General features: G+C 71.4%; 50 protein-coding genes (2 of these 50 running past the window's edge). 31 read left to right on the top strand and 19 right to left on the bottom strand.

What is annotated here, in order from left to right:
• Both ACF07V_RS21950 and ACF07V_RS21945 read left to right on the top strand, forming a co-directional pair.
• Positions 1-873, top strand: partial view of a DMT family transporter gene (locus ACF07V_RS21950; protein ID WP_392156400.1) — the 3' portion only. The gene continues 54 nt to the left of window position 1, outside the view; 873 of the gene's 927 nt are visible here — the last part of the coding sequence; its start codon lies beyond the left edge, outside the window; it ends in the stop codon at positions 871-873.
• 11 nt (positions 874-884) lie between these two features.
• Positions 885-1244, top strand: a complete 360-nt coding sequence (locus tag ACF07V_RS21945; RefSeq protein ID WP_392156399.1) for a hypothetical protein — start codon at positions 885-887, stop codon at positions 1242-1244.
• Positions 1245-1312: 68 nt separating this feature from the next.
• Here ACF07V_RS21945 and ACF07V_RS21940 read toward each other — a convergent pair whose 3' ends face one another.
• Positions 1313-1534, bottom strand: a complete 222-nt coding sequence (locus ACF07V_RS21940) for a hypothetical protein (protein WP_392156397.1) — start codon at positions 1532-1534, stop codon at positions 1313-1315.
• Positions 1535-1680: 146 nt separating this feature from the next.
• Between ACF07V_RS21940 and ACF07V_RS21935 the strand changes: the two genes are divergently transcribed.
• From ACF07V_RS21935 to ACF07V_RS21925, 3 genes are read left to right on the top strand one after another with little or no spacing between them, the layout of a single operon-like run.
• Entirely contained in the window at positions 1681-2892 is a 1212-nt protein-coding gene (locus ACF07V_RS21935; protein WP_392156395.1) for a histidine kinase, read from the top strand.
• Between the two features lie 43 nt (positions 2893-2935).
• On the top strand, positions 2936-3610 hold the full coding sequence (locus tag ACF07V_RS21930) for a response regulator (protein WP_392156393.1): 675 nt from the start codon (positions 2936-2938) through the stop codon (positions 3608-3610).
• A gap of 17 nt (positions 3611-3627) precedes the next feature.
• Positions 3628-4806, top strand: coding sequence for a cytochrome P450 (locus ACF07V_RS21925; RefSeq protein WP_392156392.1), 1179 nt, complete (start codon positions 3628-3630; stop codon positions 4804-4806).
• Positions 4807-4948: 142 nt separating this feature from the next.
• On the opposite strand, the gene ACF07V_RS21920 is transcribed toward ACF07V_RS21925, so the two are convergent.
• On the bottom strand, positions 4949-5944 hold the full coding sequence (locus ACF07V_RS21920) for a Gfo/Idh/MocA family oxidoreductase (protein WP_392156391.1): 996 nt from the start codon (positions 5942-5944) through the stop codon (positions 4949-4951).
• A 140-nt stretch (positions 5945-6084) separates the two neighbouring features.
• Here ACF07V_RS21920 and ACF07V_RS21915 point away from each other — a divergent pair, with 140 nt between their 5' ends.
• The 7 genes from ACF07V_RS21915 to ACF07V_RS21885 all read left to right on the top strand — a co-directional run bounded on the left by ACF07V_RS21915 (position 6085) and on the right by ACF07V_RS21885 (position 12489).
• A complete protein-coding gene (locus ACF07V_RS21915; protein ID WP_392156440.1) occupies positions 6085-6804 on the top strand; it encodes a GntR family transcriptional regulator in 720 nt (239 codons plus the stop codon).
• Between the two features lie 88 nt (positions 6805-6892).
• Positions 6893-7912, top strand: coding sequence for a sugar ABC transporter substrate-binding protein (locus ACF07V_RS21910; protein ID WP_392156389.1), 1020 nt, complete (start codon positions 6893-6895; stop codon positions 7910-7912).
• Positions 7909-8964 carry an ABC transporter permease gene (locus ACF07V_RS21905; protein WP_392156388.1) on the top strand — a complete coding sequence of 352 codons (1056 nt, stop codon included), beginning with the start codon at positions 7909-7911 and terminating at the stop codon, positions 8962-8964. Before ACF07V_RS21910 ends, ACF07V_RS21905 begins: the two co-directional genes overlap by 4 nt.
• Positions 8961-9755 carry an ATP-binding cassette domain-containing protein gene (locus ACF07V_RS21900; RefSeq protein ID WP_392156386.1) on the top strand — a complete coding sequence of 265 codons (795 nt, stop codon included), beginning with the start codon at positions 8961-8963 and terminating at the stop codon, positions 9753-9755. The genes ACF07V_RS21905 and ACF07V_RS21900 overlap by 4 nt, the downstream gene beginning before the upstream one ends.
• Positions 9756-9812: 57 nt before the next feature.
• The gene (locus ACF07V_RS21895; protein ID WP_392156384.1) at positions 9813-10988 is read left to right on the top strand and encodes an ROK family glucokinase; all 1176 of its coding nucleotides are present in this window, start codon (positions 9813-9815) and stop codon (positions 10986-10988) included.
• Entirely contained in the window at positions 10985-11563 is a 579-nt protein-coding gene (locus ACF07V_RS21890) for a hypothetical protein (RefSeq protein WP_392156382.1), read from the top strand. The genes ACF07V_RS21895 and ACF07V_RS21890 overlap by 4 nt, the downstream gene beginning before the upstream one ends.
• Positions 11564-11649: 86 nt before the next feature.
• Entirely contained in the window at positions 11650-12489 is an 840-nt protein-coding gene (locus ACF07V_RS21885; protein WP_392156380.1) for a YhjD/YihY/BrkB family envelope integrity protein, read from the top strand.
• A 73-nt stretch (positions 12490-12562) separates the two neighbouring features.
• Here the strand turns inward: ACF07V_RS21885 and ACF07V_RS21880 are convergent, their stop codons facing one another.
• Together ACF07V_RS21880 and ACF07V_RS21875 are read right to left on the bottom strand one after the other, a co-directional pair.
• The gene (locus ACF07V_RS21880; RefSeq protein WP_392156376.1) at positions 12563-13105 is read right to left on the bottom strand and encodes a hypothetical protein; all 543 of its coding nucleotides are present in this window, start codon (positions 13103-13105) and stop codon (positions 12563-12565) included.
• Positions 13099-20688 carry a DNRLRE domain-containing protein gene (locus ACF07V_RS21875; RefSeq protein ID WP_392156438.1) on the bottom strand — a complete coding sequence of 2530 codons (7590 nt, stop codon included), beginning with the start codon at positions 20686-20688 and terminating at the stop codon, positions 13099-13101. The genes ACF07V_RS21880 and ACF07V_RS21875 overlap by 7 nt, the downstream gene beginning before the upstream one ends.
• Before the next feature lie 1445 nt (positions 20689-22133).
• Here ACF07V_RS21875 and ACF07V_RS21870 point away from each other — a divergent pair.
• The 4 genes from ACF07V_RS21870 (at position 22134) to ACF07V_RS21855 (ending at position 25377) form a co-directional block, all read left to right on the top strand.
• Positions 22134-23384 carry an alpha/beta fold hydrolase gene (locus ACF07V_RS21870; RefSeq protein WP_392156374.1) on the top strand — a complete coding sequence of 417 codons (1251 nt, stop codon included), beginning with the start codon at positions 22134-22136 and terminating at the stop codon, positions 23382-23384.
• Between the two features lie 10 nt (positions 23385-23394).
• Complete coding sequence (locus ACF07V_RS21865) at positions 23395-24027, top strand: MBL fold metallo-hydrolase (RefSeq protein WP_392156372.1); 633 nt, start codon at positions 23395-23397, stop codon at positions 24025-24027.
• A gap of 45 nt (positions 24028-24072) precedes the next feature.
• A complete protein-coding gene (locus ACF07V_RS21860) occupies positions 24073-24852 on the top strand; it encodes an exodeoxyribonuclease III (protein ID WP_392156370.1) in 780 nt (259 codons plus the stop codon).
• A gap of 81 nt (positions 24853-24933) precedes the next feature.
• A complete protein-coding gene (locus ACF07V_RS21855; RefSeq protein WP_392156368.1) occupies positions 24934-25377 on the top strand; it encodes a DUF6278 family protein in 444 nt (147 codons plus the stop codon).
• A 20-nt stretch (positions 25378-25397) separates the two neighbouring features.
• On the opposite strand, the gene ACF07V_RS21850 is transcribed toward ACF07V_RS21855, so the two are convergent.
• Together ACF07V_RS21850 and ACF07V_RS21845 are read right to left on the bottom strand one after the other, a co-directional pair.
• A complete protein-coding gene (locus ACF07V_RS21850; RefSeq protein WP_392156366.1) occupies positions 25398-26945 on the bottom strand; it encodes a CocE/NonD family hydrolase in 1548 nt (515 codons plus the stop codon).
• Positions 26946-27036: 91 nt separating this feature from the next.
• Complete coding sequence (locus ACF07V_RS21845; protein WP_392156365.1) at positions 27037-28245, bottom strand: hypothetical protein; 1209 nt, start codon at positions 28243-28245, stop codon at positions 27037-27039.
• Positions 28246-28376: 131 nt separating this feature from the next.
• Here ACF07V_RS21845 and ACF07V_RS21840 point away from each other — a divergent pair, with 131 nt between their 5' ends.
• Positions 28377-29678: a cytochrome P450 gene (locus ACF07V_RS21840; RefSeq protein WP_392156364.1), complete on the top strand. Its 1302-nt coding sequence runs from the start codon at positions 28377-28379 to the stop codon at positions 29676-29678.
• Here the strand turns inward: ACF07V_RS21840 and ACF07V_RS21835 are convergent.
• On the bottom strand, positions 29629-30363 hold the full coding sequence (locus ACF07V_RS21835) for a hypothetical protein (protein ID WP_392156362.1): 735 nt from the start codon (positions 30361-30363) through the stop codon (positions 29629-29631). The two genes, ACF07V_RS21840 and ACF07V_RS21835, sit on opposite strands and share 50 nt — an antisense overlap.
• A 104-nt stretch (positions 30364-30467) precedes the next feature.
• On the opposite strand from ACF07V_RS21835, the gene ggt reads away from it, so the two are divergent.
• Positions 30468-32273, top strand: a complete 1806-nt coding sequence (gene ggt, locus ACF07V_RS21830; protein WP_392156360.1) for a gamma-glutamyltransferase — start codon at positions 30468-30470, stop codon at positions 32271-32273.
• Between the two features lie 19 nt (positions 32274-32292).
• Here ggt and map read toward each other — a convergent pair whose 3' ends face one another.
• Entirely contained in the window at positions 32293-33060 is a 768-nt protein-coding gene (map, locus tag ACF07V_RS21825; RefSeq protein ID WP_392156358.1) for a type I methionyl aminopeptidase, read from the bottom strand.
• Positions 33061-33093: 33 nt separating this feature from the next.
• Here map and ACF07V_RS21820 point away from each other — a divergent pair, with 33 nt between their 5' ends.
• Positions 33094-33345 (top strand): helix-turn-helix domain-containing protein, encoded by a 252-nt coding sequence (locus ACF07V_RS21820; RefSeq protein ID WP_369147415.1) that lies wholly within the window; start codon positions 33094-33096, stop codon positions 33343-33345.
• Between the two features lie 6 nt (positions 33346-33351).
• Here ACF07V_RS21820 and ACF07V_RS21815 read toward each other — a convergent pair whose 3' ends face one another.
• Entirely contained in the window at positions 33352-34008 is a 657-nt protein-coding gene (locus ACF07V_RS21815) for an NAD(P)-dependent oxidoreductase (RefSeq protein WP_392156356.1), read from the bottom strand.
• Positions 34009-34069: 61 nt separating this feature from the next.
• On the opposite strand from ACF07V_RS21815, the gene ACF07V_RS21810 reads away from it, so the two are divergent.
• The 10 genes from ACF07V_RS21810 (at position 34070) to ACF07V_RS21765 (ending at position 44522) form a co-directional block, all read left to right on the top strand.
• Positions 34070-34465 (top strand): winged helix-turn-helix transcriptional regulator, encoded by a 396-nt coding sequence (locus ACF07V_RS21810; RefSeq protein WP_392156354.1) that lies wholly within the window; start codon positions 34070-34072, stop codon positions 34463-34465.
• A 10-nt stretch (positions 34466-34475) separates the two neighbouring features.
• On the top strand, positions 34476-34856 hold the full coding sequence (locus ACF07V_RS21805) for a PPOX class F420-dependent oxidoreductase (protein ID WP_392156352.1): 381 nt from the start codon (positions 34476-34478) through the stop codon (positions 34854-34856).
• 90 nt (positions 34857-34946) lie between these two features.
• Positions 34947-36449 (top strand): UL36 very large tegument protein, encoded by a 1503-nt coding sequence (locus tag ACF07V_RS21800; RefSeq protein WP_392156350.1) that lies wholly within the window; start codon positions 34947-34949, stop codon positions 36447-36449.
• A gap of 211 nt (positions 36450-36660) precedes the next feature.
• Entirely contained in the window at positions 36661-37503 is an 843-nt protein-coding gene (locus tag ACF07V_RS21795; protein ID WP_392156349.1) for a nitrilase-related carbon-nitrogen hydrolase, read from the top strand.
• Positions 37500-38780 carry an aspartate aminotransferase family protein gene (locus tag ACF07V_RS21790; RefSeq protein ID WP_392156348.1) on the top strand — a complete coding sequence of 427 codons (1281 nt, stop codon included), beginning with the start codon at positions 37500-37502 and terminating at the stop codon, positions 38778-38780. Before ACF07V_RS21795 ends, ACF07V_RS21790 begins: the two co-directional genes overlap by 4 nt.
• Before the next feature lie 19 nt (positions 38781-38799).
• Positions 38800-40203, top strand: coding sequence for a dihydropyrimidinase (gene hydA / locus ACF07V_RS21785; protein WP_392156347.1), 1404 nt, complete (start codon positions 38800-38802; stop codon positions 40201-40203).
• Positions 40204-40213: 10 nt separating this feature from the next.
• The gene (locus ACF07V_RS21780; RefSeq protein ID WP_392156345.1) at positions 40214-41230 is read left to right on the top strand and encodes a TIGR03842 family LLM class F420-dependent oxidoreductase; all 1017 of its coding nucleotides are present in this window, start codon (positions 40214-40216) and stop codon (positions 41228-41230) included.
• Between the two features lie 54 nt (positions 41231-41284).
• Positions 41285-41656: a hypothetical protein gene (locus tag ACF07V_RS21775; protein ID WP_392156343.1), complete on the top strand. Its 372-nt coding sequence runs from the start codon at positions 41285-41287 to the stop codon at positions 41654-41656.
• 302 nt (positions 41657-41958) lie between these two features.
• The gene (locus ACF07V_RS21770; protein ID WP_392156341.1) at positions 41959-43722 is read left to right on the top strand and encodes an aminotransferase class I/II-fold pyridoxal phosphate-dependent enzyme; all 1764 of its coding nucleotides are present in this window, start codon (positions 41959-41961) and stop codon (positions 43720-43722) included.
• Positions 43719-44522 (top strand): phosphatidate cytidylyltransferase, encoded by an 804-nt coding sequence (locus ACF07V_RS21765; protein ID WP_392156339.1) that lies wholly within the window; start codon positions 43719-43721, stop codon positions 44520-44522. The genes ACF07V_RS21770 and ACF07V_RS21765 overlap by 4 nt, the downstream gene beginning before the upstream one ends.
• A gap of 70 nt (positions 44523-44592) precedes the next feature.
• Here ACF07V_RS21765 and ACF07V_RS21760 read toward each other — a convergent pair whose 3' ends face one another.
• The 10 genes from ACF07V_RS21760 to ACF07V_RS21715 form a co-directional block, all read right to left on the bottom strand.
• Positions 44593-45489: a LysR family transcriptional regulator gene (locus ACF07V_RS21760; protein ID WP_392156436.1), complete on the bottom strand. Its 897-nt coding sequence runs from the start codon at positions 45487-45489 to the stop codon at positions 44593-44595.
• 102 nt (positions 45490-45591) lie between these two features.
• Positions 45592-47268, bottom strand: coding sequence for an AMP-binding protein (locus ACF07V_RS21755; protein WP_392156338.1), 1677 nt, complete (start codon positions 47266-47268; stop codon positions 45592-45594).
• Complete coding sequence (locus tag ACF07V_RS21750; RefSeq protein ID WP_392156337.1) at positions 47265-49106, bottom strand: FAD/NAD(P)-binding protein; 1842 nt, start codon at positions 49104-49106, stop codon at positions 47265-47267. The genes ACF07V_RS21755 and ACF07V_RS21750 overlap by 4 nt, the downstream gene beginning before the upstream one ends.
• Before the next feature lie 14 nt (positions 49107-49120).
• Positions 49121-50443, bottom strand: coding sequence for a methylaspartate mutase (locus ACF07V_RS21745; RefSeq protein WP_392156335.1), 1323 nt, complete (start codon positions 50441-50443; stop codon positions 49121-49123).
• Positions 50440-50928, bottom strand: coding sequence for a cobalamin B12-binding domain-containing protein (locus tag ACF07V_RS21740; RefSeq protein ID WP_392156334.1), 489 nt, complete (start codon positions 50926-50928; stop codon positions 50440-50442). Before ACF07V_RS21740 ends, ACF07V_RS21745 begins: the two co-directional genes overlap by 4 nt.
• A 102-nt stretch (positions 50929-51030) precedes the next feature.
• Complete coding sequence (locus ACF07V_RS21735) at positions 51031-51441, bottom strand: cupin domain-containing protein (RefSeq protein ID WP_392156332.1); 411 nt, start codon at positions 51439-51441, stop codon at positions 51031-51033.
• 47 nt (positions 51442-51488) lie between these two features.
• A complete protein-coding gene (locus ACF07V_RS21730; RefSeq protein ID WP_392156331.1) occupies positions 51489-52973 on the bottom strand; it encodes a vanadium-dependent haloperoxidase in 1485 nt (494 codons plus the stop codon).
• Positions 52974-53018: 45 nt separating this feature from the next.
• Entirely contained in the window at positions 53019-53657 is a 639-nt protein-coding gene (locus ACF07V_RS21725) for an HD domain-containing protein (RefSeq protein ID WP_392156330.1), read from the bottom strand.
• 87 nt (positions 53658-53744) lie between these two features.
• On the bottom strand, positions 53745-54227 hold the full coding sequence (locus tag ACF07V_RS21720) for an HPP family protein (RefSeq protein WP_392156328.1): 483 nt from the start codon (positions 54225-54227) through the stop codon (positions 53745-53747).
• 515 nt (positions 54228-54742) lie between these two features.
• Positions 54743-55168 (bottom strand): SMI1/KNR4 family protein, encoded by a 426-nt coding sequence (locus tag ACF07V_RS21715; RefSeq protein ID WP_392156327.1) that lies wholly within the window; start codon positions 55166-55168, stop codon positions 54743-54745.
• 443 nt (positions 55169-55611) lie between these two features.
• Between ACF07V_RS21715 and ACF07V_RS21710 the strand changes: the two genes are divergently transcribed.
• Both ACF07V_RS21710 and ACF07V_RS21705 read left to right on the top strand, forming a co-directional pair.
• Positions 55612-56103 carry a hypothetical protein gene (locus ACF07V_RS21710; protein ID WP_392156325.1) on the top strand — a complete coding sequence of 164 codons (492 nt, stop codon included), beginning with the start codon at positions 55612-55614 and terminating at the stop codon, positions 56101-56103.
• Between the two features lie 122 nt (positions 56104-56225).
• A protein-coding gene (locus ACF07V_RS21705; protein ID WP_392156324.1) for an NCS1 family nucleobase:cation symporter-1 crosses the window boundary here: on the top strand, positions 56226-57152 show its 5' portion. It continues 615 nt past the right edge of the window; 927 of the gene's 1542 nt are visible here — the first part of the coding sequence; it begins with the start codon at positions 56226-56228; its stop codon lies beyond the right edge, outside the window.

Here is a 57152-nt window from a genome sequence, read left to right as displayed (position 1 = left end):
ACCGACCTGCCCGTCCTGCTCGTCGCCGTCGTCTGGGGCGCCAGCTACCTCGCGGCCAAGGGCATCACCACCGGCCACACCGTCATCGCGGTCCTCGTGCTGCGGTTCGCCGTGGTGCTGCCCGTCCTCGTCGCCGCGGGGTGGCGCCGGCTCCAGGCCCTGAGCGCGGCCCAGTGGCGCGGCGCCGCGACCCTCGGGCTGATCCTCAGCGGGATCTTCCTCCTGGAGACGTACGGCGTCGTCCACACCTCCGCCACCAACGCGGGCCTGATCATCAGCCTCACCATGATCTTCACCCCGCTCGCGGAGGCCGCCGTCACCCGCGTGCGGCCTCCGCGGGCCTTCCTCGCCGCCGCAGCGCTCTCCGTCGCCGGTGTCGTCCTGCTGACCCAGGGCGGCGGGTTCACCACTCCGTCGCTCGGCGATCTGCTCATGCTGCTCGCCGCCCTCGCCCGTACCGTGCACGTCCTGGCCATGTCCCGGATCAAGGCGGTCCGCTCGGCCGACTCGCTCTCCCTCACCACGGTCCAGCTCGGCTCCGCCGTCGCCGTGTTCGCCGTCATCGCCGCCGTCCCCGGCACCGGCGCCTCGCCCTGGGCGGTGGCCCTCGACTTCGGTCCGCGCGAGTGGGCCGGGCTCCTCTTCCTCTCCGTCTTCTGCACGCTCTTCGCCTTCTTCGTCCAGATGTGGGCCGTCCGCCGCACCTCGCCGTCCCGCGTGAGCCTCCTCCTCGGCACGGAGCCGCTCTGGGCCGCCGCCGCGGGCATCGCCCTCGCCGGCGACCGCCCCGGCGTCCTCGGCCTCGTGGGCGCGATCCTCGTTCTCGCGGGCACCAGTTGGGGCCGCCGCACGGCCGACCAGGACGCCCGGTAGGTTCTCCGACCATGCGTTCACTGCCGTACGACATCGACTTCCGCGCCCGGGCCCGCCGCACCCAGGGATGGGGACTCGGGCTCCTCGCCGTGGCCGCGCTCCTGTGGATCTGGCTCGCCGTGCTCCTCTTCACGCCCTACCAGAGCGGCGAGTACAGCCGCGAGTGCACCTCCCGGTTCACCAGCGAGTACCTCCACGACAACGACAGCCGCTGCGTCGAGGAGCGTGACTGGCCCGAACTCCTCGCCGTTCTCGGCGCGTCCGTGCCCGTCGGCGTCGTCGGCGCCGTCCTCTACACCAGCGGCTCCGTCTCCCACCGCATGGCCGAGCACCTCGCCGAGGTCACCCGCCTCAACGACGCGAGCGCCTGACCCGACCCGGACCCGCCTCGACGACGCCGGCGCCTGACCCGATCCGGAAGGCGCCGGAAGCCCCGGCCTCAGTCCTTCACCATGCGGCTCGCCCCCATCGCGAGCGCCAGGCCGACGACCGCGATCACGACGTTCGCGAACAGCTCCCGGCCCTCCAGGAACCCCACGTTCTCCGTGAGGATCCGGGTCAGGCCCATGAAGGGGAACCAGCCGCCCGTCAGCTCGCGGATCACCCCGGCCACGCCGGCCACGAGCAGCAGCACCCCGAGGCCCTCAAGAAATTTCTTCATGATCCGATCGTGTCGGGGAGGGCCGGCCGGCCGCGTCCGCCACTCGTCTACGGCGGCCGATACCAAAGTATCGACCTGAGCGACTCCGGTATCCCGACGGCCCGCACACCCGTTGCACCACCCCCGGCCTGCGTACATTTGCGGACATGACTCGCACGGACCGGCAGCGCTGGCTGCTCCCCTCCCACCTGGTCGAACCGGGCGGGAGCGGGGCCGGCCGGCCCCGCCGTACCGTCCGCGACTGGATCGTGGACACCTCGCTGTTCCTGCTCGCCGCCCTCGTCGGCCTCCTCGCCGCCGACACCAGCGCGCAGTACACCAGCGAGACCGTCACCCTCCTCGACCAGCTCGCCGGCGCCGCCGCCTGCTGCGCCCTCTGGACGCGCCGCCGCCGGCCGGTCGGGCTCGCGGTCGCCCTGTCCGTGGTGAACATCGTCGCCCCCGTCGCCGCGGGCGCCCTCCTCGTGAGCCTGTTCAGCGTCGCCGTGCGCCGGCCCTTCCGCGAGGTCGCCTGGATCGTGGCGTTCGCCGTCGCCACCTCCACCGCCCAGGTCTTCGTCCGCCCCGACCCCACCACCAACGCCGGGCTCTCCATCGCCCTCGGCTTCGTCCTCATCCTTCTCGTCACGGCCTGGGGCATGCTCGTCCGCTCCCGGCGCCAGCTCGTCGAAGCCCTCAGGGAACGGGCCCGCCGCGCCGAGGACGAGGCCGAGCTGCGCGCCGCCCAGGCCCAGCGGCTCGCCCGCGAGGCCATCGCCCGCGAGATGCACGACGTGCTCGCCCACCGCCTCACCCTGCTCAGCGTGCACGCCGGAGCCCTGGAGTTCCGGCCGGACGCCCCGCCCGAGCAGATCGCCCGCGCCGCCGGAGTCATCCGCGACAGCGCCCACGAAGCCCTCCAGGACCTCCGCGAGATCATCGGCGTCCTGCGCGCGCCCGGCGAGAACGGCGACGGCGACCGGCCCCAGCCCACCCTCGCCACCCTCGACTCGCTGGTCGAGGAGTCCCGCGAGGCCGGTACGGAGGTCGTCCTCGACTCCACCGTCGACGACCCTGCCGCCGTGCCCGCCGCCACCGGCCGCACCGTCTACCGCATCGCGCAGGAGGGCCTCACCAACGCCCGCAAGCACGCCCCCGGTACGACGGTCACCGTCACCGTCCGGGGCCGCCCCGGCGAAGGCCTCACCGTCGACGTCCGCAACCCGGCCCCCGCGGGCCCGGTCCCGCACGTCCCCGGCTCCGGCCAGGGCCTCATCGGCCTCACCGAACGCGCCGCCCTCGCCGGCGGCCGGATGGAACACGGCCCGGAGCCCGACGGCGGATTCGCCCTCCACGCCTGGCTGCCGTGGCCGCCGTGAGCTTCCCGCCGATGCCGCCGCTGGCGCGGCTACCGTGGCCCCCATGACCATCCGGCTGATCATCGTCGACGACGACCCCCTGGTCCGCGCGGGCCTCACCCTCATGCTCGGCGGCGCCGAAGACCTCCAGATCGTCGGCGAGGGCGCCGACGGCCGCGACGTCCCCGAACTCGTCGCCCGGCACGCCCCGGACGTCGTCCTCATGGACATCCGCATGCCCCACGTGGACGGCCTCACCGCCACCGAACGCCTCCGCGCCCTCCCCGGCGCCCCCGAGGTCGTCGTCCTCACCACCTTCCACGCCGACGAGCAGGTGCTGCGCGCCCTGCGGGCCGGAGCCGCCGGATTCGTCCTCAAGGACACCCCGCCCGCCGAGATCGTCGCCGCCGTCCGCCGGGTCGCCGCGGGCGATCCCGTGCTCTCGCCGGCCGTCACCCGTCAGCTGATGACCCACGTCACGGAACAGCGGGAGCGGCCGGACCGGCGTGCCACGGCCGCCGGCCGCCTCACCGAACTCGCCGACCGCGAGCGGGACGTGGCCGTCGCCGTCGGACACGGCCGCTCCAACGCCGAGATCGCCAGCGAGCTCTACATGAGCGTCCCCACGGTCAAGGCCCACGTCTCCCGGATCCTCGCCAAGCTGGGCCTCAACAACCGCGTCCAGATCGCGCTGCTCGTCCACGACGCGGGCCTCATCGACACGGACCGGAACGACTAGTCGGATAGTCTGCTTCGATGTCCGTCATCGAACTGGGGGAGTACGGCGCGGACTTCACCGCGAACCCGTACCCCTTCTACGCGAAGTTCCGTGAAGCCGGCCCCGTCCACGAGGTGCGGATGCCGGACGGCTTCCAGTTCTGGCTGGTCGTCGGCCACGAGGAAGGGCGCGCGACGCTCACCGATCCCCGGCTCGCCAAGTCCCCCTCCGTCATCGGCGTCCGGCCGCCGGAGGAGGACATCATCGGCGTCCACCTCCTCTCCGCCGACGCCCCCGACCACACCCGGCTGCGCCGCCTGGTCACGGCGGAGTTCACCGGCCGACGCGTCGAGAGCCTGCGCCCCCGCATCGAGCGGCTCACCCACGAACTCGCCGACGCCATGGAACCGGCCGGACGCGCCGACCTCGTCGACGCCTACGCGTTCCCGCTGCCGATCACCGTGATCTGCGAGCTCCTCGGCGTCCCCGCCGGGGACCGCGAGACCTTCCGCAGCTGGTCGAACGAGCTCGTCACCCCGACCGGCGAGCGCGGCATCCTCGACGCCCTGGAGGGCTTCGGCGGCTACCTCGACGGACTCATCGAGGACAAGCGGGCCGCAGGACCCGCCGACGACCTGCTCTCCGGCCTGATCGCCGCCCGCGCCGAGGACGGCGACCGGCTCTCCGGGCCCGAACTCCGCGCCATGGCCTACCTGCTGCTCATCGCCGGCCACGAGACCACGGTCAACCTGATCTCCAACACCGTCCGCAACCTGCTCTCGCACCCCGAGCAGCTCGCCGCCCTGCGCGCGAACCCCGACCTCCTCGACGGGGCGATCGAGGAGTCCCTGCGGTACGACGGCCCGGTGGAGACCGGCACCTTCCGCTTCACCCGGGAGCCCGTCGCCATCGGCGACACCGTCGTCCCCGCGGGACAGAGCGTCCTCGTGGCGATCGGCGCGCTCGACCGGGACCCGGCCCGCTTCCCCGAGCCCGACCGCTTCGACATCCGCCGCGACACCAAGGGCCACCTGGCCTTCGGCCACGGCATCCACTACTGCCTGGGCGCCCCGCTCGCCCGCATGGAGGGCAGGATCGCGCTGAGGACGCTCCTGGACCGCTTCCCCCGGCTCGAACTCGACCCCGAGGGCGCGCCCTGGGAGTGGCTGCCCGGCCTCCTCATGCGCGGCGTCCGCCGGCTCCCGGTCCGGTGGTGACGCCGCCGGTCCAGCCCAGGACCCGCACCGGAACCCCCTCCCGCCGCGACCGCTTGTACGCGTCGACCCGCACCGGAACCCGCTCCCGCCGTGACCGCTTGTACGCGTCGACCCGCACCGGAACCCGCTCCCGCCGCGACCGCTAGTGCGCGTCCACCCGCACCGGAACCCGCTCCCGCCGTGACCGCTCGCACGCCTCGGCGATCCGGAGCGCCGCCAGGGCCTCCCGGCCGTCGCACGGGTTGGGCGCCTCGCCGCGCACCAGGCGGACGAAGGCGTCCAGCTCCGCCTCGTACGCGGGGGCGAACCGCTCCAGGAAGCCGGGCCAGGGCTTGCCCGGTGCGGGCGGGCCCTGCGGCTCCACCGAGGCGAGCGGGGACCGGTCGTCCAGGCCCACCACGATCTGGTCCCGCTCGCCCGCCAGCTCCATGCGGACGTCGTACCCGGCGCCGTTGCACCGGGTCGCGGTCGCCGTCACCAGCGTGCCGTCGTCCAGGGTCAGGACGGCGGCGGCCGTGTCGACGTCGTCCGCCTCCCGGAACATCGCCGGGCCCGCGTCCGAGCCCGTCGCGTACACCTCCACGACCTCCCGACCGGTCACCCAGCGGACGATGTCGAAGTCGTGCACGAGACAGTCGCGGAACAGACCGCCGGAGAGCGGCAGGTACGCGGCGGGCGGCGGCTCCGGGTCGGAGGTGACCGCCCGCACGGTGTGCAGCCGGCCGAGCCGCCCCGACCGCACGGCCTCGCGCGCCGCCCGGTAGCCCCCGTCGAAGCGGCGCATGAACCCCAGCTGGAGCACCGTGCCCGCCGCCGTCACCGCGTCGAGCGCGGCCAGCGTCCCCGGCACGTCCAGGGAGATCGGTTTCTCGCAGAAGGCCGGCAGCCCCGCGCCGGCGGCACGGGCGATCAGCTGCGCGTGCGCGGCCGTCGCCGAGGCGATCACCACGGCGTCCAGGGCGTGCCCGAGCAGCGCGTCCACGTCCGCCGCCGCCTCCGCGCCGAGCGCCCCCGCCACCCCGGCCGCCCGGACGGGGTCCGCGTCCGCCACGATCAGCGACTCGACCTCCGGGTGCCGGGCCAGCACACCCGCGTGGAAGCTCCCGATCCGTCCCGTACCGATCAGTCCGATGCGCATGGCCCCACCGTGGAGCCGGGCGTACCCAGGTGTCAAGGATTTGTCAGGACAACCGGACGTCACGACTTCCCGTCATCAGCGCCCCGGGCTACGCTCCCCCCGTGCCCAAGCAGTCCGGCTCCCCCCTGCCCCCGCTCTCCGTGGACCGCACCAGTCCGGTCCCGCTCTACTTCCAGCTCGCCCAGCAGCTGGAGAGCGCCGTGGAGAACGGGACGCTCGCCCCGGGCACCCTCCTCGGCAACGAGATCGACCTCGCCACCCGCCTGGGCCTCTCCCGGCCCACCGTCCGCCAGGCCATCCAGACCCTCGTCGACAAGGGCCTCCTGGTGCGCCGCAGGGGCGTCGGCACCCAGGTCGTGCACAGCAGGGTCAGGCGCCCGATGGAGCTCAGCAGCCTGTACGACGACCTGGCCGCCGCCGGGCAGCGCCCCGCCACCCGGGTCCTCGTCAACCGCCTCGAACCCGCCGCGGGACCGGTCGCGGCCGCCCTCGGCGTACCGGAGGGCACCGAGGTCCACTACCTCGAACGGATCCGTACCGCGCACGGCGAGCCCATGGCGTACCTGTGCAACCACCTGCCCGCCGGGATCATCACCCCCGACACCGCACAGCTGGAGACCACCGGCCTCTACCGCATGCTCCGTTCCGCCGCGCTCACCCTGCACAGCGCCCGGCAGTCCGTCGGGGCCCGCGCCGCGACCGCCGAGGAGGCCGCGCTCCTCGACGAGGCGGAGGGCGCCCCCCTGCTCACGATGGAGCGCGTCACCTTCGACGACACCGGACGCGCCGTCGAGTACGGCTCCCACCTCTACCGCGCCACCCGCTACTCCTTCGAGTTCCAGCTGATGGTCCGTCCGTAGCCACTCGAGGGGGCCCCTGACCAGTGCCAAGACCCGCATGACCGATACTGCAATGCACGCAGAAGGACACAAAGGAGGGCACGGTCTCGTGACCAGGCTTCGGACAGGAGGGGTACGCGCCGCAGTCGGCGCCGTGCTCGCCCTCGCACTCACCGCGGCGCTCGCCGGGTGCAGCAGCACCGGCGGAAAGCGGGCGGAGGACGCCCGCAAGGCCGCCGAGGCCCAGGGCAGGGCGGCCGTCGACACCCCCCGGTGGACCTTCGCCATGGTGACCCACTCGGGCGACGGCGACACCTTCTGGGACATCGTCCAGAAGGGCGCCAAGCAGGCCGCCGTGAAGGACAACATCAACTTCCTCTACGCACACAGCGACGAGGCCCAGCAGCAGGCGCAGCTGATCGACTCGTACGTCGCCAAGGGCGTCGACGGGCTGATCGTCACCCTCGCCAAGCCCGACGCGATGAAGGCCGCCGTGGAGAAGGCCGTCAAGGCCGGCATCCCGGTGATCACCGTGAACTCGGGCGCCGAACAGTCCAAGGCCTACGGGGCGCTCACCCACATCGGCCAGGACGAGACCGTCGCTGGCGAGGCCGTCGGCGAGGAGCTCGACAAGCGCGGCAAGAAGAAGGCCCTCTGCGTCCTGCACGAGCAGGGCAACGTCGGCCACGAGCAGCGCTGCGCCGGTGTGAAGAAGACCTTCGACGGCGAGCTCGTGAACCTGTACGTCGACGGCACCAACATGCCCGACGTCAAGGCCTCCATCGAGGCCAAGCTCCAGTCCGACAAGGCCGTCGACGCCGTCGTCACCCTCGGCGCCCCCTTCGCCGACACCGCCGTCCAGGCCGCGAAGGGCGCCGGCAGCAAGGCCGAGGTCGACACCTTCGACCTCAACGCCAAGGTCGCGACCGCCCTGGAGGCCGGCACCCTCGGCTTCGCCGTCGACCAGCAGCCCTACCTCCAGGGCTACGAGGCCGTCGACCTGCTCTGGCTGTACCGCTACAACGCCGACGTCCTCGGCGGCGGCAAGCCGGTCCTCACCGGCCCCCAGATCATCACCAAGGACCAGGCCGCCGCGCTGAAGCAGTACGCGGATCGGGGCACCCGATGAGCTCCACCGCCCCGCCGTCGGACGGAGTCGACCACGTCGACGAACGGCTGCTGCGCACCACCCCGCTGAAGAAGCTGCTCGCCCGCCCCGAGCTCGGCTCGGTCGTCGGCGCGATCGCCGTCTTCGCCTTCTTCGCGCTGGTCGCCGACAGCTTCCTGAACCCCTCCAGCCTCGGCACCGTCCTCTACGCGGCCTCCACCATCGGTATCATGGCCGTCCCGGTCGCCCTGCTGATGATCGGCGGCGAGTTCGACCTCTCCGCCGGTGTCCTGGTCACCAGCTCCGCGCTGGTCTCCTCGATGTTCAGCTACCAGATGACGGCGAACGTCTGGGTCGGCGTCGGCGTCTCGCTGCTCGTCACCCTGGCGATCGGCGTCTTCAACGGCTTCATGCTGACCCGCACCAAGCTGCCCAGCTTCATCATCACGCTCGGCACCTTCCTCATGCTGACCGGCCTGAACCTGGGCCTCACCAAGCTGATCAGCGGCACCGTCTCCACCAAGAGCATCGCCGACATGGAGGGCTTCCCCTCCGCCCGCAAGCTCTTCGCCTCGGAGGTGACGATCGGCGGCGTCGAGTTCAAGGTCACCATCCTGTGGTGGTTCGGCCTCGTCGCCCTCGCCACCTGGATCCTGCTCCGCACCCGCTTCGGCAACTGGATCTTCGCCGTCGGCGGCGGCGCCGACGCGGCCCGCGCGGTCGGCGTCCCCGTCTACCGCACGAAGATCGGCCTCTACATGGGCGTGGCCTTCTGCGCCTGGATCTCCGGCCAGCACCTGCTCTTCTCCTTCGACGTCGTCCAGTCCGGAGAGGGCGTCGGCAACGAGCTGATCTACATCATCGCGGCCGTCATCGGCGGCTGCCTGATCACCGGCGGATACGGCTCGGCCATCGGCTCGGCGGTCGGCGCCCTCATCTTCGGCATGACCAGCAAGGGCATCGTGTACGCCGAGTGGAACCCCGACTGGTTCAAGTTCTTCCTGGGAGCGATGCTCCTCCTGGCGACCCTGCTGAACGCCTGGATCCGCAAGCGCGTGGAGGCGACCAAGTGACGACCGACACCGCCCCGCTGGTGCAGCTCGACGACGTCAGCAAGTACTACGGCAACATCCGCGCCCTCGAAGGGGTCTCCCTGGAGGTCCGCGCGGGCGAGATCTCCTGCGTCCTCGGGGACAACGGCGCCGGCAAGTCCACCCTCATCAAGATCGTCGCCGGCCTCCACCGGCACGACGCCGGAACCTTCCGCATCGAGGGCGAGGAGGTCACCCTCGCCAACCCGCGCGACGCCCTCGACCGGGGCATCGCCACCGTCTACCAGGACCTCGCCGTCGTCCCCCTGATGCCGGTCTGGCGGAACTTCTTCCTCGGCTCCGAGCCCACCAAGGGCTCCGGGCCCTTCAAGCGGCTCGACGTCGGCCTGATGCGGTCCACCACCCGCGAGGCGCTGCTCCGCATGGGCATCGACCTCCGGGACGTCGACCAGCCGATCGGCACCCTCTCCGGAGGCGAGCGCCAGTGCGTGGCCATCGCCCGCGCCGTCCACTTCGGCGCCAAGGTCCTCGTCCTCGACGAACCGACCGCGGCGCTCGGCGTCAAGCAGTCCGGGGTCGTCCTGAAGTACGTCGCCGCCGCCCGCGACCAGGGTCTCGGCGTGGTCCTCATCACGCACAACCCGCACCACGCGTACCTCGTCGGCGACCGGTTCGTCCTCCTCAAGCGGGGCGTCATGGCCGCGAGCCACACCAAGGACTCCGTCACCCTCGACGAGTTGACCCGGCAGATGGCCGGCGGCAGCGAGCTGGAGGACCTGCGCCACGAGCTGGAGCGGCCGACCGGCACATGACCGCCCCCGGCGCGACGTGACGGCCCCTTCACACCCCACCTGGCAGAATCGGAGCCGATGAGTACCTACCGTGACCTCGCCCACCGGGGAGCCGCCCGCGGGACCGTGCTGCGCACCGTCGGGACCCGGGAGCGGCGCTCCCACCTGACCGCGCCCAGGGTGCCGACCGTCGGCATCGACATCGGCGGTACGAAGGTGATGGCCGGCGTCGTCGACGCCGACGGCAACATCCTGGAGAAGCTCCGCACCGAGACCCCGGACAAGTCGAAGAGCCCCAAGGTCGTCGAGGACACCATCGTCGAGCTGGTCCTGGACCTCTCCGACCGGCACGACGTGCACGCGGTCGGCATCGGCGCGGCCGGCTGGGTCGACGCCGACCGGGCCCGGGTCCTGTTCGCCCCGCACCTCGCCTGGCGCAACGAACCCCTCCGCGACGCCCTCCAGGGCCGCCTCGCCGTCCCCGTCATGGTCGACAACGACGCCAACACCGCCGCCTGGGCCGAGTGGCGCTTCGGCGCCGGACGCGGCGAGGACCACCTCGTCATGATCACCCTCGGCACCGGCATCGGCGGCGCCATCCTGGAGGACGGCCAGGTCAAGCGGGGCAAGTTCGGCGTCGCCGGAGAGTTCGGCCACATGCAGGTCGTCCCCGGCGGCCACCGCTGCGCCTGCGGCAACCGCGGCTGCTGGGAGCAGTACAGCTCGGGGAACGCGCTGGTCCGCGAGGCCCGTGAGCTGGCCGCCGCCGACTCCCCGGTCGCGTACGAGATCATCGAGCGGGTCAAGGGGAACGTCCCCGACATCACCGGCCCCCTGATCACCGAGCTCGCCCGCGAGGGCGACGCCATGTGCGTGGAGCTGTTCCAGGACATCGGCCAGTGGCTCGGCGTCGGCATCGCCAACCTCGCCGCCGCCCTCGACCCCTCCTGCTTCGTCATCGGCGGAGGCGTCTCCGCCGCCGACGACCTGCTCATCGGCCCCGCGAGGGACGCCTTCCGCCGCCACCTCACCGGCCGCGGCTACCGTCCCGAGGCCCGCATCGTCCGCGCCCAGCTCGGCCCCGAGGCCGGGATGGTCGGCGCCGCCGACCTCGCCCGGCTCGTCGCCCGCCGCTTCCGCCGCGCCAACCGGCGCCGCGTCGAGCGGTACGAACGGTACGAGCGCTACGCCCAGGCCCTGCGCAACGGGACCTCGGGCCGGGCCGCCCGTACCCCCGAGGACCCCTCTTCATGACCGTGCCCCACCAGTCCGCCCCGCCCCGCCCCCCGCAGGACAAGATGCCCGAGGACCGCCGGCACATGATCCGCCGCCGCTGGCTGACGGCGGTCATCATCGTGCTCCTCGTCGGCATCCCGGCCGGCTACCTGGTCATCTCCGCGGGCCAGAGCCGTGACAGCGGCCGCGACAAGGAGCGCGAGTCCTCGGCGGCCGGCCTCCAGGACAACTGGCCCTCGCTGATGAAGCGCCGGGTCTTCGAGGTCCCGATCCCCGCCGGGGCCTGGGACGTCGCCTACTACGAGACCAGCAACTGGAAGACCAGCCGGCTGTACGTCCAGTTCACGACGACCGCCGGCGGCCTCGACGCCTTCCTGGCGGGGTCCGGGACCTCGCGCGCGGCGCTCACCTCGGGCCGGATCACCGTCGGCGAGCGCGACGCCGACATCGCGGGCTGGTCCTTCGCCGACGGCACGACCTGGGCGGGCACCACCGTGACCCGCGAGAAGCCCCGCCCCCACACCAACATCACGGTCGACCTCACCGACCCGGCCTTCCCCCGCGTGTACGCGGTCTCCACCACCAGCCCCTGACGTCCCCCGGAAGAACCGCCCGGCTCGCGCGGACACGCGGGATCGCATCCAATGGCGGGACGGGCCGGGCGGGGTCGGGAGGCGGGATGTCGTGGGCGACCCGGGTGCGGAGCATCCGGAGCGGAGCCGAGCGCCGCTTTCCCGTACTCACGGAACTGACCGGCCGGCTCGTGAGCGGGAACCTCCTGGACGCGGGCACGCGGCTCGCGGCCCAGGCCTTCCTGGCGGCCGTACCCCTCCTCTTCGCCCTCGCGGCCTTCGCCCCGCTCGCGATCCGCAACCAGCTGGGCGAGTCCCTCCGCGTCATCTTCGGGCTCAGCGGCCAGTCGGAGCACGAACTGCAGCAGGTCCTCGACCAGAACACCACCGAGGGAGCGCGGGAGACCACCGGCGTCGTCGGCGTGCTCGTGGCACTGGTGTCGGCAACGAGCTTCAGTCGCGCCATGGCCCGGGTGTGCGAGCGGGCCTGGGGGCTGCCCAAGGCCGGGACCCGGATCGCGGCCTGGCGGTGGCTCGTGTGGCTGCTCGCCCTGGTCGTCGTGGTGCTTCTCCAGGCCCCCATCCGCAACGGCTTCGGGGCCGGCGGCTGGCTGGGTCTGCCGCTGTTCTTCCTGGTCAACACGGGAGTGTGGCTGTGGACCCAGCACCTCCTGCTCGCCAAGCGGGTCGACTGGCTGCCGCTCCTGCCCGGCGCCGTCCTGGCGGGCACCGCCTCGACCGTCCTCGGCCTCACGGCCCGCCTCTACATGCCGGGCGCCCTCAACCGGGCCCTCGGCGAGTACGGCTCGCTGGGCCTGGTCCTGACCCTGCTGTCCTGGCTGATCGTGGTCTGTGCCGCGATCACCTTCGCCTTCACGATCGGCGCCGTCCTGGCCCGGGAACCCCCGCTCGACCGTTACCTGGGCCTGGACCGCCGCGAGAACTGACCCCCACGACGATCGCCCCCAGGAGACCCTGGGGGCGATCGTCGTTCACGTGCGCGCGCGGATCGGCCGAGGATCAGCCGGCGCTGTCACTCAGGCCCAGCACCTGTGGGTCACGGCCGGGGAAGTCCCCGGGCATGCCGCCCACGTCGATCGTGCGACCGTAGACGCCGGCCAGGAAGGCGACGGCACCGACCGGGAACTCCGACCAGTCGCCGTTGTCCCCGCGTACGACCACCGGCCATGCGTCCGGATCGGCCGGGCTCGTCCTCCAGTAGAAGGTGTCGCCCGAGGAGGACGACGCCCAGGAGATCAGACCACCCGGCTGCGGGAAGGGGACGTAGTCCTCGGTGTCGCCCATCTCGAACAGGTCCTGAAGGATCTCGTCGTCCCTGGCCTCGGACGCCCACAACGCCTCGGTGCCGGGCCGGGGCACGGACACCGTCAGGAAGTCGTCGACGACCAGGACCGGATACGCCTCCGCCAGAGCCCGGAAGTCCGAGGGCAGGGCCGTCCCGAGGACCGACTCGAGCGCGGACCAGTCCACGTCGCGTCCCGCCGCCGCACGCCACGGCAGCATCGCCGGGAGGGCGGCCTCCAGCTCTTCGATTCTCAGCATGTCGTCTGCCAATCCGGGCTGTTCTGTACCACGACGTTGCTGAACAGTACTCCGTCCTCGGTGTACGCGGACATCGTGATGCTGTCCGCGTATCCCGTCGTGTGGCTGTAGTTGACCTTGCCCGTGTACACGACCCACTTGCCGGCCGCGAGCTGCTTCTCCATCTGGATCTCGCACCGCCGCATGCCGCTCTTGTTCATGCGCGAGAACCCGGTGAAGAGGTTCTCGTTGACCCAGTCGCCGCCCACCTTGTCACCGACGATGTGCGTACGGTCGAAGATGTTGCCCCTGCCCGACCGGTTCGTGTTCGACGCGGGGTCCGGGAATCCGTACACGTTCACCGTGCCGGTGTCCCGGGGCGCGAGCGGAGCCTTGAGGTCGTCCGGGCAGATCAGCGCGGTCGCGCCCTGGGCACGACCCTCCCCGTCCAGCGGCTCGTACTGGAAGCGGGACGACTTGGGCGCGTCCGCACACCGCTTCCTGTTGTCCGTGTCCGAGTCCCCGTCCGGCACCGGGATCGGCAGGGGAACCGGCTCGGTCGTCGGCCCCGCCTCCGGCTCGTCGTCCTCGAAGAGGTCGCCGATGCCTTCCACGATCGAGTCGAACGTGTCGTTGATGGCGGTCTGCACGTCCTCGTCGTTCACCACGACCTCGTACGTGACCACCGCGGCGACCGCCACGAGCAGGATCGCGCCCTCGGCGAGGTCGTCGATGAGGGCGAAGTGGCCGTCCAGTTCGACGTTGCTCACGGGGTTGCCGCCGGTGAAGGCGTAGCGGTTGCCGGTGAACGCGTCGACCCCGAGGCCCATGTCGGCCAGCGCGCCGGTGTACATGTCCCGCGTGGTGAAGCGGTTGAGCCCCGGGCTGTAGTCGCGGAAGCCCATGTCGTACGTGCCGGACGCGGTGTCCCAGCGCTTGGCGTTGTACCGGTACGGGTTGTAGTCCTCCTTGGTGGGGTTCTGGGCGTCGGGCTTGTCGATGCCGGTGAACTCCGACTCGTCGTCGCTGCCGTAGGCGGTGTAGCCGTACGTGGCCTTGGTGTCACCGTTCTTGTCGGTCAGCGCGTCGACGTCGGTGTGGCCGTTGTAGCTGTAGTACGTGGCCTCGTCCGTGCCGTCGGTGTGCTTGATCTGGGACAGGCGCTCGCCCCACGGGCTGTACTGGTACGACTTCGACAGCTGGCCGGCGACCTTCTCGTCCAGGACCTCGCCGGAGAGACCCAGGTACTCGAAGTCCGTGGTCTTGCCGTCGGCGGTCGTGGACAGGGTGCGGTCGAGCGGGTCGAAGGTGTAGCGCGTCGACTTCATCGCGCCGGTCGGGTCCGCCTTCTGGGACTCGACGACGTGGTCGAAGCCGTCGTACACGCTGCGCCCGACGACTCGGCCGTTGCTCGTGACCGACTCCTGGCGGCCGAACGGGTCGTAGTTGTACTGGAAGGCCGTACCGGCGACGGACGAGCTCTGCAGCCGGTTGCGGTCGAAGGAGAACGTCGTGGTCGTGCCCTGGACGTTCTGGCTGACGACGTTGGCGTTGTCGTCGTGGACGTACGTGTCCGTCGACGCGCCGTTGCCGGTCTTGACGGACTTGGCGAGCCGGTCGACCGGGTCGTAGGTGTAGTCGGTGGTGGAGTCGAGGTACGCCGCGTGGTTGTCGGCGTCCATCTTCTTCGTGACGTCCTGCGTCGGGTTGCCGTTGCCGTCGTACTGGTAGGTGTGCGAGGCGACCAGCGTGCCGCCCGCCTTCTTCTCCACGGTGGACGCGACCGAACCGTCGAGGAAGTAGGTGCTGTCGACCGTGTTGCCGTTGTCCTTGGTCTGGCGCAGGACCTGGCCGCGGTCGTTGTACGTGTACGAAGTGACCTTGGGGGACGCGTCCGTGGCCGACTTTCCGACCGAGACCGTGTTCGTCAGATCACGGGTGTCGTAGGTGTACTTGGAGAACTGGTCGGGGTGGCTGATCGTGTCCGGCAGGCTGTTGGCGTCGTAGGTGTAGGCCGTGGACTTCTTCTCCTGGCCGGCCAGCGACTCCGTGACCTTCTGGATCTGGTCGAGGCCCGTGTAGGCGATGGTGTAGGCGTCGACCGGCGCACCGGGGGAGGTGTCGTCGATCGACGTCAGGTTGCCGTTGACGTCGTAGCCGTACGCGAAGGCGTGCTTCTCGTTGTCGGTGTCGGCCGCGTTGTCACGGACGAGCTTCACGCCGTCGGCGACGACCGCACCGGCGCTGTTCTGGAACAGCTGCAGCTTGGCCGCGTTGCCCTGGGTGAAGGCGAACGAGCCGAGGCTCACCCAGGCGCCCGGGGTCGTGGTCTGGTTCCTGACGACGTCCGTGGTCGTGCCGTCGGACTTGGTGACCGTGTACTTCGCGGTCGTCGCGGCGCCCGCGACCTGGGGGTAGCGCACGTACGCCGTGTAGGTGCCGTCCTTGGGGATGTTCAGCGTCCACGTGAACGCGTCCGTCCCGGCGCCCGCCGCGTGGACCTGGTGGTCGAAGCCCTGCTGGCCGGGGAGGCTGGCGTGGGTCCAGGTACCGGTGGAGGAGGTGTTCTGGGTGTCGGAGTTGTCGACGAGCGGGACGGCGGTGCCGACCGGCACGCCGTTGTCCGACTTCGACTTCAGCTTGCCGTCCGGGTAGAACGACCAGCTCATCGTGCGGTTGGACGAGCCTCCCGCAGAGGTGAGGGTACGGGCGGTCTGGCGGCCCAGCTCGTTGTAGTCGTACGAGGTGACGATGTCCCACGGGTCCGTCGTCGACTTGGTCCAGCCGTTGTCGAAGTAGCGGTACGTGGTGTCGTTGCGGACCGTCTGGCCCTCGGACGGCGGCAGCGAGGTCCTGGCGACCCGGCCGACGGCGTCGTACTCGGTCTCGGTGTAGACGTTCGGGTTGTTGTAGCGGGCGTCCGCCGGGTCGTACGGCTGGAACTGCTTCACCGGGCGGTTCAGCGCGTCGTACTCGGTCCGGGAGGTGAAGTCGTCGGCGTTCGCCGTCTCCACTCCCCGCGGGGTGATGACCTTGGTGGTGTTGCCGACCTGGTCGTACTCGTACCGGGTCGTCCGGTAGGTGAGCGAGGGGCCGGTGCCCTTGTGCGGGACCTTGACCTCGGTCTGCTTGCCCCGCTCGTCGTAGGTGATCAGGGTCTCGTTGTTCTCGGGGTCCTTGCTGGAGACGACCAGCGAGTCCTTGTCGTAGGTGCGCGAACTCGTGTTCCCCAGAGCGTCGCTGATCGACACCGTCCGGTGATCGAGGTCGTACGACATCCTGCTGGTGTAGTCGGTGGTGTCGGCGGTCGCGTTCTTCTTGGGGTCGACGACCTTGAGAAGGTTGCCGACGTTGTCGTACTCGTAGGAGATCTTGTCGCCGACCGCGTTCACCACGGAGACGAGCTTGTAGAGCTCGTCGTAGGTGTGGGTCGTGACGTAGTCGCCGGAGTCCCCGGTGGTCGCGGTGCCCTTGGGCTGCACCGTCGTCCTCAGATGGCCGGTCCTGTCGTAGGTGTAGTCGGTCCTGCGTTCGGGACCGGTCGGCGTGTCCTTCGGGTCCGTCGACGTGACCATCTGGTCCGCGGCGTCGTACACCGCGGTGGACACCGCGCCGTTGGGTGCCGTGGACGAGGTGATGTTGTCGTTGGCGTCGTAGACCGGGGCCTGGAGGGTGATCAGGTCACCTGCGGCCTGGTCCTTGGGCACGGTCTTGACCAGCGGACGGCCGAAGGTGTCGTACGACTGCGTCGTCTTCTTCCCCAGCGCGTCGGTGACCTCGGTGACCTGCCCGCGCACGTCGTAGACGAACGCCGACGACTTGCCCAGCGCGTCGGTGATGCTGGACGGGTAGCCCGTCGGGCCGAAGCCGCTGTTGGTCGTGGGGTGTCCGTTGGCGTCCGTCGCCTTGGTCAGCTCGCCGTACGCGTCGTACTCGTACGACGTGGTGTAGTCACCCGCCGTCGCGGTGGCGACGCCCTTGGGGTCGGTGACCGTCTTGAGGTTGCCGAAGGTGTCGTAGCCGAACTGCCAGGCGCGGCCCGCTCGTGACGTCTTGCGGAAGAGGTCCGCGGAGAAGCCGTCGGCACGCGTCTGGTACTCGAACTTCGCCGCGTTCGCCGGCCACTTGGTGGCGTCGGAGACGCAGGTCACCGTCTGGTCCGGCACACCGGCCTTGTTGTTCTCCGCGTCGCGCTGCCAGAGCGGATAGCCCGTCTTCTGGTCGTAGCAGTACGCGGTCTTGGCGCCGTTGGCCTCCTCGAGGTACGTGACGTTGTTGTCGGCGTCCCACGACATCTTCGTGGTCTGCGACTTGGGGTTCGTCGTCAGGACCGGGCGGCCGAAGTCGTCGGTGACGTAGTCCGTGCCGTGGTTCTCGGCGTCGGTGACCCTGGTGGCGGTGAACTTGGGATTGCCCGCGTCCACCGCGTAGGTGTAGCCCGTGGTGCCCTGGATGCGATCGGTGATCGTCTTGGTCCACCAGTGGTACTTCGGGTCGTCACCGGTCTGCGGGTAGTTGTACGCCAGCGACGTGGCGTTGCCGCGCGGGTCGGTTGCCTTGACGAGCTTGACGTTCTTGTTGCCCTGGGTGGCGTCGTACTCGAAAGCGAAGACCTTCGGCTGGGTGGAACCGGCGCCGTCGGTGAGCTTGGTGAGCAGGCCCTTGTCGGAGTACTCGAAGGCGACCTTGCGGCCCGAGATGTCGGTCATCGACTTGATGTGGTCGATGACCTTCGGGTTGGAGCTGTCGGCCTTGGAGTAGTACTCGACGGTCAGCGACTGACGGCCGGCCGGGTCGGTGATGTACTTGAGGAACTTGGTCGGCTTGTTGTTCGACTTGCGTTCCTCGTAGGTGTACGTCTGCGTGTTGCCGTTCTTGTCCACGACCGAGGTCATGTAGCCGTCGCAGCCGAACACGAACCGCGTGCCGTCCGGACGACTCATCGTCCAGGCGTCCGGGATCGGGTCCTTCAGCGGGGTGCAGTCCAGACCGGGCTTCGCGGTCAGCCTGTAGTGGACACCGGCGGGGGCCTTCCAGGAGCCGTCGGGCTGCTCACGGAAGACGTGGGTGGTGCCGTCGCCGTCCGGGAGACGGATCTCGGTCGGGTGCGGCTTCGGGTGGAACTCCAGCGGCGCGCCCAGACGGACCGGGCCGGAGGCCTGGAAGGACCAGCCGTAGCCGGAGACGGTGTCGGAGGTGTCCTGGCTGTTGTACGCGAACCGGGCGAAGGTGGTGATGCCGCGGCCGGGGTTGGTGAACGCGTTGTACTGCCAGACCAGGTTGCCGGACGCCGTGTTGTTCATGACGGTCGAGCCGGCGCCGGTGTTCTTGCCGGTGTAGGAGTAGAACTTCTCCATGCCGAGCTGGTTGGAGGTCGGGTCCTCCACCGCCACGTTCTGCGCGAGACCCGGGATGCCCGACGTCCCCGAGGTCCAGGTGCCGGTCGTCTTGTTGTAGACGTCCCAGGTCAGGACGTAGTCCGTGCGCTTGTTGCCGTTGTCCGAGTTGATCGGCGTCTTCACCACGGCCTGGAGGTCCACGCTGTCACCGGGGACGACGTTCGACGGCAGAGCGGTCTGGACCTGGTTGCCTCCGGTCGTCACGTCCGTGCCGTCGGGCAGCGTCCACTTGTAGGTGAGGACGTGATCGGCCGAAGTCCAGTTGGCTGCGGTGGTGTTGGTGAGGCTGAAGTCGACGGTGTAGTCGGTGTTCGGGGTCATGCGCGCGGGGGTCTGCGGCGCGTAGTACGTCGACTCGGTGGTGGAGTCGATGTAGGTGACCGCGATCCTGGGCCGGAGCTTCGGCTCGGCGCCCTCGGACGACAGGAACAGCGTGCGCTCCTGCCGGGCGACCTCGTCGGCCATCTTGATGGCCACGCCCTTCTGGGAGGAAGGGGTGTTCACCCAGGACTGGGCGAGCGAGGTGACGTCCCAGTTGTGGCGGGCTGGGTCGTTCGTCATCGCGCCGACATCGCCGACGGAGGCACCGAAGTCACCGCCCTGCACGGCCCAGTTCGTGGCCGCATCCGCCTTCACCCAGGTGGCCGACTCGTCGAAGTCGCGCGTCAGCGGCCGCAGTTCGTAGACGGCACCCGTGGTGTCCTGGGAGGTCTGCGTGGACCAGAGGCGGACATCGGCCTCCAGGACCCGGGCCGTGGTGGGAATGCCCAGGGCCGGGAACTTCAGCAGGGCCCGCGTGTCCTCGTAGGTGGCGGAGTTGTTGCCGACGCTCAGCCAGTTCTTCGGGCCGCCGTCGTCGAAGGTGTCGTGCGCGAGCGTGGGCTGCGCCGAGGACAGAGTCGTGTCCTGCGACGCGAACAGCACCTTGATCGTGCGTCCGGCCTTCGGCAGACGCACGAGCTGGGTCGGTGCTGCGACGACCTGCCCGTCCTTCGTCTTGACCGCGACCATGTAGTAGTACGCACGGCCGTACGGGTCGGGGTCGTCGGCCTTCGTCGGCGTTGCCGAGGTGTCGGTGTACGACGTCGTGCCCGGCGTGACCGGGGCGACGAGCGTGGCGGCCGACGGGGTGAAGGTCTGGCTGACCGAGCGGTGGACCTGGTACTCGACGATGTCGTCGCCGGTACCGACCGGGTCCTTGTCCTGATAGGCGGACCAGTTCAGCTCCGCGCCGGTGTCGTGGATCGTCGTCGGGACGGAGAGGTCGACGCCCTGACGGCCGAAGGTGAGGACGAGCCGCGGGTAGTTCGCGGTCTCGCCCTCGTAGGCGTACTCGCTGCCCTCGTACCGGGGACCGCCCTTGGGGCCGTTCGCGGACTCGTCACCGGCCTTGATCACGAAACCGTTGTTCGTGTACGTCCCGTCGATCCACTGCTGGACCGTCTTGGTCACCGGGAAGGAGTGCCAGGTGTTCAGCTCACCGGCCTGCTTGGTGACCACACCGCCCTTGGTGAAGCGGACGGCGTCGGCGATCACCGAGGTGGTCGTGGAGGCCGGCCCGTCGCCGAGGACGATTTTGCCGAGCGTTCCGGCCTTGAACGGGTGGGAGCCCAGCGTCTTCCACACGCCGGCCGTGCCGGCCGCCTGGTTGACCAGGTACTGCTTCGTGCCGCCGTCGTAGGTGACGGTGTACGGAGCGTTGGTGGCACGGTCGGAGGCCGGGACGTAGTGCGTCTCGACCTGGTAGGTGCCGTCCTCGGGAAGACTCGGCTGCCAGGTGTACGTGTCACCCGCGACCGAATCCTTGTTGTACATGTACGTCTGGTTCACCGCGTACTGCGTGTACGCCGTGTTCCCCGACGCCGGCCAGGCGCCGACGGCGGCGGTACGCCCGGCGTCGCCGTTGTCCACCACGACCGCCGTGCCCGACAGTTCACCGGTGATCGCGTTGGCGTTGCTCCAGGTCGCACCCGACTCCGTCCACGCCTGCGTGGCGCGGTGCGCCTCCAGCTGGACCTCGGTGTCACCCGTGGTGTGCGTCTGGTCGAAGTACATCTTCAGATCGGCCGAGTCCAGCTTGGTGCCCGCCGGGATGCTGCTGACCGGGAACCGGATCAGCGCACGCGAGGCACCCGTGGAGGTGTTGCCGACCGACAGACGCCAGTTGTCGTCGTAGTTCGTCGTCGCACCGTCCGACGAGATCATCACGTCCTGCGCCGTCGACGGCGTCGGAGCGATCGAGATCGTCGGATCGATCGTGACCGGGTACTGCCGCTCCGGCGCGGCCAGCCACTTCGCGTCCGGCGTGACCGACAGCTCCCAGCCCTTGCCGACCCGCGTCAGCTTCTGCCGCACGGCGGAGCTGTAGGCGGAACCGTACGCGGCCTTCGCGTCCTTCTTCGCGTCCGTCATGAACGCCGCCGGGATGACGAGGACCGGGTCCGCGCCCTCACCGAAGAAGGAGATCGAGCCGTCCTTGTTCTGCCTCGGCGTCAGACCACCCGCGTCCAGGGTGAACGTGAAGGACACCGGACCGGACGGCTTCGCGTCCAGGACGATGTTCTCCTTCACCCGCCCCGAACCCACCTGGTACGACAGATCCGCACCGGACACCGCGTCCTTGTACGAGACCGTGTCGCCCTCGGCCACCGGCGCGAGCTTCCCCGCACCCTTCAGGCCGAGCGTCACCGCATGACCTGCGCCGGCCTGGAAACGCAGCAGACGTTCCGCGTCCGAGCCGAACCAACTGGACGCAGCATTCGTCGTATTGGTGAAGGCGTAGCCCTTGGCATCGGACGGAACGACCGTCGCGTCGATGTCCTTCCAGGACTTCCCCACCCGGTAGCCGGTCGGGACGGCCGACACCTCGGCCTGCACCCGGCCGTCGGACAGCTGCCAGTACCGCGCGTTCGCCGTCCGTTTACCCGTCAGCTCCGCGACGCGCTTCGGCTTCGCCGCCGCTTTACCCTTCGGCAATTTCTCCCGGCTCGGGAGAACTGGAGTCCCTCCGGTCGACGGCTCGACCGGCTTTGCCGGCTCGGCCTTGTCATCCGTGTCGGAGAGCCAGCCCGAGAGGGCATCAAAGATGCCCGTATCACCGTCATCCGAAACCGGAGCCGCATAAGCGACTTGTGGCAACATGGTGCCGGCCACGGCCGAAACCACGAGGCAGGCTATCGCCCGCCCGTATTTCAGTCTCACGCCAATCCCTTCTCCAGCACCCTTCCATTTCGGGCGGAAAGGTGCGTCGGGCGCGCCGGCACGGGCATTTCCGTCGCCGGTCGCGATGGATCTGACCTCGGTCGCAGCACCGCAAGACATGCCAAACCAGGCCACCTCGTAGGGGAGAGTGACCTCTTTTTGCGGTGCGCCGATCGCGGCGGGGGGATTCTGCATCACGGAGTTGATGCGCCGTCAACTGATAACCCATTTCGGGCAATCCGGGATTCCGGCTCCGGCGTGTGACGTAATGTTCCCGAATTCGCATCCGGTGCGGCGAAGCCCCGAGACCGGATCAAGATCGATTTCGTGGACGAGGTGCGCCGAAGTGGGAGGGCCTGCGTTTCGGCTTCTCCGTCGGCGCGCGTACGGGAGCCCCTGGGTTCGACCCGGCGATGTGGGGGATCGTGAGGGATGAGAGGGTCTTGCGGGTGAGTGAGACAGCGACGAACACCCTGCAATACCGTGTCGACGGGCGCGAGGACGCCCCGGTCCTGGTCCTTGGGCCGTCCCTCGGTACCACCTTCCACATGTGGGACCGGCAGATACCGGAGCTCACCCGTGACTGGAGGGTCGTCCGGTTCGATCTTCCGGGGCACGGGGGCGCGCCCGCGGAGCCCTTCACCTCCGTCGCCGAGCTCGGCGACCGGCTCCTCGCCACGCTCGACGCGCTCGGCGTGCAGCGTTTCGGCTACGCGGGCTGTTCCCTCGGCGGTGCCGTCGGCCTCGACCTCGCCCTCCGCGCGCCCCACCGGGTCGCCTCGCTCGCCCTGGTCGCCACCTCGCCCCGGTTCGGCACCGCCGACGAGTTCCGGCAGCGCGGGGTGATCGTGCGGGCGAACGGTCTTGAGCCGATGGCCCGGACCGCGCCCGAGCAGTGGTTCACCCCGCTCTTCGCCGGCGCGCAGCCCGCCATCGTGGACTGGGCCGTCCAGATGGTCCGGACGACCGACCCCGCCTGCTACATCGCCGCCTGCGAGGCCCTCGCCGTCTTCGACGTCCGTGAGGCCCTCGGCAGCATCGGCATCCCCGTCCTCGTGCTCGTCGGCTCCGAGGACCAGGTCACCGGCCCCGCCGAGGCCCGCACCCTGGTCGCCGGGATCGCCGACGCCCGGCTCGCCGTCGTGCCGGGCGCCTCGCACCTCGCCCCGGTCGAGCAGCCCGCCGCCGTCACCGACCTGCTCACCGAGCACTTCTCCGGCATCGTCCCGGAGACCAGTGGCACCTTGGCCGTGCCTCCGCCGCCCGTCCCCGTCGTCGAGCCCGCCCCGGCCTTGTCCGAGGCCGAGCCCGCCGAGGCCGGCCGGCCCGACCCGTACGAGCGGGGACTCGGACTGCGCCGTGAGGTCCTCGGCGACGCCCATGTCGACCAGGCCCTCGCCGACGACCCCGACGGGGCCTTCCAGGAGCTCGTCACCCGCTACGCCTGGGGCGAGGTCTGGAGCCGTGAGGGGCTCGACCGGCGCACCCGCAGCGTCGTCACCCTCACCGCCCTCGTCGCGGGCGGCCACCGGGAGGCCCTCGCCGACCACACCCGCGCGGCCCTCCGCAACGGTCTGTCGCCCGAGGAGCTGCGCGAGATCGTCCTCCACGCGGGCGTGTACTGCGGCTTCCCGGCCGCCGAGACGGCGCTGCGGGTCGTCTCCCGCGTCATCGCGGAGGAGACGACGCCCCCGGCGTAGCCTGGGCCCCGTGAAGCTGACGAAGAAGTCCCACGCCTGTGTGCGGCTGGAGAAGGACGGCCGCACGCTCGTCCTCGACCCGGGCATGTTCACCGAGGAGGACGCCGTCCTCGGAGCCGACGCGCTGCTCGTCACCCACGAGCACCCCGACCACTTCGACGAGGGCCGGCTGCGCGCCGCCCTGGAGGCCAACGAGGCCGCCGAGATCTGGACGCTGCGCAGCGTCGCCGAGCGGCTCTCGGCAGCCTTCCCGGGGCGGGTGCACACCGTCGGGCACGGCGACACCTTCACGGCGGCGGGCTTCGACGTCCAGGTCCACGGCGAGCTGCACGCGGTGATCCACCCGGACATCCCGCGCATCACGAACGTGGGCTACCTCGTCGACGGCGCCGTCTTCCACCCCGGCGACGCGCTCACCGTGCCCGACCACCCCGTGGACACGCTGCTGCTGCCCGTCATGGCCCCCTGGAACAAGATCTCCGAGGTCATCGACTACGTGCGCGAGGTCAAGCCGCGCCGGGCGTACGACATCCACGACGCCCTGCTCACCGATCTCGCCCGGCCCATCTACGACCGGCAGATCGGCGAGCTCGGCGGCACCCACCACGCGCGTCTCGCGTCCGGGGCGTCCGCCGAGCTCTGAGCGGCGCGAAGGCCGACTGTCACACCCCGCCAGTAGGCTTGCGCCATGCGCATCGCCACCTGGAACGTCAATTCGATCACCGCCCGACTGCCCCGGCTCCTGGCCTGGCTGGAGAGCAGCGGCACCGACGTGCTGTGCATCCAGGAGACCAAGTGCACCGCCGAGCAGTTCCCCACCGAGGAGCTGCGCGAGCTGGGGTACGAGTCGGTGGTCAACGCCACCGGGCGGTGGAACGGCGTCGCCCTGGTCTCCCGGGTGGGCCTGGAGGACGTGGTCACCGGGCTGCCCGGCGGCCCCGACTACGAGGGCCTGCAGGAGCCGAGGGCCGTCTCCGCGACCTGCGGCGGCGTCCGCGTCTGGTCGGTGTACGTGCCGAACGGCCGCGAGGTGGCCCACGAGCACTACGCGTACAAGCTGCGCTGGCTGGAGGCGCTCAAGGCGGCCGTCGCGGAGGACGCGGCGGGGGAGCGCCCCTTCGCGGTCCTCGGCGACTACAACATCGCCCCGACCGACGAGGACGTCTGGGACATGGCCGTCTTCGAGGGCGCCACGCACGTGACGGAACCGGAGCGGGCCGCGCTCGCCGGGCTCCGCGACACCGGCCTCGCCGACGTGGTCCCGCGCCCCCTCAAGTACGACCACCCCTTCACGTACTGGGACTACCGCCAGCTCTGCTTCCCGAAGAACAAGGGCATGCGGATCGACCTGGTCTACGGCAACAAGCCCTTCGCCGAGGCGGTCTCCGACAGCTATGTCGACCGCGAGGAGCGCAAGGGCAAGGGCGCCTCGGACCACGCGCCCGTCGTCGTCGACCTGGACGTCTGACCGGATCTTCCGACCCGGCCGCGGAGATCATCTCCGCGCGCCGGGTGGTCGACCGGGAGGTGACGGTGCGAGGCTGTTCGGATGAACATCCCGTTTCTGGACAACTGGCGCAAGCGGCATGAGCCCGAGCCGGCCGGCTCCCCCCTGGCCGCGGCCTTCGACCGCGACCCGGAGGGAGTGGCCGAGCTCCTCTCCGAGTGCGAGCTGCTGCGCTCCCGTGTCGAGGAGGCCGGGGTGGCCCTGGACGACACCCCGCGCTCCCTGCAGGAGCTCGACCAGCTGCCTCCCCGCTGGCGAAACGATCCGGAGGAGCTCCCCTGGTTCGGGAACGACGCGGGCCTCTACCTCGGCACCGTGATCGTCCGGAACGTGCCGGGCGCCCAGTGGCAGGTGTGGCCCGGCGGCGGACCCGTCGTGCGGCTCGCCTCCGGCAGGGAGATCCAGGTCGTCGAGGCCGGTCTCGACTGGGCGATCACGGGCGCGCCGCAGCTCTCCCAGGTGTACGCGGAAGCCTCCGAGTACTGAGCCCGGTCCGCGGCCGGTGACTACTCCGCCCGCAGCGGGACCGACACGTACGACGGGTCGGCCGTGGGGGAGGAGAAGGTCAGCTGCGCGCCGGTCGGGTTGTGCTCGATGTAGAGCGGGTCGACCGTGTCGACGACCAGCGCGAGGCGGTGCCCGGCCGGGACGTCGTACGCCGTGGAGAACAGGTCCAGGTCGACGGGGAACGCCTTCCCCGGGGCCCTGCCGTGGAAGGTGTACGGGGCGTTGCTGATCAGCTTGCCGACGCCCAGCGGGCCGACGTCGTAGAGGTACGCGACGAAGGTGCCGCTCTCGGCGGTCGGGGTGACCGTGGTGTGCAGGCGCGCCGTACCGCGCACCCGCTGCGGGGTGTCGTACCGCTCCGACTGCCAGACGCCCGCGAAGGCGCGGGGGAGCAGCGGGATCGAGGCGACGGGCGGCGCCTGGAAGAACTGGTCCAGGAGGTTGGACAGCATGACGATGCCGCCGTTGGCGCCCGAGTCGACGTTCGCCCAGAGGTGCTCGGAGCCGGTGAGCGCGAACTTCCGCCGGTCGGCGTTGACCGACTTCCAGTCCGGGTAGCCCTCGTAGCCGCCGTCTGAGCGCGGCTTCAGCTGGACCGGCTGCTCGCGGTCGATGCCGTTGTCGACGCCCTTGAGGTAGTGGTCGAACCAGCGGTGGGCGCTGGTCCAGGTGTCGTTCGGCAGGCCGAGGAGGCCGGTGGCCTCGGCGGTGGCGTGGTCGCCCGGGCGGAACTCCAGGCGCTTGGGGCCGGTGAGCTTCTCGTAGAAGCTCGCGTACTGGTTGGGCGGGAAGATGGTGTCGCCCCAGGCGTTGCCGAGCATGATCGCGGCGCCGTTGGCGTTGATCCGGTCGAGCTGTTCGACGGCGGAGCGCTTGCGGCCCCAGGCGATCATGTCCTCCTCCTTGGCCAGGTTGGAGGAGAGGAAGTCACCGAGGATCTCCTGGAGTTCGGGTCCCGGGCGGCCGGTGAGGTAGCCGGCGCCGCCGAGCAGGGCGGCGGCCTGGAGGTGCTGGGTGCGGCCGCTGTAGATGGACTCGATGAGGTCGGCCCAGCCGCTGAGCGCCGCGACGGCCTTGATCCGGGGGTCGTTGGCGGCGGCGAGCAGGCTGATCCCCGCGCCGTACGAGACGCCGGCCATGCCCACGTGGGCGGGGTCGGACGGGGTGTTCGCGAGGGCCCAGTCGATCACCTTGGAGGCGTCGGCGACGTCCTTGGGGCCCGCGGTCTCGATCTCCCCGCCGGACTGCCAGAAGCCGCGCGAGTTGTAACTCACCACGACGTAGCCGGAGTCGGCGAGCTTCTGGGCCTGGGCGAGGTACTCGACCTGGGGCATGGCCCAGCTGGTGGGCAGCACGATCAGGGGGTGCCGGGCGGCGGTGCCGGTCCCGGCGGGGGTGACGACGTTCGCCTTGAGGACGGTGCCGCCGTCCCCGGCGATGTCGACGAAGCGGATCGGGCTGTCGGCGGCCTGGGCTGTCGGGGCGAGCCCGAGGGCCGTCCCGGCCACGAGGGCGGCCGAGACGGCGAGGACCAGGGATGTGCGCACGGGGCACTCCTCACTGGAGTCACTGATGGGGGGCAGTGAAAGTGACCCGACGGTAACCGGAGCGCTTTACCCGTGGTAACTGGTCGGTAAGTTACGTGCGGGTAACGATTGGTGGCAGGACGCTTCCCAGGGCGGCGGCCTCCGCGAAGTCGGCGTGCGCCTCCTCGTACCGCTTGACGGCGAGGAGGAACATGGACCGGTCGGTGAGGGCGCGGACGAGCGCACCCGGGTCGGCGGTCAGGCGGCGGGCGAGCGCCACGCCCTCGTCGAAGGACGGCAGGAGCGACTCCATGGCCCGGCGGCCGCAGGTCTCCCAGTGGAGCGCCCGACGGACGGTCAGGCGGCGCTGGGCGGCGATCAGCCCGGGGAGATCGCCCGACTCGTGCAGGTCGGCCGTCTGCTGTTCCAGGGCGGGGACCGAGGCGACGTACTCCTCCCGCATGTCGGGAGACCATCCGTGGACCGGGTGGACCCCGAACGCGGGCAGCGGGGCCTCGGGAGTGGCGGGCGGTTCGGCCGGCCGGCCCGAGAGGACGAGGAGAGTGACCCATGAGGCCTGGATGTTGCTCCAGCTCACCGGCTCGCCGCCCCGCGCGAGGCGGGCGAGCAGGTCCAGCGTCTCGCCCCGCGTGGCGGCCCCGGCGGTCAGGCGTCCGGCGGCCAGGAGCATCCGGGCGTACTGCTCCAGCTTCCACACCAGGGAGGCCAGCGGGGCACGGTCCTCCGCCGCCTTCCGCCGCGCCTCGTCCACGACGTCCGTGAACACGTCCAGGGCCTCCTCGTGTCGCCCGGCGGCGTCGAGCGCGGCCGCCCGCTCGATCAGCGTCCACTCGGACACGTCCGCGCCCCTCGGCGCGATGCGCCGGCCGAGCAGGTCGGCCGCCTCCCCGTGCCGACCCTCCTCGGCCAGCACGACCGCGAGACGCCCGTACCGGCCCGCTTCCGCCAACTCCTCGCAGACCGCCCGCCCTTCGGCCCGTCGGCCGACGGCGAACAGTGCGTGCTCGTAGTGGCTGAGGGCGAGGTGCAGCCGTTCCTTCCCGTCCCGCACGTCCGCGTCGAACCGCCGTGCCGCGGCCGCCGCCTCGCCGTACAGGGCCCGGAGGATCTCCGGATCCCCGAAGTCGCGGGCCCGCTCGAGCAGCGCGTCGACCAGCTTCGGCAGATACGCCCGCGGGCTCACCTCCGCCAGTACCCGATACGCGTCCAGCCGCGCCCGGAGGCTCGGCTCCTCCGACCCGAGCAGCAGGACCCGCGCCCGCAGCACCGCGTCCTGGCTGTACTTCCCCGCGTTCCCCATGTGCCCCCTGTTCTCCGTGTGATGCATCTCCGTCCGATGCACGACGGAGATTCTGGGAGTCGGGGGACACCCTGGACAAGGCTCCCGAACTGTGCGTTCCGTCCTACGAAAACCGGCCCTGACCTGTCATGATGGTGACGTCTTCACCCCTGGAACACCCGGACGGGAGGCGCACGGTGGGGGACCCGAGCGACGTACCCGACGTCTTCGACCCGCGGATCTACGCCGCGGGCATCCCGCACGACCGGTTCCGCGTCCTGCGCGACCGGGCTCCCGTCGCCCGCCAGGGCGAGCCCGAGATCCTCGGCTGGCCCGCCGGGTCCGGATTCTGGGCCGTCACCCGGCACGCCGACGTCGTCCGGGTGCTCAAGGACTCGGGGACGTACTCCTCGCATCTCGGCGCCACCCAGATCCGCGATCCCGACCCCCGCGACCTGCCCTTCATCAGGCGCATGATGCTCAATCAGGATCGACCGGAACACGGGAGGTTGAGGCGGCTCGTCAGCCGGGCCTTCACCCCGGGGCGGATCGAGCGCTTCGCCGTCACCGCGCGCGACCGGGCCCGCGAGCTGCTCGCCGACGCGTTCGCGGACGGCGGCGACGTGGACCTCGTCCGGACCGTCACCGACGACTACGCCCTGCTCAACCTCACCGATCTGCTCGGGGTGCCCGCGAGCGACCGCGGACTGCTGCACACCTGGACCGAGCGGGTCATCGCCTACCAGGACCCCGACGAACCCCCGGTCCTCGACGCCGAAGGGCGACCGGTCAACCCCCGTTCGCCCGCCATGCTCGCCGAGATGTTCGACTACGCCCAGGAGCTCGCCGCGTACAAACGCGCGCACCCGGCCGACGACGTCATGAGCGTCCTGGCCGCCTCCGAACTCGCCGACGCGGAACTGGAGATGTTCTTCTTCCTCCTGACCGTCGCCGGCAACGACACCGTCCGCGGCGCCGCCCCGGGCGGGATCCTCGCTCTGGCCCAACACCCAGCGGAGCAGCGGCGGTTGTGGAGCCGCGAGGTCTCCATGGACACGGCCGTCGACGAGCTCCTCCGCGTGCACCCGCCCGTGCTCTCCTTCCGCCGCACCGCCGCCCACGACACCGAGCTCGCCGGACAGAAGATCCTCGCGGGCGACAAGGTCGTCGTCTTCCACGCCTCCGCCAACCACGACGAGCGCGTCTTCGCCGACCCGCACCGTCTGGACCTCGCCCGGACCCCGAACCCGCACGTCTCCTTCGGCGACGGCCCGCACGTCTGCCTCGGCGCCCACTTCGCCCGGCTCCAGCTGGGGGTGCTCTACGAGGAGGTGCGCGCGGCCTGCGGAGGCCTGGCCCTCGCGGGACCGCCCCGGCGCCTCGTCTCCAACTTCATCAACGGGATCAAGTCGCTGCCGGTGCGGCCGCTGGAGCCGTCCGCGCCGCGCTCGTGACGTCGGCCACCAGCTCGACCACATCGGGGCCGTACGCCTGCGAGTTGACCACCTTCAGGAGGAGCACGAAGGAACCGTCCTGCCCGTACTTCCGGGCCAGCGTCCTGTGGTGGCGGACCAGATGCCGTGCCGCGGCGTGATTGGTGACCGCGGCCTGGCCGCAGAGCAGGAACACCGGCCGCCCGCCGTCGCCACGGGTGAGGCGCGCGAGGACGACGTACTCGTTGACGCCCCACTCCGCGCGGTACGTCTCGCCGGCCACGGTGAACATCGCCCGGTCCTCGCGTGGCTCCTGCTCGACGTTCATCGTGAGCCCCGGTAGCAAATTCGGGAGATGGGCGGCCATGCGCCGGTTGGAGTAGGGACCGCCGATACAGAACTCGGCCGTCTCGCCGAGTCCCTGACGGGCTGTGTCGTGCTGCACGACCCGGGGTCGAGCCCCGCAGTCCTTGATCAGTGCCGACAGTTCGAGCAGTGCCGATACGTCGGTGGCGTGCACCCCGCGCTCGCTGCCGGCCAGGCGGTTCACCACGAGCAGACACTCCGAACCGGAGGGCAGGCCGAAGAACGCCTGCTTGCGGCGCAGCCTGCGCCGCCACTGGTACGTGCGGCCCAGCCAGCCGATGGAGGCGCTGACCCCGGTCGCCAGGACCCCGAGCACGATGTTCCGGACGTCTTCGTTCATGGGCGCGCATGCTAGCGGCGATCCGGTCTTCAGTTCGAGGCGGTCCTGACGGGAGGCGGCGCGGGAAGTTACTCTGCGCGGACGGTCGTTGACTGGAGGTAGGAATGCGTCGCTCCGCCGCTGGCAAGGTCTCCCTGCTCGCCGTCGCGGCGACGGTGCTCTCGATGGGCGCCGCCGCACCGCCGAAGGCCCCGCCGGTCGTCGACCCACCCGTCAAGGAACCCGTCGCCGTCGGGTACGGCGGAGCCGTCGCCAGTGTCGACGCCGACGCCTCGGCCGCCGGCATCGAGGCGCTCCGCAAGGGCGGCAACGCGGTCGACGCGGCCGTCGCCGTCGCGGCCGCCCTCGGCGTCACCGAGCCGTACTCCGCGGGCATCGGGGGCGGCGGCTACTTCGTGTACTACGACGCGAAGAGCCGCACCGTGCGGACCGTCGACGGCCGCGAGACCGCGCCCCGCACCGCCGACGCCGGCCTCTTCACGGAGAACGGCAAGCCCATCCCCTTCGAGGAGGGCCAGACCAGCGGCCTCGGCGTCGGCACCCCCGGCACCCCGGCCACCTGGAAGACGGCCCTCGACGCCTGGGGCAGCAAGCGCCTCGACACCCTGCTCGAACCCGCCGAGCGGCTCGCCCGCGACGGCTTCACCGTCGACCCGACCTTCCGCGCCCAGACCGCCGCCAACGAGGCCCGGTTCCGCGACTTCCCGGCCACCTCCGAACTGTTCCTGCCCGGCGGGCAGTTGCCCGTGGTCGGCTCCGTCTTCAAGAACCCCGACCTGGCCCGTACGTACGAGACGCTGGGCCGCGAAGGCGTCGGCGCCCTCTACCGCGGCCCGCTCGCCCGGGACATCGTGAACACCGTCCGTACGCCCCCGCTCCGCGCGGGAGCCACCCGGACCGTCCGCCCCGGCGACCTGACGGAAGCCGACCTCGCCGCGTACCGCACCGAGTCCCGCAGGCCCACCAAGGTCTCGTACCGCGGGCTCGACGTCTACGGCATGGCCCCGTCCTCCTCCGGCGGCACGAGCGTCGGCGAGGCGCTCAACATCCTGGAGGGCACCGACCTCTCGGCGGCCTCCCAGGCCCGCTACCTGCACCGCTACATCGAGGCCAGCCGCATCGCCTTCGCCGACCGGGGCCGCTGGGTCGGCGACCCGGCCTTCGAGTCCGTGCCGACGCGCGGCCTGCTCTCCCAGCGCTTCGCCGACTCCCGGGCCTGCCTGATCCGCGACGACGCCGCCCTCACCAGTCCGCTCGCCCCCGGCGACCCGAGCAGCCCGGTGCCGTGCGCGAGCGGGGGAACGGCCGCCCCGACCACGTACGAGGGTGAGAACACCACGCACCTGACGGTGGCCGACAAGTGGGGCAACATCGTCGCCTACACCCTCACCATCGAGTCCACCGGCGGCAGCGGCATCACCGTGCCCGGCCGCGGCTTCCTGCTCAACAACGAGCTGACCGACTTCTCCTTCGCACCGGCCAACCCGGCCGTCCACGACCCGAACCTGCCCGGTCCCGGCAAGCGGCCGCGCTCCTCGATCTCGCCGACGATCGTCCTCGACCGGCACGACCGGCCCGTCCTCGCGCTCGGCTCCCCGGGTGGCGCCACCATCATCACCACGGTCCTCCAGACCCTGACGGGCGTCGTCGACCGGGGCCTGCCGCTCGTCGACGCGATCGCCGCGCCGCGCGCCAGCCAGCGCAACCAGGCCACCACCGAACTCGAACCGGCCCTCTGGAACAGTCCGTTGAGGACGGAACTGGAGGGCATCGGGCACGGCTTCCGGCAGAACCCGGAGATCGGCGCGGCGACCGGCGTCCGGCGCCTCCCCGACGGCCGCTGGGTGGCCGCCGCGGAGACGGTCCGCAGGGGCGGCGGCTCGGCGATGGTCGTGCGGCCGGCGCCCTGACCGGTGGCGGCGCGTCTCGCTACAGCGCGGTGAGGATGCGCGGGCCGTCGTCCGTGATCGCCACCGTGTGCTCGGCGTGGGACGCGCGCGAGCCGTCGGACGTACGGATCGTCCAGCCGTCCCGCGCCGTGTAGTGCTCGTCCGTGCCGCCGCCGATGAGCATCGGCTCGATCGCGAGCACCATCCCGTGGCGCAGCTTCATGCCCCGGCCCGGGCGTCCCTCGTTGGGGACGCCCGGGTCCTCGTGCATGGCGCGGCCGATGCCGTGGCCGCCGAAGCCGTCGGGGATGCCGTACCCGGCGGCCCGGCAGACCCGGCCGATCGCGTGGGCGATGTCGCCGATGCGGTTGCCGACGACGGCCGCGGCGATGCCGGCCTCCAGGGCCTCCTCCGCCGCGGCGATCAGCCGGGCGTCCTCCGGCCGGGCCGGGCCGACCGTGAAGCTGACGGCCGAGTCGCCGGCCCAGCCGCCCAGGGTCGCCCCGCAGTCCACGGACACCAGGTCGCCCGGGGCGAGCCGGGTGCCGTCCGGGATGCCGTGCACGATCGCGTCGTTCACGGAGACGCACACGACCGCGGGGAACGGCACCGGGGCCCACTCCGGGTGGTAGTCGAGGAAGGGCGAGCCGGCGCCCGCCTCCGCGAGCACCGCGCGCGCGGCCCGGTCGAGCTCGGTGAGCGACACGCCGGGCGCCGCCTTCTCGCGTACGGCCGCCAGGGCACGGGCCACCACGCGGCCCGACTCACGCATGGCCGCCAGGGATTCGTTCGTCTTGATCTCCACCATGGCCAATTACTATACCGGTATTAGTATGGGGGCATGGTGCGCACACCCCTGACCCCCGAAGAGCGCGAGCGCGGCGAGCGTCTGGGCCTGCTCCTGCGCGAGGCGCGCGGCGAGCGGTCCATGGTCGAGATCGCCGCGGCCGCCGGTCTCTCCGCCGAGACCCTCCGCAAGATCGAGACCGGCCGGGCCCCGACTCCGGCCTTCTTCACCGTCGCGGCCCTGGCCGGGGTCCTGAGCCTCTCCATGGACGAACTCGTGGTGCACTGCACCCCCGCCCCCGTCTAGGACCTCTCAGACCGAGACCGCCAGCTGCACCCGGCTGTGGCGCGGGCGCTCGATCTCGTCCAGGAGCGCGAGCGCCAGATCGGCGTGGGCGATGCGGCCCGGGCCGTCGATCACCGTGCCCACGGCCGTCCGGTAGCCGCCCGTCCGCTCCGCCTCCGCGTTCAGATCCATCCCCGGCACCACCATCAGCCAGTCGAGCCCGGGACCGGCCTCCGCCGTGAGCAGCTCGAACTCGGCCACGTGCCCCTGGGAGAACGTCCGCCACGCCTCCGGGAAGTCGGGCGCGTCCATCAGGCGCACCCCGGGGGCGGTCTCCAGGGTCGTGGCGATGCCCAGGGTGAGCAGCCGCCCCACACCGGCCTCCGTCAGCCCGGCGACCATCGCCTTGGCCGCGGCCGTGAAGAAGTCGACCGAGGGGATGTCGAGACGGACGGCCGCGTTCACCGCGGCGTCATGGCCCGCGGCGAGCGCCGCCACCGAGGCCGCGTCCGTCGCGTCGCCCCGTACCGGCGTGACGCCCGCCCCCTCCAGATCGCGGTACCTGTCCGGGTCGCGGACCACGGCGGTCACCCGGTGACCCCGGGCCACCGCCTCCGCCACGACCGCCCGGCCGACCCGCCCGCCGGCGCCGAAGATGACTACACGCTTGCTGTCGTTGTCCATGCCGGGACGGTAGAACGGGCACCCCTGGTTACTTCAACGGTACTGAGTTAGCGTCGGCCGCATGATCGAGCAGCCGTCCCCGGAGCCGCTGAGCCCCTCCCTCTTCGCCGACCCCGACTGCGGCGGCAGCCCAGCGCAGCCCATCCGCGTCGGCGGCAAGTGGACGGCGATGGTGCTGCGTTGCCTGGAGGACGGGACGCCCCGCCGCTTCTCCGAGCTCCGCGTCCCCCTGCACTGGATCACCCCCAAGGTCCTCACCGAGACCCTCCGCGCCATGGAGCGCGACGGCTTCCTCACCCGTACCGCCCACGACGAGAACCCGCCCCGCGTCGAGTACGCCCTCACCGCCCTCGGCCGGTCCCTCATCGCCCCGCTCGACACCGCCTGCGACTGGGCGCGCACCCATGCCCCCGAGATCACCGAGGCCCGCACCGCGTACGAGCGGGCCGCGCTCTAAGCTCCCGGGCATGATGCCCGAAGAGCTGCGGCGCGGCCGCTACGTCAGTCTGACCACCTTCCGGAAGAACGGCACGGGGGTCGCCACACCCGTCTGGTACGCGGTCGAGGGCTCCGAGCTGTACGTGTGGACCCGCTCCGACTCCTGGAAGGTCAAGCGACTCGGCAACGACCCCCGGGTCGAGGTCGCCGTCTGCGACCTGCGCGGCAACGTCGCCGAGGGCGCCGAGCGGTTCTCCGGCACCGGCCGGCTGGTGGAGGGGGAGGAGCTGCGCCGGATCCGGCGCCTGCTCTCGCGCAAGTACACCTGGCAGTACTGGCTGACCGACGTGCCCGCCATGATCGTCCGGCTCGGGAAGCGCCCGCACACCGGGATCGTCGTCACGTTCTGAAAACGGTCCGTAGTCGTCCCGTAACACGACTGCGGTCCAATACCCGCGGACCGGAAGGTTCCAGTCGACGGCGGGGCAGGTGCGGAACGCATGACGGTGTATCAACTCCCGGTGGAAGTCGCCACGTTCAGGAGCTGGCTGACGGAGCTCGCCGGCCGCTGCAGACCGGACGGCGGCTGGTACGGGGTCTTCGCCGCACGCGACCCCGAGGGCCTGCGCGCCTGCCTCGACGGGACCGAGATCCTGCCCTGGGACGTCGTCGAGTCCCTCCTCCAGGACGCCGGGGAGACGGTCGACGGACCGTTCGCCGCTCGCGGCCGGATGCTGTACGCGGCGGCCGCCGGCGCCCACGACCGCCGGCCCGGCGGAGCGGACGCCCTGGCGGAACGCCGGGACCTGATGGAGGGGGAACGCCACTACGCCGAGACGCGGGGCCGTGAACTCGCCGAACGGCTGCGCACGACCCCGGACCCGGCGGAGGCGGCCCGCCTGGAACACGACCTCGCCTGGACGCGCGACGACCAGGCCAGGGCGTCGGCCCGCGTCAGGGAGCTGACGGGGAGACTGGCCGGGCTGGGGCTGGGGCTGGGGGCGCCGGAGGGGGTCGCCCCGAGCGGCGCCGCGGGTCCGGTGGCGGCCGGGACGCCGACCCGTACTGCCGGTCCGGTGGCGGCCGGGTCCCCGGCCCGTACTGCCGGTCCGGTGGCGGCCGGGTCCCCGGCCCGTACTGCCGGTCCGGTGTCGCCCGCGCCGCCGGCCCGTGCCGCCGGTCCGGTGTCGCCCGCGCCGCCGGCCCGTACCGCCGCTCCGGTGTCGCCCGCGCCGCCGGCCCGTGCCGCCGGTCCGTCTGCCGGTGCCCCGCTGCCCGGCAAGGTCAAGCGGCGGCCCCGGGGCGCCCGGTATGCCTGGCTGGAGGAAGGCGCCGAGGAGGGTGCCGAGGAGGTCGCGGTGCCGGTGCCCGTTCTCCCGGCCGGGGGAGCGGCGCCCCGCGGGGCCCGGTTCGGGGGCGCCGGTGACGCCGCCGCCGGGGCCGAGCCCCAGGTACCCGCCACGGACCACGCCGAAGCCCTCCGCGCCGCGGGCAACGCCGTCTACGCCCTGCGGCGCCTCCGCGCGCAGGGCCGCAGCGGCGAGGCGCACGCCCTGCTCTGCGAAGCGCTCGACGGGCCGCCCGACCGGCTGCCCGCCCTCGCCGCCGAGCTGCACCGGGCCGGGCTCGGCGCCGACTGGTCCACCCTGCTCTGGGAGGCGGCCTCGCTGCCCCCCGGCCGGCTCGCCGCCGTCGCGGGCGTCCTCGCCGACGCGGGCCGGGAGGCCGACTGCGAGCAGCTGCTCCGGCAGGGCGTGGCCCGCCCGGTCGATGAGCTCGCCGGGGCCTGCGCCGCGCTGCACGCCGAGGAGCACCACCGCGAGGCCCACGCCCTGCTCACCGCGTTCGTCCGGGTCCGCGCCCCCGAGGACGCCGCACGGCTCGCGGGCGCGGACCCGCACGGGCTCGTCCCCCAGCTCCTCGCCGCGGCGCGCGCGGTGTCCGCGTCCCGGGAGCGCGACCTGCTCCACGCCCTGAGGGTGGCGGGCCTGGCCGGGGCGTGACCTGAGCAAGAGGCGCTAACCGTACGGGTCCGTACGGGTCAGTACGTGTCGGTACGTGTCCGACGTGGACCACTCGGGTATGAAACATGATCGACCCGGCCGCTTCACGGCGGTGGTCTTGCTCCGGGGTGTGACGGGGCTTACGTTCTCCTCCTACGCATCGCGTCTACGTGCGTAGAGGCTCTCTGACGCCGTGCCGAAGGAGCAGCTCATGACCGACGTCGTACGCGCCGCGCTCGTCCAGGCGACCTGGACGGGCGACACCGAATCCATGATCGCGAAACACGAGGAGCACGCCCGCGAGGCCGCGAGGCAGGGCGCCCAGGTGATCGGCTTCCAGGAGGTGTTCAACGCCCCCTACTTCTGCCAGGTCCAGGAGCCCGAGCACTACCGCTGGGCCGAGCCGGTCCCCAACGGGCCGACCGTCCGCCGGATGCAGGACCTCGCCCGCGAGACCGGCATGGTGATCGTCGTCCCCGTCTTCGAGATCGAGGACTCCGGCTTCTACTACAACACCGCGGCCGTCATCGACGCCGACGGCTCCTACCTCGGCAAGTACCGCAAGCATCACATCCCTCAGGTCAGAGGCTTCTGGGAGAAGTACTACTTCCGCCCGGGGAACGCCGGCTGGCCGGTCTTCGAGACCGCCGTGGGCAAGGTCGGCGTCTACATCTGCTACGACCGTCACTTCCCGGAGGGCTGGCGCCAACTCGGCCTCAACGGTGCCCAGTTGGTCTACAACCCCTCCGCCACCTCGCGCGGCCTCTCCTCCTACCTCTGGCAGCTGGAACAGCCCGCCGCCGCCGTCGCCAACGAGTACTTCGTCGCCGCGATCAACCGCGTCGGCCAGGAGGAGTACGGCGACAACGACTTCTACGGCACGAGCTACTTCGTCGACCCGCGCGGCCAGTTCGTCGGCGAGGTCGCTTCCGACAAGGCCGAGGAACTCGTCGTCCGCGACCTGGACTTCGGCCTCATCGACGAGGTCAGGCAGCAGTGGGCCTTCTACCGGGACCGCCGCCCCGACGCGTACGACGGGCTGGTGCAGCCGTGAGCAGCCTGTACGACCGGCACCGCGCCGTCATCCCCGACTGGGTCGCCCTCTACTACCGCGACCCCCTCGAGATCACCCACGGCGAGGGCCGCCACGTCTGGGACGCCGAGGGACGCAGGTACCTCGACTTCTTCGGCGGCATCCTCACCACCATGACCGCCCACGCCCTGCCCGAGGTCACCAAGGCCGTCTCCGACCAGGCCGGGCGGATCATCCACTCCTCGACGCTCTACCTCAACCGCCCCATGGTGGAGCTCGCCGAGCGCGTCGCCGGTCTCTCCGGCATCCCCGACGCCCGGGTCTTCTTCACCACCTCCGGCACCGAGGCCAACGACACGGCCCTCCTCCTCGCCACCGCGTACCGCCGCTCGAACCAGATCCTGGCGATGCGCAACAGCTACCACGGCCGCTCGTTCTCCACCGTCGGCATCACCGGCAACCGCGCCTGGTCGCCCACGGGCCTCTCCCCGCTCCAGACGCTGTACGTGCACGGCGGCGTACGTACCCGCGGCCCCTACGCCCAGTACACCGACGAGCGGTTCACCGAGGCCTGCGTCGCCGACCTCGAAGACCTCCTCGGCCACACCCGGGACGTCGCCGCCCTGATCGCCGAGCCGATCCAGGGCGTCGGCGGCTTCACCTGCCCGCCCGACGGCCTCTACGCCGCCTTCCGTCGCGTCCTCGACCGGCACGGCATCCTCTGGATCTCCGACGAGGTGCAGACCGGCTGGGGCCGCACCGGCGACCACTTCTGGGGCTGGCAGGCCCACGGCCAGGCCGGACCGCCCGACATCCTCACCTTCGCCAAGGGCATCGGCAACGGCATGTCCGTCGGCGGGGTCGTCGCCCGCGCCGAGATCATGAACTGCCTCGACGCGAACTCCATCTCGACCTTCGGCGGTTCGCCGATCACGATGGCCGCCGGCCTCGCCAACCTCGCGTACCTCCTGGAGCACGACCTCCAGGGCAACGCCCGCCGCGTCGGCGGCCTCCTCATCGAACGCGTCCGGGCGGCGGCCGCCGGAGTCGCGGCGGTACGGGAGGTCCGCGGCCGCGGCCTCATGATCGGCATCGAGCTCACCGAACCCGGCACCGACCGGGCGAACCCGGACGCGGCCGGCGCCGTCCTGGAGGCCGCCCGCGAGAACGGCCTGCTCATCGGCAAGGGCGGCGCGCACAACACCAGCACCCTGCGCATCGCCCCACCGCTCTCGCTCACCGTCTCCGAGGCCGAAGAAGGCGCCGCGATCCTCGAACAGGCCCTGAGATCCCTCTAGTTGGCAGGGGAGAAGTCCCGTGAGCACCCGTACCCTCATCCGCGGCGGTCTCGTCGTCACCGCCGCCGACGAAGTCCACGCCGACGTGCTGATCGAGGACGGCCGCGTCGTCGCCCTCGCCGCCCACGGCTCCGACGCGGCGGCCGGCTGGACCGCCGACCGGACCATCGACGCCACCGACCGCTACGTGCTGCCCGGCGGCGTCGACGCCCACACCCACATGGAACTGCCCTTCGGCGGCACCTTCGCCTCCGACACCTTCGAGACCGGCACCCGCGCCGCCGCCTGGGGCGGCACCACCACCATCGTCGACTTCGCCGTCCAGAGCGTCGGCCACAGCCTCCGCGAAGGCCTCGACGCCTGGTACGCCAAGGCCGACGGCAACTGCGCGATCGACTACGCCTTCCACATGATCCTCTCCGACGTCAACGAGCACACGCTCAAGGAGATGGACAAGCTCGTCCAGGAGGGCATCACCTCCTTCAAGCTCTTCATGGCCTATCCCGGCGTCTTCTACAGCGACGACGGCCGGATCCTGCGGGCCATGCAGCGCTCCGCCGACAACGGCGGGCTGATCATGATGCACGCCGAGAACGGCATCGCCATCGACGTCCTCGTCGAACAGGCCCTCGCGCGCGGCGAGACCGACCCCCGCTACCACGGGGAGGTCCGCAAGGCGCTCCTGGAGGCCGAGGCCACCCACCGCGCGATCCAGCTCTCCCGGGTCGCCGGCGCCCCGCTCTACGTCGTCCACGTCTCCGCCGAGGAGGCCGTCGCCGAGATCGCCGCCGCCCGTGACAAGGGGCTGCCCGTCTTCGGCGAGACCTGCCCCCAGTACCTCTTCCTCTCCACCGACAACCTCGCCGAGCCGGGCTTCGAGGGCGCCAAGTACGTGTGCAGCACCCCGCTGCGGCCCAGGGAACACCAGGCGGCCCTGTGGCGGGGGCTGCGGACGAACGACCTCCAGGTCGTCTCCACCGACCACTGCCCCTTCTGCTTCGTGGGCCAGAAGGACCTCGGCCGCGGCGACTTCTCGAAGATCCCCAACGGTCTGCCGGGGGTGGAGAACCGCATGGACCTCCTCCACCAGGCCGTCGTCGACGGGCACATCGGGCGCCGCCGCTGGATCGAGATCGCCTGCGCCACCCCGGCCCGGATGTTCGGCCTCTACCCGCAGAAGGGCACGATCGCGCCCGGCTCGGACGCGGACATCGTCATCTACGACCCGCACGCCACCCAGGTCCTGTCGGCGGAGACCCACCACATGAACGTCGACTACTCCGCCTACGAGGGGAAGACGATCACCGGCCAGGTCGAGACCGTCCTCTCGCGCGGCGAACCGGTCATCGACCAGCGGAAGTTCACCGGCCGCGCGGGCCACGGCGCCTTCACCCCCCGCTCCACCTGCCAGTACCTGAACTAGGAGAACCACGTTGGACTTCGGACTCGTCCTGCAGACCGACCCGCCCGCCTCGCAGGTCGTCGGGCTGATGCGCCGGGCGGAGCGCAACGGCTTCCGCTACGGCTGGACCTTCGACTCCGCCGTGCTGTGGCAGGAACCCTTCGTCATCTACAGCCAGATCCTCGCCAACACCACCAAGCTCCACGTCGGCACGATGGTGACGAATCCCGGCACCCGCACCTGGGAGGTGACGGCCTCCACCTTCGCCACCCTCAACGACATGTACGGCAACCGGACCGTCTGCGGCATCGGCCGCGGCGACTCCGCCATGCGCGTCGCCGGGCGCAAGCCCAACACCCTGGCTCGCCTGGGCGAGGCCATCGAGGTCATCCGCGACCTGGCGGAGGGCCGGGAGGCACAGGTCGACGGCAACCCGATCCACATCCCCTGGATCAAGAACGGCAAGCTGCCGGTGTGGATGGCGGCCTACGGCCCCAAGGCCCTCGCCCTGGCCGGGCAGAAGGCCGACGGGTTCATCCTCCAGCTCGCCGACCCCTTCCTCACCGAGTGGATGGTCAAGGCGGTGAGGGACGCGGCCCGGGAGGCCGGCCGCGACCCCGACGCCCTGACGATCTGCGTCGCCGCCCCCGCGTACGTGACGGCCGACGACTCCCCGGAGGCCCTGGCCCACGCCCGCGACCAGTGCCGCTGGTTCGGCGGCATGGTCGGCAACCACGTCGCCGACCTCGTCGCCAAGTACGGCGAACACTCCTCGATGGTCCCCGAGGAACTCACCGCGTACATCAAGGACCGCCAGGGCTACGACTACTCCCACCACGGCCGCGCCGACAACCCCGACACCACCTTCGTCCCCGACGAGATCGTCGACCGCTTCTGCCTCCTGGGCCCCGCCGAGGCCCACATCGAGAAGCTGCGCCACCTCAAGGACCTGGGCGTCGACCAGTTCGCCGTCTACGACATGCACGACAACCGCGAGGGCACCATCGACGCCTACGGCACCGACGTCATCCCCGTGTTCAGCTCCTGACACCGTCGTGCCGAGGCGCTCCGCCGGTGGTGGTCCATGAGGGATGATCCCCTCATGGACAGGGTTGTTGATCTCGACGAGGTCGCCGCGGTTCTGGCTCGGCGGACGCCCGGCTGGGCGTCGGCCGGCCTCGAAGTGGGCCGGCCGACGTGGCGGGACGCGGAGGCTGCCTGGCCGCAGCCCCTGGAGACCGACAGGGCTCGTGTTCATGATCCGGACTCGGTCGGCGTGGTCCTGTCCGGTCCGGCGCAGGCCGAGCTGTCGGTTGTGCTGTTCCGTGGCGGCTGGGCCGATGTGGACTTCCTCGTCGACCTCGACGACGCGGGTTGCCTGCCGGCCTCGGACATCACCTCGGCGTCGGACTTCGCGGCCCGCATGGACCAGTGGGTCAGCCGTGTCTTCGGGAGCCTGGCCGGCGGCGGATGAGGGCTGGCGGTGCCGTGACCGACGTGACGGGGCCCGGGCCGCTCGTGGGTGGCTGCGGAGGGCCGGGTCGAGACGGCAGGGCCGGACGGGCCGGGTCGCCGTAAGCAGCCGGGATCGCCTCGGCCCTGGCCAGTGCGGCAGGAAAGCGTCAAGATCGTCCTACCGGGCGTCACCTGCGTCAGATCGGCGCTGGACTCGACGCCTCCGCATGCCGTCCGGCTGAGTACGCGTACTCAGGTGCCGTCCGCCGGACTCCTCCATGCTGGGGCGCGAACGCCGACCGTCTCAGGGGGGACATACGCATGGACCGCGTCCTGCAGCTGCGCACCGCCACGCCTCAGGATCACGACTGGATCCACGAACTGCGCCATCGGGTGTACGCGGAGGAGCTCGGCCAGCATCCGCTGGATCCGTCGGGGAGGCTGAGCGACGGACTCGACGGCGACAACGTCTATCTCGTGGCCGCGCGCGGCGAGACGCGGATCGGCTTCGTCAGCCTCACCCCTCCGTGGGTCGGCCGCTACTCCCTCGACAAGTACCTGACGCGCGAGGAGCTGCCGGTCCTGACCGAGGAGGCGCCGTTCGAGATCCGCGTCCTGACCGTCGAGGAGCAGTGGCGGTCCACCGCGGCGGCGCCGCTCCTCATGTACGCGGCGCTGCGCTGGGTCGCGGCGCGGGGCGGCCGCCGGGTCGTGGCGATGGGACGCACGGAGCTGCTCGACATGTACCTCGCCGCCGGGCTGCGGCCGGTGGGGCGCACGGTCCACTCGGGCGCGGTCTCGTTCGAGGTGCTCAGCGGCTCCGTGGCCGAGCTGACGAGGACGGTCGCGGAGCGGCACGGCCGGACCCTGGAGCGGCTGCGGACCGGCCTCGACTGGCAGCTCGACGTGCCCTTCGCGCCGCGTGCGGACGGCTGCGAGCACGGCGGGGCGTTCTTCTCGGCGATCGGCACCGACTTCCGGACGCTGACCCGCCGGCACGAGGTGGTCGCGGCCGATGTGCTGGACGCCTGGTTCCCGCCGTCGCCGGCGGTCCGCGCCGTCCTCTCGGAGGATCCCGGGTGGGCGGCCAGGACCTCGCCGCCGACCGGCGCGGAGGGACTGCTCGCGGAGATCGCCGCGGTCCGCGGGCTGCCGGTCGAGTCGCTGGTCGTCGGCGCGGGCTCCTCCGATCTGATCTTCCGGGCGTTCGGCCGGTGGCTGACGCCGGGCAGCCGCGTGCTCCTGCTCGATCCGGGCTACGGGGAGTACGCCCACGTCACCGAGCGGATGATCGGCTGCCGGGTCGACCGGCTCCAGCTGCGCCGGGAGGACGGCTGGCTGCTCGACCCGGCCCGGCTCGCCGCCGCGACCCGCGACGGACGCTACGACCTCGTGGTGGTGGTCAACCCGAACAACCCGACCGGCCGCCACGCCCCGGCCGACGCGCTGCGCGCGGTGATCGAGGCCTCGCCCGCGCGGACCCGGTGGTGGATCGACGAGGCGTACCTGGGCTATGTCGACCCGGCGGACTCGCTGGCCGGGCTCGCCTCGGCCGACGGCCGGGTCGTGGTCTGCACCTCGCTGTCGAAGATGTACGCGCTGTCGGGGATGCGGGCCGCGTACCTGGTGGCCGATCCGGAGACGGCCGGGGAGCTGCGCCGCTGGACGCCGCCGTGGCCCGTGAGCCTGCCGGCCCAGCTGGCCGCCGTGACGGCGCTGCGCGACCCCGGGTACTACGCGGAGCGCTGGGCCCGCACCCATGTGCTGCGCCGGGAACTGGCGCACGGCCTCCGGGAGTTGGACGGCTTCTCCTCGGTCGACGAGGGCGTGGCGAACTTCCTCACGGTGACCCTGCCGCAGGACGGACCGAGCGCGGCGACGCTGGTGCGCGAGTGCCGGCGGCACGACGTCTTCCTGCGTGACCTGTCGCCGATGTCCCCGGCGTACGAGGGGCGGACCGTCCGGATCGCCGTCCGCGACACGGCGGAGAACGCGCGGATCGTGGCGGCCTGCCGGGGTGCCCTGGAGGCGCTGCGCGCGTCGGCCGCGGTGGTGTCGGGCGCGCCGGCGCGGGCCTCCCGGTGACGACGGTCGCGGGTCTCGTGCCGTACCTCGGCGGGGCACTGGCGGTCGGGGGCGTCGCGGTGGCGGCGACCCGGCGCCGTGAGCTGATCGTCCGCTGGTGCGTGTGGGCGCTCGGAGTGCCCCTGGTGACCGCCGCCTTCTGGCTCGGTCCACCGGGGATCGCGGTGCTCGCGGCCGCGGTCGGTGTGGTCGCGGTGGTGGAGTTCGGCGGGCTGCTCCGGCTGGGACCGGTGGACCGGGCGGTCCTGGGCGCGGCCGTCGTCGGACTCGTCCTGACCGTCTGGCTGGCCCCGGACGAGGTGCTCCGGGTGGCGGCGGCGGGGGCGCTCGCGATCGCCGGGGTTCCACTGTTCTCGGGGGACGCGGAGCACGGGCTCCGCCGCCTGGGGGCGGGCCTGCTGGGACTCGTGTGGCTGGGCGTCCTGGCCGGCCTCGTACCGTCCGGCGCCCTCGGCCTCGTCCTGTTCGTGGCCGTGTCGATCGCCGACATCGTCGCGTACGCGGCGGGTCCCCGTATCGGCGGCCCCCGGCTCTCCCCGCTGTCGCCCGCCAAACGCTGGAGCGGCACGCTCGCCGGGGCCGCGGCCGGTCTCCTCACGCTGGCCGTGCTGTCCTCCCTGACGTGGCAGACGGCGGTGGCCGTGGCGGTCGGCGGCCCGCTCGGGGACCTGCTGGAGTCGATGGTCAAGCGGGGCGCCCGCGCCAAGGACGCCGGCCGGTGGCTGGCCGGCTCCGGAGGCCTCCTCGACCGGATCGACTCCCTCCTCGTCGCCCTGGCGGTGCTGTTGGTGCTGCCGTGAGCCACGGGGCGGCGGGGCCGCGGGGGAGAGCGGCGGTGCCGCCGCCGGCCGGCGGCGACACCGCCCGGTGTCAGGTCCAGTTCTGCGCCGTGCGCAACAGCTCGCTGTGGATCCGCGAGAGCCGGTAGTCCCGGAGGGCCCCGCTGCGCACCGCCAGGTACAGGGTGTTGATGGGCGGGACCTCCGGCTGGATCAGGCGGACGACCGCACCCTCCGCGAGGGCCGTCTCGCACAGGCAGCGAGGCAGTACGGAGATTCCGGCGCCTGCCGCGACCGCCGCCAGGATGGCCCGGAGATCGGGTACGACCGCCCCGACGTGGACGTCCGGTTCGCGGTCGAACACCACGCGCCAGTAGTCCCGTATCAGCGGCAGCGTCTCCGCGTACGAGATCAGCGCGGCCTTCGCCAGTTTCTGTTCCGTCCCCGTACCGGGCCCGTCGGGGAACAACTCCTCGGCCAGCTGCGGAGAGGCGACGAGCACCAGCTCCTCATCGCATAACGGCGTCGCCTCGATCCCGCGCCGCCGGGGGCGCGTGGTGGAGATGACCATGTCCAGGAAGCCCTCGCCGAGCCGGGACAGCAACTCGTGGCTGACCCCGGTCAGCACCCGTACGTCCGTCCCGTCCGCCACCAGTCGCGCGAGCGGCGGCACCACCCGGCTGGCGGCGAGCTCCGCGGTCGTCCCGAGCCGCAGCGGCCGGTTGTGGTCGATGGGTGTGAAATGCCGGTCGATCGCCGCGTTCAGCGAGATCATCGACTCCCGCACGTCCTGGGCGAGGATCGTCGCGCGCGGGGTGGGCACCGTCCCCCGTGTGGTCCGTTCGAAGAGCTGGTGCCCGATCTCCAGCTCCATGCTTCTGATCTGCTGGGTCACCGTCGGCTGGGTCACGCCGAGTTCACGGGCCGCCTTGGTCAAGGACCCCGTGTGGTAGACCGCCATGAAGGTCTGCAGCCATGCCAGTTGCATCACGTCGCCGGCCCCCTGTCTCCGGCTCCTCGCATGGCGCGCCGGTCGGCGTGGTCCATGCTTGCTCCGGCGGCCCGGGAGTACCGGGTCCGCCGGGCGCGCTCACAGCGCAGTCGAGAACTCCTCCCCCTCCTCGACGGGGCGATCCCGGAGGACGCTGCGCTGGATCTTCCCCGAGATGGTCATCGGAAGCGCGTCCACGAAGTGTACGAGCTTGATCATCTTCTCCGGGGGGAGAACGGTCGCCGAGTGATCGAGGACACTGCGGGCCGTCTCCGCGTCGGCGGGCCAGCCCGGCGCCGCCACCAGGTACGCCTTCGGCACCCACAGCCCCTCGGGGTGCGGCACCGGCACCACGGCGGCCTGGGCGACCGCGGGGTGCCCCAGCACCGCCGTCTCCAGCTCCAGCGGGGCGATGCGGTGGTCGAACGACTTGAACATGTCGTCGTCGCGCCCCTGGTAGTACAGGGCGCCCGAGGCCGACTCGGTGACCAGGTCACCCGTCCGGTACAGGCCTCCGGCGAAGGCCTTCGCCGTCCTGTCCTCGTCCCCGAGGTAGCCCGCCATCATGCCGGCCGGGCGCTGCAGGAGGTCGACGCACAACTGCCCGGCCCGGCCCGGCCGGGCAGGCCCCCCGTCGGCCGTGTCGACCACCCGCATCCGGTAGCCGGGCATCGGCCAGCCCATGGCACCCGGCTCGGGATCCCTGCCCGGCGGATTGCCGACCTGGCAGGTCGTCTCCGTCTGCCCGTACCCGTCGCGCACCCACAGTCCCCAGGCCCCACGGACCGTGTCGATCAGCGACGCCTCGAGCGGCTCGCCCGCCGACGTCGCCTCCCGCAGCACGCCCGGACGTTCCCCGAGCCCCGCCGCGAGCAGCGAGCGCCACACCGTGGGCGGCGCGCAGAACGCGTCCACCCCACCGGTGCGCAAGGTGTCCAGGATCAGTCCGGCGGACGGCGCGGCGTCCCGGAACGCCACGAGCGACGCCTCCGCGTTGAACGGGACGAACAGCGAGCTCCAGGCGTGCTTGGCCCAGCCGGGCGCCGAGATGTTCAGATGCGTGTCCCCGGGCCGTAGCCCGTTCCAGTACATGCCGGACAGGTGCCCCACCGGATAGCTGGTGTGCGTGTGCAGCACCATCTTCGGAAGCGACGTCGTCCCCGAGGTGAAGTAGCAGAACAGCGGATCGTCCGCCCCGGTCACGGCCCCGGGATCGAACCCGCCGCCGTCCGCCCCGTACGAGTCGTCGTACGCGATCCAGCCGGGCGGCGCCTCACCCGTGCACACGGGGGTCCATGTCCCGTCGATCCCCCGGAACTTGGACGTCAGACCCGCCTCCGTCACCACATGGGCGACCTCGGCGCGCCGGATCCGGTCCGCCAGGTCCCGGGCCGGCGCGGACGGGTACGTCGGTACGACCACCGCCCCCAGCTTCATCGCCGCCAGCACCGTCTCCCACAGCGCCACGCTGTTGCCCAGACACACCAGGAGCCGGTCGGAGCGCCGGACGCCGATGGCGCGCAGCCACACCGCCACCTGGTCGGAGCGGCGCGAGAGCTCAGCGAAGGAGACGCGCTCCTCACCGTTCTCCGCGACCACCCGCACGGCGGTGCGCCGATTGTCCCGGGCGATGACGTCGAACCAGTCCAGGGCCCAGTTGAACGAGGTGAGTTCGGGCCAGGAGAACCGCCGTCGCGCGGCGTCCAGATCCGTACGCGTCTCCAGGAGGACGTCACGCGCCGCACGGAACGCCGCGGTGGCCTTCGTGTCGTTCACACGGTCCCCCCGGAGGGTTCCTGGCCGACGGGGCACAGCATGGCCTCGGCGATGGCGTCGGCATCCTGCCGGAACAGTGTGTTCAGGCCGGGCTTCCCGCTGCCGACCTGGGTGAACCAGCGGGTGTGCTCGGTGGGGATGCCCAGCGCGTACAGGTCGTCGTGCGCGGTGCCGTCGGCGGCGATGACGCGGAACGGGGAGCGGGTGACGTTCAGACCGCCGGTGGCCCGCGCGCCGCCACCGTCGGGGCCGGTGCGCAGGTACTCGGATATGACGCCCGAGGCCAGCAGGGTCCGGGTCAGGGCGGAGGTGTCGCGCCGCAGGTCGGGGGTGGGGATGCGGGCGTCGACCAGGGCCGTCGCCCGCCGCGCGGAGCCCTCGACGCTGGGCGAGGCGATGCGGAACAGGCCGGCTTCCTCGTCCGTGTCGAAGACCGTCCCGGGACCCGCGATCTCGACGACGCCCTCTTCGATGAGGGCGACCAGCTGCTCCACCCGCTCCGCGGGCGGGCCGGCCGACAGCAGGGCGTTGCCCGGGAGGAAGGCGCGGTCGAACTCCTCCTCGTGGGAGGCCGGCAGAAGCCCGCCGTAGTCGACGGCCTCCCGTACGACGTTGCGCGTGTCGCGCAGGACGTCGAGGGCGGCCTTCAGCGGGCCGCGGGCGTTGCCCCGGTGGGCCTCGCGAAGGTCGGCGCGCATCACCGTCAGCAGACGCCGGCGGAAGTCCTCCGGCGAGTCGAAGTCCTCCCCCCTGAACGGGCGGGCGAGGGCGTCGAGATCCAGGGCCGCCGGTTCGCCGTGGTCCCCGGAGGCGGCGTGCACCTGCCCGTAGACGTGGTCGAGTTCCCGCATGAGCAGGGGCAGGACGTCGGAGGCGAAGGAGAGCTGCCGGTGACCGTCCCGCTCCTGGCGGCGCTCGCGGGCCTCCTGCACGGCCTCCTTGGTGAGGAACAGGGGCCGGTAGGTGTGGTCGGGCGCCTTCTGGTTCACGCCGCGCGCCGGAATGGGAAGTCCGCTGCGCGACCCCGCCACGATGCGCGGTTCCTGCCCGCTGGGCAGATACGTCAGCGTCTCGTCGTCCCCGCGCTTGAACTCGCCCCCGCGCCCCACGGTGAGGGCCAGCATGACGTCGTAGAACGACAGTCCGAGACCCTTGACCGCGACCGTGGAGCCAGCCGGGACGGTGGCGGTGTCCAGCGGCATGTCGGCCGCGGAGTCGCCGGCCAGATAGCGGACTCCCTCGTGCCGGCCGGCGAAGTCCAGCATCCGCTGCTCGAAGACGTCCGGTTCGTTGACCGGATGTCCCGTCGCGAGGAGCACCTGATCGGCGGCGACGAGGAAGGGGGCCTGGTCCAGTTCGACCAGCCACCCGCCGACCGGTCGTCGCTCCAGACGCGTCACCCGGCTGTTCATCCCCACCAGGTCGACGTGCGCGGGAAGGCTGTCGCGGACCGTGCGGAAGACGGTCCTCAGATAGCGGCCGTAGGTCTGCCGGGAGGCGTAGTCGTCCGGGCCGAGCGGACGCTCCCCGGCGGTCGCCCGCGACCACTCGTCGAGGGCCGGGCCGGCGCCGGGCCGCCACGGACCGTCGTCGGGCACCCCCGAGTACATCGTGATCTGCCCGGCGACCGTGTTCATCGTGTACCAGTCGTCCTGGTCGGTGCGCCACACGCGCCCGACCCCGACCTCGACGTCGTCGACCGCGTAGATCCTGATCTCCTGCTCGGGATCGCTGTCGGCCAGACGCGCGGCCATGCGCTCCAGGACCGAGATGCCCCGGGGGCCGGTACCGATCACGACCAGAGTGCGGGGCTGGCAGCCGCCGCGGAAGTTCGTCACCTGTTCATCACCTGTCACACGTTCGAAGGAGAGCCGAGAGAACGCCGGCCACGGGAGGCGGCGTCGAGAACGGGGGCGTCGAAGCCGTGCTGCACGTGCCCGAGCATGGTCAGGAACCCGTCGGCGCTCAGTCGGGCGGCACCCGCCGGGGCCACGGCCCGTACCGGCATCGCCCCGGCCGCCAGCCACTGCAGCCGGCCCGTGTCGTCGACATAGGCGCGGGTGCGCTGCGCGTTGTCCGCGTGCAGGCAGAACGGGACGTCCAGATAGCCGCGGGCGAACGCGCCGAGAAGGGCCCTGCCGACGTCCGGGTCCAGTTCCAGCACGGCCTCGACCAGCGTGCGGGCCTCCTCGTACAGGCCGTCGTCGGCGCCCGGTCCACCGTCCCCGCCCTCGCGTCCCAGCGCGGGAACGGCCTGCCGGGCGGCCAGGGCGGCCTCTTCGAGGGCCTGCACGTTGTCGGCGACCGTCGGGATCCGGAACGCCTCCGCGGCGGTCTTCACGATCAGCCGCTCCGCGTCCGTCACCCGGGCCAGCACGGCACTGGACCGCAGGAGCTCCAGAGCGCCCCCGCCGGTGCGGGGGAAGACCCCCATGTACGTGTAGAGCACGACGTGCCAGGCCACGTCACCCAAGTACTCGCCCGCGAGCCGGCGCAGCGCGGCGACGGCCGCCACGTCCTGGTCGAAGCTCGTCTGCTGCGCGTAGCTGAGGGAGATGCTGGTCAGGCCGTGCTGCCGGAAGAACATCCCTTCCAGGACCGAGATCGCCACCAGCAGGCTGGGCGGGCACATCTGGCCGAGCATGCAGCCGCCGAAGCTCTCCAGGTGCGCCCCCGGCACGTGTGCGGCGAGCAGTTCGCAGCTCTTCGCCCAGGCGTCGACCGACTCCCTCAGGGGAGTGCGGCTGTAGGGGAGGCAGTACGAGACGGGCCCGCCCTCGGTGGCGTCCAGGCCCGCGTCGACGAGGGCCTGGACGATCCCCAGCGGGAGCGGTGAGCCGTGCCGGACCTGGATGGCGAACGAGGGGGCGGCCAGTGAGGCGATCATCTCGCGGGTGGCGGCGGCGCCGTGCGCGACGATCGGGAAGCCGTTGAGGTCGCTTCCCTCGGCGAGGGCCTTGCGCGCGGAGTCGTGGTCGCCGACGCGGGTGTAGCTGTCCAGGGTGATCGTGCCCACCGTGGTCGCGTTCGCCTGCCGCACCGCCCGCAGACCGGCTCGCATGGAGGCGATGTCCGGCATGCCCATACGGGGCTGTACGACGAGTTCGCCGCGGGCCGCGGCCTGTGCGACCGCGGTGCCGAACCGTCCCTGCGCGGGGGCCGGCTGCCCGCTCACGCGGTGGCCTCGAGTTCGGGGGCGTACGGGGCGAGTTCGAGGTAGGCGCGGAAGGCGTCGACACCGGCGGTGTCCTCGAAGACGGCGTCGAAGCCGGCGTCCATGAGCTGCTGCCCGAAACCGGTGCCGGTGGCGTCGCCCGCGCCGCCGCGCGTGCCGAGCTTGCCGCCGATGACGACCGGCAGCCGTGCCAGGTCGGGCTCCTCGCGCAGGCGCCGGATGAGCCGTCTGCCGTCGAGGAAGCCGTGCCCGTTGACGCTGCTGATCACGACCATGTCGGGGCGGTGGCGCCTGCATTCGGCGATCAGAAGGGCATCGGGGACGCAGGCGCCGATGTTGACGACCTCGTTGCCCATCTCCTCGAGCAGGAGCTGGAGGAAGACCAGATTCCAGGTGTGGGAATCGGAGGAGGTACTGGAGACCAGTACCCGGGGATGACCGGCGAAGGCCGGGCGACTACCCTGCGCGGGTGAGGGCAGAGCCATGAATCTCACTCCCAAGCGTGCGATCGGTTGTGCCTGGATCAAGGGGTGTGCCCCAGGCTGTCCAGGGCCTGGGGCACACCGTTTACGCGGCCGTACGGGGGATCAGGCCGCGGAGGTCACCTCGCGGATGGGCTTGGTGGGGGTCCTGACCTCGGCCGGCTTGGTCCGGATCGCCAGCACCGTGCAGCCGGAGCTCGACGACATGCGGTGCTCGGTCCCCGGGCCCTCGACCACCAGGTCGCCCTTGAAGTAGGAGACGCCGTCGCTGTGGTCGAGCTGACCGTCCAGGACGAGCATCAGCTCGTAGCCGGTGTGCTCGTGGAAGTCGCCGTGCGCGGTCGGCGGGAACCGCAGCAGCAGACCGACGGAGTCCTCGCCCTTCTCGCTGTCCGGCGCCCACAGCACATGGTGCTCGACACCGATCCGGCCCGGCTCCTGCCATGCCGTCCACTCGATGTCCTTCAGCTCGAATCCGCTGCGGAACACGTTCTTGATGTATTCGACCTCAGCCATGCTCTCTCTCCTTGCCTGATGCCCCTCGCCGGATGACGGGCGGGGGATCAACGGGTGTTGGTGTGGGTCCCGTCGAAGTACGTCCGGGCCTCTCGCCACACGTCCCGGGCGAGCTTGCGGCCCTGCGCTGCGGCCACCTCGTGGTCGAACTCCCAGTGCACGCCGGCGTACAGCCGGGACTCGCCGACCTCCTGGGCCGCGTCGCTGAAGGTGTTCCACTTCAGGGCGACGTCCTTGCTGGGCATGCCCGTCTCGATCTTCGAACTGCCCGCCCTGACGGTTCCGGTGCCCCCGTACGCGTCGGACCCGGTGTACCGCTTGAGGATCTCCGCCCCCACCGCGGTGAAGCCGGTGTGCCCGGATCCGTACGCCGCGAAGGCCGGTGTCTTCAGGTAGGGCCGCCACTGCGAGCCGTCGATGGTCTGCGTGCCCTTGTTCGGGCCGGCCCAGCCGCGGATCTGCCGGCCGTCCATGGCGTAGCGGATCATCGTGATCGGACGGCCGTAGTCGAAGTGGACCTTCGTCTGCCAGTCGACGCGGGCCTCGTCGCCCTCCGCCATGTTCAGCGCGAAGAACATCTTCACGTCCTGATCGAGGCCGTGACGGTCCCGCTGGGAGACGAACGCCGCCCACTCCTGCGGGATCGAGGCGGAGGTGGTGGCCCCGTACTGCCAGTACTCGGCGATGGCCTTCTGCCGCTCGGTCAGGTTGGCGTTGCGCTCCATCTGACGGGCGATGGCCTGCCGCGACTCCTCGCTGCCGTACGCCGGCGGCGCCGCGGGCAGGTAGCTGTCCGGGTCGTCGACGAGGAACGGCTTCTGCTCGGCGAAGTGCGGGGTGAGGAAGTTGTGCACCATGCCGCCCACCATCTGGGGCGCCCAGCGGGACGGGTCGACGATCTTCGACTTGTCGAAGTGGTCGATGTCCTGCGGCGGGTTGACCGGCTTGTAGTAGCCGTCCGGGGTGGCGTAGGCCGGGGTGGCGCCCTGGCGGGACCCGTCCTGGTGACGCACCTTCAGGACGGCGTCCGTGGCCTCGACGGCGACCGCGGCGGGTGAGCCGGGGGCCGGGTTCTCCGCCTCCGCGGGGTCGTAGCCGAGCTGGGTCAGCTTGGCGTCGAACGTCGCCTTCTGCAGGGGGAACAGGTCGCCCAGGGCGCGGGCGGCGGCGAAGGAGACGGCCTCGCGCTTGTTGTCGTAGGTCCGCTCGGGCGCGGGGCGGCGCAGGCTGCCGCCGAGCTGGGTGCCCACCGCCCGGTGGTCGTAGGCGGCCCAGGCGTCGTAGATCGCCTCGTGGACGACGGCGAAGGTCCGGGCGCCCACGGGCGGCGGGGTGGGGTGCTCGGAACCCTTGTGGTTGACCGCCAGGGCGGCGGATATCTCCTTGTTCCACTGGAGCACCACGTTCTCGGCGTCGGCCGAGTGGTCGCGGTGGCTGTGGCCGGACGCCTGCGCGGGCAGGGTCACCGAGGCGAGCGCGACGGCGATCGCCGAGGACAGCACCCAGCGGCGGCGGGATGTCGACGTACTCATGGGGTGGTTCTCTTCCTTCTCTGACGAGACTTCTTGCGCGGTCTCTTACGCGGACCAGTCGGAGTTCTCGATGACCTCGACGAAGTTCGGTCGCACGTAGCCCTCGGTGAACCTCTCCAGGACGTCGGCCTTGACGTTGCCGAAGGTCGTGTCCGGACGGCGGGTGATGCCGTCGTTGAAGGCCTGGAGGATCCGCCGCTTGAAGTCGGGACGCGGGTGGGCGGCCACCACGGCGGCGCGGACCTCGTCGGACACGTCGTGGTAGCCGATGCCGAGGACGTCGAGCTCGACGCCGGCGGTCACCAGGGCGATCTCGGGGGCCATCCGGGAGGGGATCTCCGGGGTGGTGTGCAGGGCGATGGCCTCCCAGGCGATACGCGCCCGGTCCTCGTCGATGCCGTGGCCGATGAGGAACTTGCGCGCCTCGTCGGCGCCGTCGATCTCGAACCGCTGGTCGTTGTCCCGGTAGGGCTCGGTCAGCCCGAGGTCGTGGAACATGGCCGAGACGTAGAGCAGTTCCGCGTCGAAGGTGAGGCCGCGGTTCTGTCCCTGGAGCGCGCCCCACACATAGACGCGGCGCGAGTGGTGGTAGATCAGGTCGTCGGTGGCCTCACGGATGAGGTCGGTGGCCTCCTGGGCGATCCGGCTGTCCGGGATCCTGACGCCTGCGATGTCCGAGCTCATTTCAATTTCCTTTACGGTGAACAGAAGGGACGGAACAGAGGGGGTGGAATAGAGGGGAGGGAACAGAGGGCGCGGAGCAGAGAGGAACTACCACCAGTAGGCGGGATAGCTGCTTTTGGCGGAGGCCCTGCCCGCCGCCACTCCCACGAGCACGAGAATCACCGTCGCCAGCAGAAGAAGCGGAAGGAAAACCAGCGCGTCGGGCTCGGTCGCCACCACGATGACGGCCGTCGCGGCGGCCGGTGAATGCGGTGTCCGGGCGATCTGCATCACTCCGAGGGCCAGTCCGCCGGCGACGGCGGAGGCCCAGACGGAATCGCCGGCGATCCACAGCACGACGAATCCGGTCAGCGCGGAGAGGAGCTGTCCGCCGATCACGCTGCGCGGCTGGGAGAGCGGCAGTGCCGGCGCCCCGTAGATCAGCGCCGCGCTGGCGGCCAGCGGGGGGATCAGGAGGACCCGGTCGATCGCGGACCCCACCGCGACCAGCAGCACGAGCCCGACGACGGAGGCAGCGGTCGCCGCGACGACGATCCCCGTGGACGGGCGTGGCGGGGCCTTGCTCGCCACGCGCCTCCCCGACCGCGAGGAGGAATCGCTTTCGGCTCCGGCTCCGGAATCCCGGGGGGAGGCGGATGTTTCGGGCGCGGCGATGATGTCCTCCTTGGAGAAGTGATGCAAACGGAAGCAGTGCCCACGGGAAGGTGCGAATGAATTCACGGAAACCGGAAGCTTCGGCTCCCCGGCGCACCTCGATGAATTCCCGGTTGGCTGACGCCTTGCGGCGATGGCTGAAAGCTACGTGATCGCTTGACGCGGATTCAAATAGTGGATTGCGCGGGGGGACATAGGCTCAACCGTTCCCAAAGAATCCCTATGGCCCGGCATCGACTGTCGATGACTGGTGAGTAACACCGCCTGACCAGGGCCCGGGGCGGCACGCGGCGGGCCGTGGCGCCCCGGAACGTCCACCTCCGGCGGTCCACATGCCGATCGCTCCTGCCGGAGGTGCCCCGCCCGGACACCCCGTGGAACGACAAGAGCCCCGCCACAGAGTGGCGGGGCTCCGTCGATCCCGTGAGGGATCAGGGAAGGGACTCGAAGGACGGTCCGTCAGGCGCACGGTCGCGGGCGCACAACGTCACGTCCCTCCCCTTGAGATAGGCGAGCAGCCACTCGCCGAACGTCATCTCGTAGAGAGTCCAGGACGGACTGTCCATCTCCTGGACCAGGACGCGCCACGGTGACGAGGGCTCCTCGGGAACACGGAGGAAGATCATCTCCCCCGTCGTGGCCGTCGCCACCGGCAGCAGTTCACCGGGGCTCGTCCCCGCCGCATCCGGCAGGAACTCCGCCATGTCCTCCTCGCGCCAGAACTCGAGGTCCTGCCTGATCATCGTGCCCAGATCGTGCAGAAGATGACGGGCGGGGTGCTTCAGATAGAGCTGCCCGTTCACCGAGATCGAGCCGTAGGCATCCACGATCTCGTGGAAGTCCGCGGGGAATGCCACGCCCAGCTCCCGCTCCAGCGCGGTCCACGGCGCCGGGTCAGACCAGTTGAACCGGGGTTCGCCCAACAGGGCCCGAATCTCCGAAAGCGTTGCCACCATTGGGCCCCTTCTGGCAGGTCGAGCCGATGCCGGTACTGGAGTTGACCGCCGTGCACGAGTGCCGGCTGGACGGCAGGCTCGCATTCCGGGCACTTGGGCAGACCGTCCGCACCGCTGCGCGACCTGCGGTCGGCCTTGGTGAGGAACGCCCAACGCGCTCAGGTCACGGCGTCTGGATCTTCATCAGCGCTCTGACAGTCAGTCAAGTGGGCGCGCAATTGGGGCATTTCAAGGGTCGAGTCGCGAACGTCGAATGTGCATTGCCGGACTTGTCGGCTGCCTGGCTTCACGCTTTCTGATGGTGTATAACCCGGGCCGAACTCACGTCGATCGAAGGTGCGGCCATGCCCACGACGGAAGAACTGGCGGAACCGGCAGAGCGGGAAGAGCCCGAGGAGGCCCCGCTCACGCGAAAAGAACGGCGTCGTCGTGGCATCGCCGTCGCGGCGGTGCTGCTGCTCGCCTGCGGCGCGTTCGGCACGTACCGGCTGCTCGGCTCCGAGCGCTCGGCGGCTCCGGGGCAGGGCGCGCCCGTGGCCGCCGCCGATGTGACGTACGAGGTGCTCGGTGAGGGGAGCGCCGACATCTCCTACCGGGGGACCGGTGGCGAGAAGGAGGTCGTGGTCAGGAACGCCACGCTCCCGTGGAAGAAGGCCGTGAGCGTCCCCGTCGGCGCCGCGCCGCTCGTCCACGTCACGCTCGGCGAGAAGGGGGGCACGGCGAGCTGCGCCCTCGCCGTCCACGGCCGGCACGTCCAACGCGCCACGGCCACCGGCGCCTTCGGCCGTACGACATGCGGCGGTGGAGCGCCCGTGGCCGCCGAGGGGGCCCGCTGAGCCGGTGACCGGGCGTTCCCCTTTCCCTTGACGCCCCCGCGCCGCAGGACAAGACTCCTTCCGGTCAAGAACCCCACGCCCCGCACGGCCTCGTTCCGTCCCCCGAACGAAGGGTTCCGTCCATGACCGCAACCGCTTCCTCCGGCAGACCCGGCCCCTCCGAACTGCACGACGGCCCTGTCGAGCTCGCGCCCGGCACGGCCCCCGCCGACCCCCGCTTCGTCAACGACGACCTCCTCCCCGTCCCGGTGGCCGGGCGCCGCTGGACCACGTACAACTTCGCCGCCCTCTGGGTCGGCATGGCCCACAACATCCCCTCCTGGATGCTCGCCTCCGGTCTCGTCGCCCTCGGCATGGACTGGAAGCAGGCCGTCCTCACGATCGCCCTGGCGAATGTCGTCGTCCTCCTGCCGATGCTGCTCACCGGGCACGCCGGACCGAAGTACGGCATCCCCTTCCCCGTCCTCGCGCGCGCCTCCTTCGGGCTGCGCGGCGCGAACCTTCCCGCGCTCGTCCGGGCCGGCGTCGCCTGCGCCTGGTTCGGCATCCAGACCTGGATCGGCGGTCAGGGCGTCTTCGTCCTGCTCGACAAGGTCTTCGGCGGTGGCTGGGCGGACGTCGCGAAGGTCGCGGGGCAGCCCTGGACCCTGTGGCTCTGCTTCGTCCTCTTCTGGGCGCTCGAACTCGCCGTCATCCACCGGGGGATGGAGGCCCTGCGCCGCTTCGAGAACTGGGCCGCGCCCTTCGTCATCGTCGGCGCGCTCGCCCTGCTCGTCTGGATCACGGTGAAGGCGGGCGGCCTCGGTCCCCTCCTCGACCAGCCGTCCAAGCTCGGCTGGGGCCCCGACTTCTGGTCGGTCTTCTTCCCCGCTCTCATGGGCATGATCGCCTTCTGGGCCACGCTCAGCCTCAACATCCCGGACTTCACCCGCTTCGGTGCCGGCCAGCGGTCCCAAGTCCTCGGTCAGGCCCTCGGGCTGCCCACCACGATGACCCTGTTCGCGCTGCTCTCGGTGCTCGTCACCTCGGGCTCGCAGGCCGTGTACGGG

The sequence above is a fragment of the Streptomyces sp. NPDC015661 genome, from assembly GCF_043077765.1.
Taxonomy (GTDB): domain Bacteria; phylum Actinomycetota; class Actinomycetes; order Streptomycetales; family Streptomycetaceae; genus Streptomyces.
Note: the sequence above shows the minus strand (reverse complement) of the source record. Positions and strands in the feature narration are given on the sequence as shown.

What these genes read in the sequence shown, in the direction of transcription:
- ACF07V_RS21940 (WP_392156397.1), bottom strand. Translation starts at nt 1,534, where the DNA reads ATGAAGAAATTTCTTGAGGGCCTCGGGGTGCTGCTGCTCGTGGCCGGC.
- ACF07V_RS21930 (WP_392156393.1), top strand. Translation starts at nt 2,936, where the DNA reads ATGACCATCCGGCTGATCATCGTCGACGACGACCCCCTGGTCCGCGCG.
- ACF07V_RS21710 (WP_392156325.1), top strand. Translation starts at nt 55,612, where the DNA reads ATGCCCACGACGGAAGAACTGGCGGAACCGGCAGAGCGGGAAGAGCCC.
- map (WP_392156358.1), bottom strand. Translation starts at nt 33,060, where the DNA reads ATGGTGGAGATCAAGACGAACGAATCCCTGGCGGCCATGCGTGAGTCG.
- ACF07V_RS21935 (WP_392156395.1), top strand. Translation starts at nt 1,681, where the DNA reads ATGACTCGCACGGACCGGCAGCGCTGGCTGCTCCCCTCCCACCTGGTC.
- ACF07V_RS21890 (WP_392156382.1), top strand. Translation starts at nt 10,985, where the DNA reads ATGACCGTGCCCCACCAGTCCGCCCCGCCCCGCCCCCCGCAGGACAAG.
- ACF07V_RS21725 (WP_392156330.1), bottom strand. Translation starts at nt 53,657, where the DNA reads ATGAGCTCGGACATCGCAGGCGTCAGGATCCCGGACAGCCGGATCGCC.
- ACF07V_RS21880 (WP_392156376.1), bottom strand. Translation starts at nt 13,105, where the DNA reads ATGCTGAGAATCGAAGAGCTGGAGGCCGCCCTCCCGGCGATGCTGCCG.
- ACF07V_RS21905 (WP_392156388.1), top strand. Translation starts at nt 7,909, where the DNA reads ATGAGCTCCACCGCCCCGCCGTCGGACGGAGTCGACCACGTCGACGAA.
- ACF07V_RS21770 (WP_392156341.1), top strand. Translation starts at nt 41,959, where the DNA reads ATGGACCGCGTCCTGCAGCTGCGCACCGCCACGCCTCAGGATCACGAC.
- ACF07V_RS21885 (WP_392156380.1), top strand. Translation starts at nt 11,650, where the DNA reads ATGTCGTGGGCGACCCGGGTGCGGAGCATCCGGAGCGGAGCCGAGCGC.
- ACF07V_RS21845 (WP_392156365.1), bottom strand. Translation starts at nt 28,245, where the DNA reads ATGGGGAACGCGGGGAAGTACAGCCAGGACGCGGTGCTGCGGGCGCGG.
- ACF07V_RS21920 (WP_392156391.1), bottom strand. Translation starts at nt 5,944, where the DNA reads ATGCGCATCGGACTGATCGGTACGGGACGGATCGGGAGCTTCCACGCG.
- ACF07V_RS21795 (WP_392156349.1), top strand. Translation starts at nt 36,661, where the DNA reads ATGACCGACGTCGTACGCGCCGCGCTCGTCCAGGCGACCTGGACGGGC.
- ACF07V_RS21860 (WP_392156370.1), top strand. Translation starts at nt 24,073, where the DNA reads ATGCGCATCGCCACCTGGAACGTCAATTCGATCACCGCCCGACTGCCC.
- ACF07V_RS21760 (WP_392156436.1), bottom strand. Translation starts at nt 45,489, where the DNA reads ATGCAACTGGCATGGCTGCAGACCTTCATGGCGGTCTACCACACGGGG.
- ACF07V_RS21800 (WP_392156350.1), top strand. Translation starts at nt 34,947, where the DNA reads ATGACGGTGTATCAACTCCCGGTGGAAGTCGCCACGTTCAGGAGCTGG.
- ACF07V_RS21730 (WP_392156331.1), bottom strand. Translation starts at nt 52,973, where the DNA reads ATGAGTACGTCGACATCCCGCCGCCGCTGGGTGCTGTCCTCGGCGATC.
- ACF07V_RS21805 (WP_392156352.1), top strand. Translation starts at nt 34,476, where the DNA reads ATGATGCCCGAAGAGCTGCGGCGCGGCCGCTACGTCAGTCTGACCACC.
- ACF07V_RS21875 (WP_392156438.1), bottom strand. Translation starts at nt 20,688, where the DNA reads ATGATCTCGTCGGACGGTGCGACGACGAACTACGACGACAACTGGCGT.
- ACF07V_RS21895 (WP_392156384.1), top strand. Translation starts at nt 9,813, where the DNA reads ATGAGTACCTACCGTGACCTCGCCCACCGGGGAGCCGCCCGCGGGACC.
- ACF07V_RS21945 (WP_392156399.1), top strand. Translation starts at nt 885, where the DNA reads ATGCGTTCACTGCCGTACGACATCGACTTCCGCGCCCGGGCCCGCCGC.
- ACF07V_RS21925 (WP_392156392.1), top strand. Translation starts at nt 3,628, where the DNA reads ATGTCCGTCATCGAACTGGGGGAGTACGGCGCGGACTTCACCGCGAAC.
- ggt (WP_392156360.1), top strand. Translation starts at nt 30,468, where the DNA reads ATGCGTCGCTCCGCCGCTGGCAAGGTCTCCCTGCTCGCCGTCGCGGCG.
- ACF07V_RS21815 (WP_392156356.1), bottom strand. Translation starts at nt 34,008, where the DNA reads ATGGACAACGACAGCAAGCGTGTAGTCATCTTCGGCGCCGGCGGGCGG.
- ACF07V_RS21840 (WP_392156364.1), top strand. Translation starts at nt 28,377, where the DNA reads ATGGTGACGTCTTCACCCCTGGAACACCCGGACGGGAGGCGCACGGTG.
- ACF07V_RS21835 (WP_392156362.1), bottom strand. Translation starts at nt 30,363, where the DNA reads ATGAACGAAGACGTCCGGAACATCGTGCTCGGGGTCCTGGCGACCGGG.
- ACF07V_RS21810 (WP_392156354.1), top strand. Translation starts at nt 34,070, where the DNA reads ATGATCGAGCAGCCGTCCCCGGAGCCGCTGAGCCCCTCCCTCTTCGCC.
- ACF07V_RS21855 (WP_392156368.1), top strand. Translation starts at nt 24,934, where the DNA reads ATGAACATCCCGTTTCTGGACAACTGGCGCAAGCGGCATGAGCCCGAG.
- ACF07V_RS21740 (WP_392156334.1), bottom strand. Translation starts at nt 50,928, where the DNA reads ATGGCTCTGCCCTCACCCGCGCAGGGTAGTCGCCCGGCCTTCGCCGGT.
- ACF07V_RS21775 (WP_392156343.1), top strand. Translation starts at nt 41,285, where the DNA reads ATGGACAGGGTTGTTGATCTCGACGAGGTCGCCGCGGTTCTGGCTCGG.
- ACF07V_RS21735 (WP_392156332.1), bottom strand. Translation starts at nt 51,441, where the DNA reads ATGGCTGAGGTCGAATACATCAAGAACGTGTTCCGCAGCGGATTCGAG.
- ACF07V_RS21820 (WP_369147415.1), top strand. Translation starts at nt 33,094, where the DNA reads ATGGTGCGCACACCCCTGACCCCCGAAGAGCGCGAGCGCGGCGAGCGT.